The 57,671-nt window shown below is 74.3% G+C and carries 45 protein-coding genes and 1 pseudogene (1 of these 46 running past the window's edge); 28 read left to right on the top strand and 18 right to left on the bottom strand.

Going from position 1 to position 57,671, the window contains the following annotated elements; all coding sequences use genetic code 11:
• Positions 1-177, bottom strand: the 5' end (the start) of a protein-coding gene (locus IE172_RS32580) for an STAS domain-containing protein (RefSeq protein WP_190100961.1). 186 nt of this gene lie to the left of the window's left edge; only the first 177 of its 363 coding nucleotides appear in the window; it begins with the start codon at positions 175-177; its stop codon lies off the left edge, out of view.
• A gap of 531 nt (positions 178-708) precedes the next feature.
• Here IE172_RS32580 and IE172_RS32575 point away from each other — a divergent pair.
• The 7 genes from IE172_RS32575 to IE172_RS32545 all read left to right on the top strand — a co-directional run bounded on the left by IE172_RS32575 (position 709) and on the right by IE172_RS32545 (position 9,951).
• Positions 709-4,857, top strand: a complete 4,149-nt coding sequence (locus IE172_RS32575) for a SpoIIE family protein phosphatase (RefSeq protein ID WP_190100960.1) — start codon at positions 709-711, stop codon at positions 4,855-4,857.
• Positions 4,857-5,144, top strand: a complete 288-nt coding sequence (locus IE172_RS32570) for an STAS domain-containing protein (protein WP_190100959.1) — start codon at positions 4,857-4,859, stop codon at positions 5,142-5,144. The genes IE172_RS32575 and IE172_RS32570 overlap by 1 nt, the downstream gene beginning before the upstream one ends.
• Positions 5,145-5,348: 204 nt before the next feature.
• Positions 5,349-7,064, top strand: a complete 1,716-nt coding sequence (locus IE172_RS32565) for a SpoIIE family protein phosphatase (protein WP_190100958.1) — start codon at positions 5,349-5,351, stop codon at positions 7,062-7,064.
• Between the two features lie 255 nt (positions 7,065-7,319).
• A complete protein-coding gene (locus IE172_RS35305; protein WP_306432833.1) occupies positions 7,320-7,865 on the top strand; it encodes a gas vesicle protein in 546 nt (181 codons plus the stop codon).
• Entirely contained in the window at positions 7,855-8,787 is a 933-nt protein-coding gene (locus IE172_RS32555; RefSeq protein WP_229886674.1) for a gas vesicle protein, read from the top strand. The genes IE172_RS35305 and IE172_RS32555 overlap by 11 nt, the downstream gene beginning before the upstream one ends.
• A 49-nt stretch (positions 8,788-8,836) precedes the next feature.
• Entirely contained in the window at positions 8,837-9,151 is a 315-nt protein-coding gene (locus IE172_RS32550) for a gas vesicle protein K (protein WP_190100957.1), read from the top strand.
• Complete coding sequence (locus tag IE172_RS32545) at positions 9,148-9,951, top strand: GvpL/GvpF family gas vesicle protein (RefSeq protein ID WP_190100956.1); 804 nt, start codon at positions 9,148-9,150, stop codon at positions 9,949-9,951. The genes IE172_RS32550 and IE172_RS32545 overlap by 4 nt, the downstream gene beginning before the upstream one ends.
• 35 nt (positions 9,952-9,986) lie before the next feature.
• Here IE172_RS32545 and IE172_RS32540 read toward each other — a convergent pair whose 3' ends face one another.
• Entirely contained in the window at positions 9,987-10,817 is an 831-nt protein-coding gene (locus IE172_RS32540; protein WP_190100955.1) for an alpha/beta fold hydrolase, read from the bottom strand.
• A 168-nt stretch (positions 10,818-10,985) separates the two neighbouring features.
• Here IE172_RS32540 and IE172_RS32535 point away from each other — a divergent pair, with 168 nt between their 5' ends.
• Together IE172_RS32535 and IE172_RS32530 are read left to right on the top strand one after the other, a co-directional pair.
• Entirely contained in the window at positions 10,986-11,588 is a 603-nt protein-coding gene (locus IE172_RS32535; RefSeq protein ID WP_190100954.1) for a DUF998 domain-containing protein, read from the top strand.
• A gap of 199 nt (positions 11,589-11,787) precedes the next feature.
• Positions 11,788-12,246 carry a DUF4396 domain-containing protein gene (locus tag IE172_RS32530; protein WP_190100953.1) on the top strand — a complete coding sequence of 153 codons (459 nt, stop codon included), beginning with the start codon at positions 11,788-11,790 and terminating at the stop codon, positions 12,244-12,246.
• A 10-nt stretch (positions 12,247-12,256) separates the two neighbouring features.
• Here IE172_RS32530 and IE172_RS32525 read toward each other — a convergent pair whose 3' ends face one another.
• The gene (locus IE172_RS32525; RefSeq protein WP_190100952.1) at positions 12,257-12,499 is read right to left on the bottom strand and encodes a hypothetical protein; all 243 of its coding nucleotides are present in this window, start codon (positions 12,497-12,499) and stop codon (positions 12,257-12,259) included.
• Positions 12,500-12,717: 218 nt separating this feature from the next.
• Here IE172_RS32525 and IE172_RS32520 point away from each other — a divergent pair, with 218 nt between their 5' ends.
• Genes IE172_RS32520 through IE172_RS32500 form a run of 5 tightly spaced genes read left to right on the top strand, consistent with a single transcriptional unit; the run spans position 12,718 to position 25,199 of the window.
• The gene (locus tag IE172_RS32520) at positions 12,718-13,572 is read left to right on the top strand and encodes a DUF4132 domain-containing protein (RefSeq protein ID WP_190100951.1); all 855 of its coding nucleotides are present in this window, start codon (positions 12,718-12,720) and stop codon (positions 13,570-13,572) included.
• A complete protein-coding gene (locus tag IE172_RS32515) occupies positions 13,569-18,611 on the top strand; it encodes a hypothetical protein (protein WP_190100950.1) in 5,043 nt (1,680 codons plus the stop codon). The genes IE172_RS32520 and IE172_RS32515 overlap by 4 nt, the downstream gene beginning before the upstream one ends.
• Positions 18,612-18,646: 35 nt before the next feature.
• Positions 18,647-19,816 carry an ATP-binding protein gene (locus IE172_RS32510; protein WP_190100949.1) on the top strand — a complete coding sequence of 390 codons (1,170 nt, stop codon included), beginning with the start codon at positions 18,647-18,649 and terminating at the stop codon, positions 19,814-19,816.
• A gap of 5 nt (positions 19,817-19,821) precedes the next feature.
• Positions 19,822-23,436, top strand: a complete 3,615-nt coding sequence (locus IE172_RS32505) for a vWA domain-containing protein (RefSeq protein WP_190100948.1) — start codon at positions 19,822-19,824, stop codon at positions 23,434-23,436.
• On the top strand, positions 23,433-25,199 hold the full coding sequence (locus IE172_RS32500; RefSeq protein WP_190100947.1) for a hypothetical protein: 1,767 nt from the start codon (positions 23,433-23,435) through the stop codon (positions 25,197-25,199). Before IE172_RS32505 ends, IE172_RS32500 begins: the two co-directional genes overlap by 4 nt.
• A gap of 34 nt (positions 25,200-25,233) precedes the next feature.
• Here the strand turns inward: IE172_RS32500 and IE172_RS32495 are convergent, their stop codons facing one another.
• Both IE172_RS32495 and IE172_RS32490 read right to left on the bottom strand, forming a co-directional pair.
• The gene (locus IE172_RS32495; protein ID WP_190100946.1) at positions 25,234-26,100 is read right to left on the bottom strand and encodes an AraC family transcriptional regulator; all 867 of its coding nucleotides are present in this window, start codon (positions 26,098-26,100) and stop codon (positions 25,234-25,236) included.
• 102 nt (positions 26,101-26,202) lie between these two features.
• The gene (locus IE172_RS32490; RefSeq protein WP_190100945.1) at positions 26,203-27,861 is read right to left on the bottom strand and encodes an ABC-F family ATP-binding cassette domain-containing protein; all 1,659 of its coding nucleotides are present in this window, start codon (positions 27,859-27,861) and stop codon (positions 26,203-26,205) included.
• A 284-nt stretch (positions 27,862-28,145) separates the two neighbouring features.
• Between IE172_RS32490 and IE172_RS32485 the strand changes: the two genes are divergently transcribed.
• The 3 genes from IE172_RS32485 to IE172_RS32475 all read left to right on the top strand — a co-directional run bounded on the left by IE172_RS32485 (position 28,146) and on the right by IE172_RS32475 (position 30,764).
• Positions 28,146-28,361, top strand: a complete 216-nt coding sequence (locus tag IE172_RS32485; protein ID WP_190100944.1) for a hypothetical protein — start codon at positions 28,146-28,148, stop codon at positions 28,359-28,361.
• A 409-nt stretch (positions 28,362-28,770) separates the two neighbouring features.
• Complete coding sequence (locus tag IE172_RS32480; protein WP_190100943.1) at positions 28,771-29,667, top strand: DMT family transporter; 897 nt, start codon at positions 28,771-28,773, stop codon at positions 29,665-29,667.
• 35 nt (positions 29,668-29,702) lie between these two features.
• Positions 29,703-30,764 carry a P1 family peptidase gene (locus IE172_RS32475; RefSeq protein WP_190100942.1) on the top strand — a complete coding sequence of 354 codons (1,062 nt, stop codon included), beginning with the start codon at positions 29,703-29,705 and terminating at the stop codon, positions 30,762-30,764.
• A 40-nt stretch (positions 30,765-30,804) separates the two neighbouring features.
• On the opposite strand, the gene IE172_RS32470 is transcribed toward IE172_RS32475, so the two are convergent.
• Positions 30,805-31,611: a class I SAM-dependent methyltransferase gene (locus tag IE172_RS32470; RefSeq protein ID WP_190100941.1), complete on the bottom strand. Its 807-nt coding sequence runs from the start codon at positions 31,609-31,611 to the stop codon at positions 30,805-30,807.
• A 176-nt stretch (positions 31,612-31,787) separates the two neighbouring features.
• Between IE172_RS32470 and IE172_RS32465 the strand changes: the two genes are divergently transcribed.
• Positions 31,788-32,225, top strand: a complete 438-nt coding sequence (locus tag IE172_RS32465; RefSeq protein WP_190100940.1) for an OsmC family protein — start codon at positions 31,788-31,790, stop codon at positions 32,223-32,225.
• A 48-nt stretch (positions 32,226-32,273) separates the two neighbouring features.
• On the opposite strand, the gene IE172_RS32460 is transcribed toward IE172_RS32465, so the two are convergent.
• Positions 32,274-33,119 carry a hypothetical protein gene (locus IE172_RS32460; RefSeq protein ID WP_190100939.1) on the bottom strand — a complete coding sequence of 282 codons (846 nt, stop codon included), beginning with the start codon at positions 33,117-33,119 and terminating at the stop codon, positions 32,274-32,276.
• Positions 33,120-33,481: 362 nt separating this feature from the next.
• Between IE172_RS32460 and IE172_RS32455 the strand changes: the two genes are divergently transcribed.
• The gene (locus IE172_RS32455) at positions 33,482-34,861 is read left to right on the top strand and encodes an MFS transporter (RefSeq protein WP_229886679.1); all 1,380 of its coding nucleotides are present in this window, start codon (positions 33,482-33,484) and stop codon (positions 34,859-34,861) included.
• Between the two features lie 34 nt (positions 34,862-34,895).
• On the opposite strand, the gene IE172_RS32450 is transcribed toward IE172_RS32455, so the two are convergent.
• Positions 34,896-35,534 carry a response regulator gene (locus IE172_RS32450; RefSeq protein ID WP_190100937.1) on the bottom strand — a complete coding sequence of 213 codons (639 nt, stop codon included), beginning with the start codon at positions 35,532-35,534 and terminating at the stop codon, positions 34,896-34,898.
• A gap of 88 nt (positions 35,535-35,622) precedes the next feature.
• A pseudogene (locus tag IE172_RS35395) lies at positions 35,623-36,072 on the bottom strand (ATP-binding protein); the annotation flags it as partial.
• Here IE172_RS35395 and IE172_RS34975 point away from each other — a divergent pair.
• Both IE172_RS34975 and IE172_RS32440 read left to right on the top strand, forming a co-directional pair.
• Complete coding sequence (locus IE172_RS34975; RefSeq protein ID WP_229886669.1) at positions 36,032-36,637, top strand: hypothetical protein; 606 nt, start codon at positions 36,032-36,034, stop codon at positions 36,635-36,637. The pseudogene IE172_RS35395 and the gene IE172_RS34975 overlap by 41 nt on opposite strands.
• A gap of 181 nt (positions 36,638-36,818) precedes the next feature.
• Entirely contained in the window at positions 36,819-37,388 is a 570-nt protein-coding gene (locus IE172_RS32440; protein ID WP_190100936.1) for an RICIN domain-containing protein, read from the top strand.
• Between the two features lie 105 nt (positions 37,389-37,493).
• On the opposite strand, the gene IE172_RS32435 is transcribed toward IE172_RS32440, so the two are convergent.
• Positions 37,494-38,111 carry a TOPRIM nucleotidyl transferase/hydrolase domain-containing protein gene (locus IE172_RS32435; RefSeq protein ID WP_190100935.1) on the bottom strand — a complete coding sequence of 206 codons (618 nt, stop codon included), beginning with the start codon at positions 38,109-38,111 and terminating at the stop codon, positions 37,494-37,496.
• 172 nt (positions 38,112-38,283) lie between these two features.
• On the opposite strand from IE172_RS32435, the gene IE172_RS32430 reads away from it, so the two are divergent.
• The 4 genes from IE172_RS32430 to IE172_RS32415 all read left to right on the top strand — a co-directional run bounded on the left by IE172_RS32430 (position 38,284) and on the right by IE172_RS32415 (position 40,785).
• A complete protein-coding gene (locus tag IE172_RS32430; RefSeq protein WP_431994375.1) occupies positions 38,284-39,162 on the top strand; it encodes a class I SAM-dependent methyltransferase in 879 nt (292 codons plus the stop codon).
• A gap of 96 nt (positions 39,163-39,258) precedes the next feature.
• Entirely contained in the window at positions 39,259-39,423 is a 165-nt protein-coding gene (rpmG, locus tag IE172_RS32425; protein WP_190100933.1) for a 50S ribosomal protein L33, read from the top strand.
• Between the two features lie 43 nt (positions 39,424-39,466).
• On the top strand, positions 39,467-39,589 hold the full coding sequence (ykgO, locus tag IE172_RS32420) for a type B 50S ribosomal protein L36 (RefSeq protein WP_190100932.1): 123 nt from the start codon (positions 39,467-39,469) through the stop codon (positions 39,587-39,589).
• Between the two features lie 131 nt (positions 39,590-39,720).
• Positions 39,721-40,785, top strand: coding sequence for an NAD(+)/NADH kinase (locus IE172_RS32415; protein WP_190100980.1), 1,065 nt, complete (start codon positions 39,721-39,723; stop codon positions 40,783-40,785).
• Positions 40,786-40,852: 67 nt separating this feature from the next.
• On the opposite strand, the gene IE172_RS32410 is transcribed toward IE172_RS32415, so the two are convergent.
• The 8 genes from IE172_RS32410 to IE172_RS32375 all read right to left on the bottom strand — a co-directional run bounded on the left by IE172_RS32410 (position 40,853) and on the right by IE172_RS32375 (position 50,673).
• Positions 40,853-42,400 carry an FAD-dependent oxidoreductase gene (locus IE172_RS32410; protein ID WP_190100931.1) on the bottom strand — a complete coding sequence of 516 codons (1,548 nt, stop codon included), beginning with the start codon at positions 42,398-42,400 and terminating at the stop codon, positions 40,853-40,855.
• A gap of 52 nt (positions 42,401-42,452) precedes the next feature.
• Entirely contained in the window at positions 42,453-43,367 is a 915-nt protein-coding gene (locus IE172_RS32405; protein ID WP_190100930.1) for an AurF N-oxygenase family protein, read from the bottom strand.
• Between the two features lie 191 nt (positions 43,368-43,558).
• Positions 43,559-45,127: a mucoidy inhibitor MuiA family protein gene (locus IE172_RS32400; protein ID WP_190100929.1), complete on the bottom strand. Its 1,569-nt coding sequence runs from the start codon at positions 45,125-45,127 to the stop codon at positions 43,559-43,561.
• A gap of 5 nt (positions 45,128-45,132) precedes the next feature.
• Positions 45,133-47,202, bottom strand: coding sequence for a DUF4139 domain-containing protein (locus tag IE172_RS32395; protein ID WP_190100928.1), 2,070 nt, complete (start codon positions 47,200-47,202; stop codon positions 45,133-45,135).
• A gap of 190 nt (positions 47,203-47,392) precedes the next feature.
• A complete protein-coding gene (locus IE172_RS32390) occupies positions 47,393-47,695 on the bottom strand; it encodes a hypothetical protein (RefSeq protein WP_190100927.1) in 303 nt (100 codons plus the stop codon).
• Between the two features lie 994 nt (positions 47,696-48,689).
• The gene (locus tag IE172_RS32385) at positions 48,690-49,103 is read right to left on the bottom strand and encodes a DUF4190 domain-containing protein (protein ID WP_190100926.1); all 414 of its coding nucleotides are present in this window, start codon (positions 49,101-49,103) and stop codon (positions 48,690-48,692) included.
• A 200-nt stretch (positions 49,104-49,303) separates the two neighbouring features.
• Entirely contained in the window at positions 49,304-50,113 is an 810-nt protein-coding gene (locus tag IE172_RS32380; RefSeq protein ID WP_190100925.1) for an alpha/beta fold hydrolase, read from the bottom strand.
• 119 nt (positions 50,114-50,232) lie between these two features.
• Entirely contained in the window at positions 50,233-50,673 is a 441-nt protein-coding gene (locus IE172_RS32375) for a DoxX family protein (protein WP_190100924.1), read from the bottom strand.
• A 209-nt stretch (positions 50,674-50,882) separates the two neighbouring features.
• Between IE172_RS32375 and IE172_RS32370 the strand changes: the two genes are divergently transcribed.
• The 3 genes from IE172_RS32370 to IE172_RS32360 form a co-directional block, all read left to right on the top strand.
• Positions 50,883-52,829 carry a glycoside hydrolase family 5 protein gene (locus IE172_RS32370; protein WP_190100923.1) on the top strand — a complete coding sequence of 649 codons (1,947 nt, stop codon included), beginning with the start codon at positions 50,883-50,885 and terminating at the stop codon, positions 52,827-52,829.
• A 107-nt stretch (positions 52,830-52,936) separates the two neighbouring features.
• Positions 52,937-54,127, top strand: coding sequence for a serine/threonine-protein kinase (locus tag IE172_RS35195; protein WP_268253496.1), 1,191 nt, complete (start codon positions 52,937-52,939; stop codon positions 54,125-54,127).
• Between the two features lie 986 nt (positions 54,128-55,113).
• On the top strand, positions 55,114-57,671 hold a 2,558-nt coding region (locus IE172_RS32360; RefSeq protein WP_190100922.1), incomplete at its 3' end, for a PQQ-dependent sugar dehydrogenase.

The following is a 57,671-nucleotide window of genomic DNA, read 5'->3' as shown; positions in this document are numbered from 1 at the left end:
GTACGTCACCGCGGAGAGGTCGAGGATCAGGCCGCGGTCGTCGGACTGTGCCTCGCTGACGGCCCCCGTCAGGACGGGGGCGGAGTGATGGTCGAGTTCACCCGTCACGGTCAGGACGTGGGGACCGGAGGGGTCCCGGCGGGGCGTGACGGTCAGCAGGGGGTCCGGGTCGGTCACTGGTTCTCCTCGTTGCGGTGCTGTCGGTGTGCGGCTGCCGGCGGGGCGACACGCGCCGTGTCGCCGCCGGAAACGTCCGGGCGGCGGAGCGGGTCCCGAGCGTCCGCGCCGGGTCGGCCGCCGGCTCCCGGCCTGCTCCGGGGCGGGCACCGGCGGCAGCGCGTCGCCGGGCCGGGAGGGCGCCCCGGCGACGGGAGGCGGCGGACGCGGCCCGGCCGGTTCCCTCCGCCGCGCGGGCGGGACGGGGAAGGCCGCCCGAGCGTGCCGTCATCCCCGTGTCCCCGCTCGTGGTGCCCGCAGTCCGCTGTGCCCGTGCCGTGGTGTCCGACCGGTTGGCCGTATCCTACGGAGTCGGTGCCAGGGGCGGGACGGTGCCCCCGGGCGCCGTCGATGACGGTGGTTCGGGACAGTCCGGACGTTCCTCTTCGCCCGGCCGTCCCCGGACGGCGGCGACAGCCCGCCCGGGCCGGCGCCGAAGCGGCGGACGACGGGGGCGCGGCCGCCGGACGGACGTGAGGGAAAGGGTGACCAGTGGGGCGTTCGGGAGACGCTGCGCACGAGTGCGCCGCAGCGGCCGGCACGGACGTGTTCGCGGCCGACGAGGAGGTCGGCGGCCATCTGGCCCTGGTCGACTGGTCGGCCACTCCGCTGGGACCGCCGGAGCAGTGGCCGCAGAGTCTGCAGACCGCGGTGAGCATCCTGCTGTCGTCCCGCTTCTCCATGTGGATGGCGTGGGGTCCGGAACTGACGTTCTTCTGCAACGCCGCCTACCGGCGCGACACCCTGGGCGCCAAGTACCCGTGGGCGCTGGGACGGCCGGCGAGCGAGGTGTGGCGGGAGGTCTGGGACGAGGTCGTTCCCCGGATCGACACCGTGATGACCACGGGAGAGGCCACCTGGGACGAAGGACTGCTGCTGTACCTGGAACGGTCCGGTTACACCGAGGAGAGCTACCACACCTTCAGCTACAGCCCTCTGCGTGACGACTCCGGCGCGGTGGTGGGCATGCTGTGCGTGGTCAGCGAGGAGACCGAGCGGGTCATCGGCGACCGGCGCATGACGACCCTGCGCGACCTCGGCTCCGACCCCAGCGTGGTCCGCACCGAGCAGGAGGTGCTGGCGTTCACCGACAGGCAGCTGGACCGCAACCGGCGGGACCTGCCCTTCACACTGACCTACCTGCTCGAGCCCGACGGTTCCGCGCGCCTGGCCGGCACCACCGGCCTCCCCGAGGGGCATCCCGCGGCCCCCGGGACCCTGCCGGCCGACGGCTCCGGTGTGTGGCCCGCCGGGGCGCCGGCGAACGGCGAGTCGGTGCTGGTGCCGCTCGACCGTCCCCCGTTCACCGCCCCGCCGCTCGCCGACCGGGCCGAGTCACCCACGCACGCCCTGGTGCTGCCCCTGCCGCGACAGGGCGGAACGCCGTACGGGTTCCTCGTCGCCGGGCTGAACCGGTACCGGGCCCTGGACGACGCCTACCGCGGCTTCCTCGAACTCGCGGCCGGTCATCTCGCGGCCGGCATCGCCAGCGCCCGCAGCTACGAGGCACAACAGCGGCGTGCCGAGGAACTGGCCGAGCTGGACCGGGCGAAGACCACGTTCTTCTCCAACATCAGCCACGAGCTGCGCACCCCCCTCGCCCTGATCATGGGACCGACCGAGGAACTGCTCACCCGGTTCCCGCATCCCGGGTCACCCGTGCGCCAGGAACTGGAGGTCATCCACCGCAACGGGCTGCGGCTGGGCAAGCTCGTCAACTCCCTGCTGGACTTCTCCCGCATCGAGGCCGGCCGGATGCGGGCGCGCTTCGAGTCCTCGGACCTGTCCCAGTTCACGGCCGACCTGGCCAGCGTCTTCAGGTCCGCCGTCGAGAAGGCCGGCCTGGAGTTCCGCGTCGACTGCCCCCCGCTCCCCGAGCAGGTCTACATCGACCGCGGCATGTGGGAGAAGGTGATCCTCAACCTGCTGAGCAACGCCCTCAAGTTCACCTTCGACGGCTCCATCGCGGTCACCGCACGCGCCCGGGACGGGCACGCCGTGATCACTCTCGCCGACACCGGCATCGGCGTGGCGCGCGACGAGATGCCGCGGCTGTTCGAACGGTTCCACCGCATCGAGAACGCCCGCTCCCGCTCCCACGAGGGCAGCGGCATCGGGCTGGCCCTGGTGAAGGAACTCATCGACCTGCACGGCGGCACGATCACCGCCGACAGCACCGAGGGCCGGGGCACCTCCTTCACCATCCGCCTGCCCTTCGGCGCGGACCACCTCGACCCGCTCGCCCTCGTGCCCGCCGGGGAGCGCCGGGTGCCGTCGGCCGCGGAGCCGTTCGTGCAGGAGGCGCTGCGCTGGCTGCCGGACGACGGCCCCGGCGACCTGCGCCCGGTGGCGACGGCCGCCGACGCGTCGGGCCACCCCACCGGATCCGCCCGTGTGCTGGTCGCCGACGACAACGCCGACATGCGGGAGTACCTGGCCCGCCTCCTGGGCGGCACCGGATACCGGGTGGACACCGTCGAGGACGGGCTCGCGGCGTTGCGGGCGGTCCGTGCCGACGCACCCGACCTGGTGATCAGCGACGTGATGATGCCCGGCCTCGACGGCCTCGGGTTCGTGAGCGCCCTGCGCTCCGATCCGCGGACCGCGTCGATACCGGTGGTGCTGCTGTCCGCCCGGGCCGGGGAGGAGGCGTCCATCCAGGGACTGCAGGCCGGAGCCGACGACTACCTCGTCAAGCCCTTCGCCGCGGGCGAACTGCTCGCCCGGGTACGCGCCAACGTCGAGCTGGCCCGCCTCCGCAACCACCAGGCGCGCTGGCGCACCGCGCTGGTCGACTCGTTGCAGGAGGCGTTCTTCGTCTGCGACGAGGCGGGGGCCGTCATCGAGATCAACGCGGCCTTCACCGACATACTCGGCTACGCCCCCGACGGCCTGCCCTACGAGCCGGTCCACCCCTGGTGGCCGGACGCGGGCACCGACCCCGACGCCCACCGCCAGGTGGCCGACGCCTTCGCCCTGCTGGTGGGCAACCCCAAGGGCTCCTACACCATCCCCGTCACCCACCGCGAGGGGTACCGGCTGTGGGTGACGGCCAACTTCAACCAGGCACAGGACCCGGACACCGGGCGCCGGGTGACCGTCGGCACGTTCCGTGACGTCACCGCCGAGCACTACGCCATCCAGCGGGAGAGCGCGCAGGCGGCCCTCGGGATGTGGCTGACCCGGGCGACGAGCCTGCCGGACGCCCTCGAGGGGGCCCTGACGGAGCTCAGGCACCTCTGGCGAGCCGACCGCGTGATCGCCGCCCTGGCGACGCCGGACGGGTCTCCGTCCCTGTGGTCCACCGACGCCGGCCTGCGGTGGGAGGACCTGTCGGCCGAAGAGCGCGGCGACGTCACCGCCTGGCTCGACCGGCCGTCGCTCACTCCCTTCCACGATCCCACCGGAGCGGGCATCACGATCAACCACCCCCAGGGTCCGATGGCGGTCCGGATCGACTTCGGGACGCGGCGGCCGTTCACCAGCGAGGATCAGCTGCTGCTGTCCCTGCTGGCCGGGCAGCTCTCCCAGGGGCTGGCCCGGGCGCACCAGATCGACCAGCAGCGTGAGACGGCCCTCGCGCTGCAACGCGCCATCCTCGGCCCGGCCGGTCTCCCCGACGGCTTCGCCGTCCGCTACGAACCCGCGACCCCGCCCCTGGAGGTCGGCGGCGACTGGTACGACACCGTCGCCCTGCCCGACGGCCGGATCGGCATCGTGGTCGGCGACTGTGTCGGCCGGGGTCTGGGAGCCGCCACCGTCATGGGACAACTGCGCAGCGCGTGCCGTGCCCTGCTGCTGCAGGACTCCGGCCCCGCCCAGACCCTGATGGCCCTGGACCACTTCGCGGACGGAATCGCCGGAGCGAGGTGCACCACCGTCTTCTGCGGCGTCCTCACCCCCGAGACCGGACGGCTGATCTACTCCAGCGCGGGACACCCGCCGGGCATCCTCGCCCTCCCCGACGGCACCACCCGCCTGCTCGACGAAGGACGGTCCGTGCCGCTGGCGGTGCGGCCGGGCGCCACCCGCCCCGAGGCCGGTTGCACCGTCCCGGCCCGCGCCACGCTCCTGCTCTACACGGACGGGCTGGTGGAGCGCAGACGGCGTCCGCTGACGGCCGGCATCGACCAGGCGAGCGAGGCCGTCCACGCCGGCCGCGACGCCGCTGTCGACGACCTCGCCGATCAGGTCATGGTCCGGCTGGTTCCGCCCGACGGCTACGACGACGACGTGGCACTGCTCCTCTACCGGCGCCCGGCGCCCCTGGACATGGCCTTCCCCGCCGAGTCCGCTCAGCTCGCGCCGGTCCGCAAGGCCCTGCGCGACTGGCTCGGCCAGTGCGAACTGCCCCGGCACACCGTGCAGAACGTTCTGGTGGCGGCGGGCGAAGCCTGTGCCAACGCCATCGAGCACGGGCACCGGGACGCTCCCGGCGATCCCGTCCGGCTGCGGGCCGAGGCCCGGGCCGGCGATCTGCGCCTGACCGTCGCCGACTCCGGGCGGTGGAAGACGCCCCAGCCCGGGGCCGGCACCCACCGCGGCCGGGGAGTGGCGTTGATGCACGCTCTGATGCAACGGGTCACCATCACGTCCGGTGCGACCGGCACCACCGTCGACATGCACACGAGGATCGCCTGATGTCCACTCCGCTCACCCTCGCGCCCGGTCGTCGGCCCGACGGCACGGCCCTGTTGACGGTGGCCGGCGAGATCGACATGAGCAACGTCGACGAGCTGGCCGCGGCCATCGAGACCACCGAGGGCCCCCTGGTCATCGACCTGACCGCCGTCGAGTATCTCGACAGCGCCGGCCTGAGCCTTCTCTTCCGCCACACCGATCGCATCGAACTCGTCGTCACGCCGCTGCTGGCGCCGGTGCTCGAGATCACCGGACTCGCCGACCTGACCACGGTGCACGGTCTGTGAGACCGTCGCCCCGGACCGTCGCACCCGGCCCGGTTCTCCCCGCGCCGTCGCCGGCGACTACCGTGGCCCCGGCCCGGGCGGCATGTGCCGCGCCGGGGCATGTGATGACCGGGCCGTCGCTCCTTCCTCGGGAACGGCCGGGCGTCCGGGCAGAAGAGCTCCCTCGGCGGGCTAACGTCCCGACCGAGGGGTAGAGGAGAAGAAATGGCGGTCGACAGAACCGGCTCAGGTGATGAGCGGGGCCACGCGGTTCCCGGCACGACGATCAGCGACATGCTGGGCACCATCGGCACGGGCGCCTACCTGGTCGACGCACGGGGCTGCGTCGTCGCCGTCAACGCGGAGGGCGAGCGGTCCCTGGGCCGGGCCGCCGCGGAACTCGTCGGGCAGGACGCCCACGACCTGTTGCACCGCAATGCCCGCGGCGAGACATTCCCGAGGACGCAGTGCCGCATGCGCCCGGCCTTCATGGCCGGCCGTCCCCTCCACCAGACCGCTGCGGAATGGTTCGAACGGGGAGACGGGTCGCTGCTCCCCGTCTCCTGGACGATCGTCCCCTGCGGCTGGGGCGAGCGCGACACCACGCTCGTCCTCTTCACCCCCCGGGACGACCCGGCGGCACTCGCCGGTCAGCCCTCCGACGACGGCACCCTGAACGAGCTGGAACGACTCGCGCTGCTGGCCGAGGTCACCACGCAACTGACCTCGACCCTGTCCGTCGACGAGGCGCTGCAGCGCCTGCTGTCCCTCGTCCTGCCCCGGCTGGCGGACTGGGCGGTGATCGACCTGATCAACGAGCACGGTGAGGTGTGGCGCAACACGGTCGCCCACGTCGAGAACGGGACCCTGACACACCATCGGGGACTCGAGGGCCCGATGACGCCTGTGTCCCCCGCCTCGCAGATGCCGCTGTCACGAGCCCTGCGCGGCGTCGCCTCCACCATCACCGAACCGCGGGTATACGAGGGGTCGCTCGACACGGGCATCGCCGTCGAGCAGCACCGGCTGTTCGAGACGACGAACATGCACTCGGCGGCCATCGCGCCGATCCGGGGCCTGCGCGACGTCCTCGGCGCTCTGACCCTGGGCCGCGCCGAACGCCCCGAGAAGTTCAGCGCCGCCGACCTGGCCCTCGTGGAGGACATCACCCGGCGCGCCGGACTGGCGCTGGACAACGCCCGCCTCTACCAACGGCAGCGCAAGGTGGCGGAGACCATGCAGCGGTACCTGCTGCCGCAGCTTCCGCGCGTGGAAGGGCTGGACATGACAGCCCGCTACCTGCCCGCGCCGGACGCCTCCCACGTGGGCGGCGACTGGTACGACGCCTTCCCGCTCACCGATCACGCGACCGCCCTGGCCATCGGTGACGTCTCGGGGCACGACCTGGACGCGGCGGCGGGCATGGCCCAGGTGCGCAACGTACTGCGCGCCTACGCCTGGTCGCAGAAGGAACCCCCGAGCCGCGTCGTCGAGCGCGTGGACCGGGCGGTGCTGAGCATCACGGACGTCCCCATGGCCACGCTGGTGTACGGCACCGTCGCCCTGCGCGACGACGGAGCCTGGGAACTGGAGTGGACCAACGCGGGCCACCCTCCGCCGCTGCTGATCACCCGCGAGGGTGTCACCCGGTACCTCGCGGGAGGCAACGGCATGCTCCTGGGCACCGGAACCCACCCACCGCGCGCGGACACCTCGGACGTGCTGCCGCCCGGTTCCACCCTGCTGCTGTACACCGACGGTCTCATCGAGTCCCCGCGCCACTCCATCGACGACGGCCTGGAGCGGTTGCGCCGGCAGGCCGCCGCACTGGTGCACCACCCGCTGGAAGTCTTCACCGACGAACTGCTCAGCAGGGTCCGGCCGGCCGAGAACGACGACGACATCGCCCTGCTCGCCCTGCGCCTGGGCACACGCCCCTAGGCGGTGTCTGACAAATGCCCGCGGCGTCGCGGCGTCTGGCACGCACGCTCGCCGCGTTGCCGAAGCGTCCACGTGGCTCCGCCACGAGGCCACTCCGGCGCCTTGCGATCGCACGCACCAGACGCCGCTCCTTCATCCGCGCTCATTCGTCAGACACCCCCTGGACCGGCCGGCGGCCCCCGCCGTCGCACGCCTCGGCCGATCACCTGACCGGCCGAGGGGTGTGAACGGCTGGAGAGGGGTTAGGCGGCGGGAATGAGCACCTTTTCCGGAACGCCGAGTGAACGCGGGTTCCCCGCCCCGGCCCCCGCGCGCGACCCGTCCGCCCGCGCGACGCCCGCAGTGGCGGCGTCCCCGATGCAGCCGCGGCGCGACGGCGACGGCAGCCTCGCGCACGTCGTGGAGACCCTGCTGGACAAGGGCCTGGTGCTGAACGCCGACATCATGGTCTCGGTGGCCGGCGTCGAACTCCTGGGCATCCGGCTGCGCGCGGCGCTCGCCTCGTTCGAGACGGCCGCCCGCTACGGGCTGGAGTTCCCGTCCGGCACGGACACGGAGACCGCCGCGTGGCGCGAGACAAGGGAGGAGAAGGACACCTGCCCGGCCTGCGGGAAGCGCGCCCCCGTCGAGCAGTTGCTCAACCAGTGGTGTCCCTGGTGCGGGTGGCGCAGCGCACAGGCGCAGTTGCGGGACAGCGGCGGGAAGAACGAACTGACGGGCCATCGGGCCCGGGACGCGGGAGACGGGGCGGACACCGCCGAGCCTCCGGCCGAGCGGGAGACCGAGCGACGTGGCGACTGACAGACCCCCGATGCGGCCCACCCGGGAACCCAGGGTGACCCTCGACGACCTGGTGGAGGTCGTCCTCAACAAGGGCGCGGTCCTGCACCTGGACCTCATCGTCGCCGTGGCCGACATCCCCCTGATAGGCGTCTCGATCCGGGCAGCCGTGGCGGGGATGGAGACGATGCTGGAGTACGGCATGATGCGCGACTGGGACGAGGCCACCCGCGCCTGGGCCGAGCGCTCGGTCGTCCGCCGCGCCCTCGACCTGCGCGAGGACGAGGCGGTCGTCCGCCGCATGAGCGGCGGTCACCTGCTGACCGAGGGCGTCTACCACGGCTGGCGGCCGGGCACCGTCTACCTCACCGACCAGCGCCTCGCCGTCCTGCGCGCGGAACCGCGGGAGATCCTCTGGCAGACCGAGCTGTCCGGCGTGAGCGCCGTGCGCCTGGTGCCGGAGCGGACGGTCGGAGGCGAGGAGCGCCTGCGCCTGGAGCTGACTCTGGCCGACGGCCGGCGTGAACTGCTCTCCGCCAAGGAGCCCGAGACACTGTGCGACCTGATCACCCGGGCCCGCGCCGGACACCTCGCCCCCGCTCTCCCGCCCGGGCTCGTCACCGACGAGGACCCCCCGCTCGCCGAGGGGCACCTGTGGTACCAGGAGCCGCGGAGGTCGGGCCCGGTCTGGCGCGGCGGGAACGCACGCCTGACCGCCGACGGACTGACCTGGAAGTCCCCGCTGGACGCCCGTCCCGCGCTCGTGCTGGCCACGGCCGAGCTGGCCGACGTGCGGCGGGTGCCCGGGCACGGACCCGCCGGGGAGGGCAGTGTCCTGGTGGTGACCACCACCGGCCGCGAGGAGGTGCGGCTCGCCGCCGACGACCCCGGCCTGTGGACCCGGCGGCTGGAAGCCGCCCGGCCGGTGGCGGCCGCCGGATGAACCGTGTGCGCACGAGCCCGGCGGACCGCCGGGAGGGAGGAGACACGACATGCCGCTGACCGTGGACGAGAAGAGCCTCAAGCACGGAGTGCTGTCCCTGGTGGTCACCTTGGTGGAGGTCATCCAGGAGGCCCTGGACCGTCAGGCGATGCGCCGCATCGACGGCGGCGACCTGAACCCGGAGGAGGCCGAGCGGCTGGCCGACGCCCTGCTGGAACTGGACGAGGCGATGGAACAGATCAAGGAGGACCACGGCATCGTCGGCTCCGTCGCCGACCTGCACCGCGGTCTGGACGAGGTGGTCGACGACGTGGTCGACAAGCTGATCAACCCCCGGCGCTGGGCCGAGGAGGCCGGCCGATGACCGAGCACAGCGCGCTGTACGTGTATGCCCTGCTCCCGCACCGGCAGGGCGCGGCCGACGGCGTCACGGGCCTCGACGGGCGCCCGCTGCGCCTGATCGGCGTCCCCGGCACCGGCGTCGCCGCGCTCGTGCACGACGCCGCACCCGCCCCCTTCCAGGGCGGCGACGAACAGGTGCGCCGCTGGGTGGCGGAACAGAGCCGGGCGGTCACCACCGTCTGGGAACGCGTCGGCGGTCTCCTGCCGATGACCTTCAACGTCCTGGTCGCCGCCGACACCGAGTCCGGCCGGAGCGCCGAGCAGTGCCTGGGGGACTGGATCAGGGAGGAACGGGACGACATCACCGGCCGGCTCGAGGCACTGGCGGGCCGCTGCGAACTGAGGGTCGAGATCACCCTGGACCGTGCGGCCGTCACCGGCGGCGACCCGGCGGACAGTACGCCGGCCGACGACGGCGACGGCAGGTCCCCCGGCATGCGCAGGCTCCTCGCCAAACAGCGGGAACAGCGTGCACGGGCCACGGCCGGTGAGATCGCCGACGCCCTGCACGCCGGGATCCGCCGCCGCCTGCTGGCCGTCGCCGACGACCTCGTCGACCGCGCCTTCAACCAGCGCCCCGACGACGAGACGGGCGTCCTGTCCGCGGCCCTGCTCGTCCGGCACGAGGACATCGACGCCGTCGGCGCCGTGCTGAGTGACGCGCAGGCCGGCCGGCCGGAACTCCGCATCCGCTTCCTGGGCCCCTGGCCTCCGTACTCGTTCGCCGACACCCGGCAGGAGGAGCACGCGGAACACGTCTAGAGCGACCGCGTCGCGCGACGGCGCCCGGGACGGCGTCACGACTTCACGAATTCCAGGATGTCCCGGTCGAGGACGTCCGGATGGGTCGACAGCATGCCGTGGGGGAACCCCTCGTACGTCTTCAGGGCGCCGTGCTTCAGCAGTGCGGCCGACAACGGCGCCGAGTCCGCGTAGGGCACGATCTGGTCGTCGGTGCCGTGCGCCACGAGGACCGGGACGTCGATGGCCTTCAGGTCCTCGGTGAAGTCGGTCTCGGAGAAGGCCTCGATGCACTCGTAGTGGGCATTGGCGGCGCCCGCCATCCCCTGCCGCCACCAGTTGTCGATCAGTCCCTGGGAGACCGCCGCGCCGGGCCGGTTGAAACCGTAGAACGGGCCCGACGGCAGGTCGAGGTAGAACTGCGAACGGTTGGCGGCGAGGGCCGCGCGGAGCTCGTCGAAGGCCTCGACCGGCAGACCGCCCGGATTGCTGTCCGACTTGACCATGACCGGTGGTACCGCGCCGGCGAGCACCGCCTTGCCGACCCGGCCCGGCTTCGCGCGCGCCACGTACCGCGTGACCTCGCCGCCGCCCGTCGAGTGCCCGATGTGCACGGCGTCCCGCAGATCGAGGGCGTCCGTCAGCACCGCCACGTCGGCGGCGTAGGTGTCCATGTCGTGGCCGGCCGGCGACTGGCTGGAGCGGCCGTGACCACGCCGGTCGTGGGCGATCACGCGGTATCCGTGCGAGAGGAAGAACAGCATCTGGTTGTCCCAGTCGTCGCCGCTCAGCGGCCAGCCGTGGTGGAAGACGACCGGCGGGGCGTCGCGCGGGCCCCAGTCCTTGTAGAAGATGGCCGTGCCGTCAGGAGTGGTGACCGTGCCCATGGTCGGTCCTTCCACGAGAGGACTGAGGGTTTCGTACCCGCGGCCCGCGGACCACGGCGAACGCACCCACATCACCCTACGCTCCCGCCGGGCGGGTCTCATCTCGTCCCATGTCGTGACGTACTGGGACGAGATACCGGAGCGGGTGGTGCGTTCTATGGTGGTTCGATGCCGATTGTTCCCAGATGGGTCCTGCTCTCGTCGGGGTGCGCCCCGCTGCTGTTGATCTCGGGCTGGATGATCGCCGCGTCACTGGAGGGATCCGCGTACGACCCCGTCACTCAGACGATCAGCGTCCTGGCGGCGTACGGGGCCGCGGGGTTCTGGGTGATGACCGGCGCGCTCTTCGCGCTGGGGGTCTGTCATCTGCTCACCGCCTGGGGGCTGCGCCCGGCGGCCGCCGCCGGGCGCCTGGCGCTGGCCGGAGGGGGAGTGGCGGCCCTGGTGGTGGCGTTGATCCCGGTGCCCAGCAGCGGTGGCTCCCTGCGGCACGGTTCGGTGGCCGTCGTCGGATTCGTGCTCCTGGCCGTGTGGCCGGTCCTGGCAGCCGAGGGCGGGGGAGCCGCCCCGTGGGCGCTGCGGACGGCCCCCGCCTGCGCGGCGACCGCCGTGATGGCCGCCGGTGCGGTCTGGTTCCTGATCGAGACGCACCTCGACGGTGCCGCGGGTGTCGCGGAACGGGTGGTGACGGCCGTTCAGTCCGTCTGGCCCTTCGTGGTCGTCACCTCCTGCCTGCGCCACTGCCGGGGCCGCGAGGGGACACCGGCGTGAGGTGAACGGGTGCGGCGGCGGGCCTCGATCCGTACCGCCTCCCCCCGCGTGGCGGCTGACGCGCGCTCAGGGGAACCGTGAGCCGGCCACCGGGCCGGCGGAACCCTCGACCGCCTTCTCCGCCGCGCCGGGAATATACCCCCTAGGGGTATAGGTTGGCGGGGAGGTGACCGGCTGTGCACCCGCGAAGCGAAGGGGGATGACGGGAATGACCCAGCACCACGGCGCGTCCTGGACGACAGCGGTGAGAGCGACCCTGCACTGCCTGACCGGCTGTGCCGTCGGAGAGATCCTCGGCATGGTCATCGGCACCGCACTGGCGTGGGGCAACGTATCGACCATGATCCTGGCGATCTCCCTCGCCTTCCTCTTCGGCTACTCCTTCACCCTCTTCGCCGTCCTGCGGTCGGGCCTGTCCCTCAGGGCCGCGATCAAGGTGGCGCTGGCGGCCGACACGGTCTCCATCGCGGTGATGGAGCTGGTCGACAACGGCATCATCGCGCTGACACCGGGCGCGATGGAGGCCGGTCTGTCGGAGAGCCTGTTCTGGACGGCGCTGCTCGGCGGCTTCGCCGTCGCGTTCGTGATCACCACGCCGGTGAACAAGTGGATGATCGGCCGCGGCAAGGGCCACGCCGTCGTCCACGCCCACCACTGACCGCGGGGCCCTAACCCCGCGCGGCTCCCGCACCGCTGTCACCGGTCTCGCCGCCGATGACACGGCGGGCCGCCTCCGCCTCCGCAGCGGGCGGTGACAGCTCGTCCAGGGAGTCGAGCGCGGTGTCGGCCTCCAGTTCCCGCTCCCACGCGGCCGCGAGCCGCTCCTGCTCCGCACGCGGTCTGCCGCTGACGGCCTCCCGGTGCTCCGGGTCCAGAGCCGTCAGGAATCGTCCGACCGGGTCCGTGGGCATGCCGTGCTCCTCGTCGCTGGGAAGGGGCCGTCGTGACCCAGGATGGCCAGGGCGCCCGGGAACGGCCTCCCGACACGGCGCCCGGCCACCCCGATGGCCCTGCCCGCCCGGCCGGAGAACCGGACCGTCCGCCCCCGCGTCGTCAGGGCCGGAACCCGTTGTCAGAGCCCTGCTCTAAGGTTCCCGTCACTTGATCATTGTGAATGCGGGAGGCACACATGGGGTGGGTGTCGGCCGGCGGCTACGAAGTCGCCCTCGACGACGGCAAGGTGGTGTGCCGCAACGCGGCCGGACGGCGGCTGAAGTCCGTACCGCCGAAGATCGCCGACGATCCCGCGGTGGTGGGACTGCGGCAGCTCGTCGAGTGGCTCGAGCGGCACGAGCGGCAGTGCCTCACCGACGTCGAGCGGTGGATGGTGCGCTCCCTTCCGGTGCCGTTCGCCGTCCTGGCGCGGGTGTGGCCCGACCCGGCCTGGCAGGCCGCCCTGCGCGACACGGTCGTCACGGGGGCGGACGGCGTGGTGGCCGGGTTCCTGCGGGACGCCGACCCCGAGCGCGGTCTCGGCCTCGTCGACCTCGACGGCGACACCGTCCGGATCACCCCCGGCCTGGTCCGCCTCCCGCACCCGGTGCTGCTCGACGACCTCGAGGACCTGCGCGAGTTCGCCGTCGAGATCGGCATCGAGCAGCGCGCCCAGCAGCTCTTCCGCGAGGTGTGGCACCGGCCCCCGGCCCTCGACACCGAGGCAGCCTCCGTCGAGGACTACGCCGGCGGCGCCTTCAAGGAGCTGAGGTTCCTGCACGGCCGGGCGACCCAACTGGGATACCGCGTACGCGGCGGCCACGCCGTGTGCTCCGTGCTGGAGGACGGCCGCGGCGTCGAGGCCCGCGTGTGGGTCGGCGACTACGACGGCTACGCGGAGACGGAGACCGGCCCCCTGGTCTTCACCGACACCGCCGGCCGGGCACTGAAGCTCGGCCAGGTGGGGCCGGTGGCCTGGTCGGAGGGCATGCGCATGGCGGCCGCGCTGTACGCCGGACGCGACATCGAGGACGAGGAGCGTGCGGCGTGACCGCGTACGAGTACGACGGCATCACCTTCGACGAGGCCACCTCGGCCGCCCTGCTCGACGCGGGCGCCGTGCTTCCCCGGGGCGCCACCGACCGCGAGGACGCCGATGTCCTCACCGCCCGCACCTACACCCACGCCGCGCTCGACGAGCGGAAGGTCGTCCGGCTCGTGCCCGCGACCCTCGGCGACGCCGAGGACCTCGCCCTGGACTTCCTGGGGCTGGTCAGGGAGCCCGGGACCCGCGAGGTCGGACAGGTGCGCCGGGAGACCCTCGGCTTCCCCGCCTGGGCACTCGTCAACGACCCGGCGAACGGCCACCACGCACTGGCCCTGGTGCGGGACGTCGAGCGGCTCGCCCGGCAGGCCAAGTCCCGCCCCGGCACCGCCAAGGAGGGCTTCGAAGCGCTCGGCGAGCGGCTCGGCCGGGCCGTCCCGCACTTCCTGCCCACCTTCTACGAGCAGGCCGCCCGCGTCTTCCTCCAGTACGAGAACACCACCTACGCCGCCGCCTTCTTCGGCAAGGCCCGCGACGCCGAGCGGGTGCACGCGCTGACCGTGGACGAGGAGCGGCAGCGCGCCGTGTTCCTGGAGTTCGCCTTCGCCGGCGCGCTGACGGTCAAGGCCCTCAAGGAACACGTGAAGGCCCTCTCGGCACGGCTCACCCCCGCCGACGCGTGGGCGCAGTTCCGGCAGCTGACCGTGGAGCGCTGCGCCGCCGGCATGCCGCCCTACGCCTCCCTGCCCCAGGACGCCCGCACCCTGATCAAGGCTGCCGGACTCGACCGGGTCACCGAGGAGTGCGCCCTCGTCGCGGACCTGCTCACCTCGCCCGCGGCCGTGCGCGCCCCCGCATCCTTCTGGAACACCTACCGGGCGACCCTCGTCGTCCTCGCCGAGCGGCAGCCCGCCGTACGGGCCCGGCTGCTGGAGATCATGCCCGCGGGGCTCGGCCGCTCCACGAAGGACGACGAGTTCTGGCTGGCGCTGCTCGCGGAGACCGGATCCGACCGGCTGCTGACCGGCGGGGCCGACGCCCCGGACGGGACCGACGCGGCGGACTGGCTCACCCGCTGGGCACTGCACCGCAAGCACGGCGGCACGGTCAGCGACCGTTCCCCGGCCACCCTCGCCCTCGTCGGGCGCATGGCCCCCCGGCTGCGCGCGGACGGCCGCCCCGTGGACCTCTTCACCGGCCGCTGGCACGCCGGCGCCGACCTCGACCTGCTGGACCTGTGCGTCGCCGAGGACGTTCCGCTGACCCGGCCCGGCGCCGGCACGGACGTCCACCTCGGCCTCGGCCGGTGGATGGAGGACACCCGCACCGGACGACGCGACCTGACGGCCACGGCCGCGGACCCGTTCGGACGGCGCCTGCTCCGCGACGCCGTCGGCAACCTGAACCGCCAGCGGGCCGGCACCGCCCTGCTGGAGAGGATCGCCGCCCACCCCGTGCTCGCCGAGGTGCTCCGCGAGTGGCTGGACGACGCCGCCGCCGAGCTGGACGGCGCGGCCGGTCTCGCGAGCGCCCGTGCCGCGCTCGAACGGCTGCGTCCCTTCCGTACGGTCGCCGCCCGGATCAGCCCGCGGGCCGTCGCCCGGGCCGCCGCACTCGACATCGCACCGCTGCTCGGCAACACCCTGCGCGCCGGCATCCCGGACGAACTGGGCTGGCCCGCCCTCGAAGAGGCGGTGCTCAGGCTCCACGCCGAGACCCGGCGCGACGGCGACGACACCCTCGCCGTCGAGGAGTCATGGCCCTTCCTGATCCTCTCCCGCAGGCACAAGGTGATCGTGGTGGGACCGCAGGCCATCGCGCTCGAACACGACCTGCGGCTGCCGGCCGGACTGGACCGCTGGCAGCGGCCCTCGTTCCGCTACACGGACGGCGAACTGCTCGTCATGTGGCGGGAGGGCGGCACACAGCACGGCTACTGGTCGGCCCGCCCGGCCGAGGTGTTCCCCCTCGGCGGCGAGAAGCTCCCCTCCTGGCACGGCGGCCAGGACGCGGGCGAGACCTCGATACCGCTGCCCGACGGCGGCCGCGCCACCGGCGGGCGCACCCTGCGGGCGGGAGACACGGTCCTGCCGCCCCGCCGCCCCGTCATCGGCGACGGCACCTCCCACTGGCGCCAGGGACGGCAGGGTCCGCGACAGGTGTGGCTCGAGTACGACCCCGCCACCGGCACCCACGGCCGCGCCTCCCTGCCCGCCTTCCTGCGCTCCGGCATCCGCGACGGCGCCACCCTGCTCCAGCAGCACTGCACGGTGCTGCCCCTGCAGCCCGGCCTGGAGCACAGCCCGTTCGGCACCGACGGCACGGTCCTCGGCCGCTGGGTGCGCACCGACGGCGAGGGCGACGACGCACGCACCACCGTCGGCACCCCCGACGGCCGGACCACCACCCTCCCGGCGGCGGGCCACCGGATACCGGGCGTTCCCCTCGGCGCGCTGCGGCTGCCCGGAGGCGTCGAACCCGTCGTCGCCGCCCAGTACCGTCAGGTCACCTGGTACACGACGGACCACACCACCGGCCTGCGGGAACTGGGCAGACTGACGCCGCTGCAGCGCGGCGGCGAGTTCGCCGCCGGCACACCGCTCGTCCCGCCGGTCGACTTCTGGCACGCCCTGCGCCCCCGCGACGAGAACGCCTCCGCGGTCCTGCGCGCGCTGAGCGACGAGCAGGCCGGGGAACTGCTGCGCGCGGGAGCCCGTGCGCTGGCCGAACGGCAGGCCGAGATGGCGGCGGCCAAGCGGGCGACCGCGGACGCCGAGGCCGCGGCCGGCCGGCCTACCGGCAAGCCCTCGGTCCCGACCGCCGAGGAAGCCCTGCGCACGGTCGTCTCCCGCTGCCTTCCCGCCCTCACCCAGCCCCGCGTCCTCACCGGCGTCACCGCCCTCGTGCACGCGGTGCTGCGACTCGCCGAGTCCGTCGCCGCCTTCGTCGAGCCCCCGGCGGAGCGGCCCAGGACGCCATCCCCGCAGATCGCCGGCATGTTCGCCGACTACCGTCCCGAGGACGGCGACGACCAGACGCTGCGCGAGGCGACCGAGGGCCTCGCCGAGCAGCACGGCTGGTGGGGCAACGGGCAGCGGTGGACCGTGCTGCGGCAGATCCGCGCCGTCAACCACGTCCTGACCGGCAAGCCCGCCGAGGGCAAGGCCCTGCCCGCCACCGCCCGGCTCACCGGACCCGCCGACGGCTGGACCAGCGACGAGCGCACCGTCCCGGCCGAGGGCCCGGCATGGCCGTCCCTGCTGGACGCGCTGCGCCCGCTCGCCTACCGCGCCGCCTCACCCACCCTGACGCCGGCGCACCGCAGGGCCCTGCTGCTGCTCTTCGACGCGGTCACGGAGGGCCCGCTGGCCGCACCGGGAGCCGCGCTGCGCGACGTCGTGCTGAGCGAGCCGCGAGGCAAACAGGACCGCGCCGGTCAGGTGCTGCGCCGCGCCGGCCGCACCGTCGTCGTCCTCGGCTGCCAGAGCGTCGACCACCAGCACCAGCGCGTGAACTGGCTGGCCCTCGACCACGACCCGACCGGACGGTTCGGCGCCGTCGCCCACTTCACGTCGGGACGCGAGAGCGCACACCCGCCGGTGTTCCCGGCCGACGAGCTGGCCGCGGTGACCGCGCTCGTCCGGGACAAGGGCCCCGCACCCTGGCAGCCGGAAGCCCCCGCCGCCCTGTCCACCGCCACCGGAGGCGGACTCGGACCGGTGCAGGCGGCCCTGCTGCTCGCCGGAGAGCCGCCCCGGCTGACCGACGAGGTGAGCGCCGCGACGGGCCTGAAGCCACGGCAGAAGCAGCTGGGCGACGCACTGCTGAGCTCGGTCGAGCACGCCGACAGGGCGGCCCTCGTCGGCGCCCTGCTGCCCCGGAACCCCGGTGACCTGTGGACCGCCGGACCGGACACGGACGCGGCGGGCCTGGTGTGGACCGAGCGTCTCGGCGGCGTCCTCCGGCTGCCCGAGGACCTGGTCGGTGACCTGTTCATGCCGGGGCTGCCCGCCGGATCCGTCGAGAAGGTGCTCAACCCGCGCCGCACGCCCTGGCTCAGCCGCACCACCGTGCAGCGGCCCGACAAGGACGGCAACCTCGTCCCTGAGGACCCCCGGGCACTGCCCGGACGGTACGGCCTGACACACGCCGTGTCCTCCCTGGCCGGACTCGCCTACTCGCTGCCGTACGGGCACCCCCTGCGCGCCGCGCTGCCCGAAGGACTCGCGGCGCTGCGCCGCCGCCTCGCGGACCCCGGGCTCCTGCTCGACCTGGACCTGGAGTGGACCGAGAAGGGCTCGTCGACCGCCGCGGAACTGCGCAAGGCGTACGGGCTGCCCGCCACCGGCGGCGCCGGTCCCGACGGTCTCACCCGTGTCGGCGAGGCCCTGGTCCTGCGTCCCTGGTACGGCGACCAGGAAGCGGTCCTGGTGCGCACCGCCGCCCTCGACCACGCGGACGATCCCGTGTTCGGGCTGGTCGAGGGACTGGTCGGCCCCGGACGAGGCGACGGCATGCGGGCACTGCGGACGATCGTCGGTGACGGACTCGCCCGCGCCGTGGCGGCCGGAACGGGCCCGGAGGGCCCCACCGGGTACGCCCAGGATCCGTCCGTCAGCGTGCCCGGACTGGTGGCCGAGGTCGCCTCGGCCCACGGGTTGGGCGAGGACGCGGCGGCGCTCTACCTCCAGCTGCTCGCCCTGCCCGACCCGACGGACCGCAACTGCGCCCGCCGGACCGGCTGGAAGCCGGCCCGCATGAAGAAGGCCCGCGCCGAACTGGCGGCGGCCGGCGGGCTGGTCGTCGAGGCGAAGCGGGCCCGGGCCGGCCGCACCCTGTTCCTGCCCTGCGGCTGGCTGGACCTGAAGTCGCCCGCCCTGCCGGTGGAGATCTGGAAGCAGGGCCTCTACCCGCTGCGCGGCACCGCCCCCGCGGTACCGGTGCCCGAGTTGTTCACCCGCGCGTGGGAGCGTGTCCGCGCCGGTGACGCCCCGGCCTACGAAGAACTCGCCACCCGCGCCACCCGCAAGGGCCGCCGCCGATGACCACCGTCCACCCGCACCCGGAAGAACCCGCGCCGATGACCACCACCCTGTCCCCCTCCCCGGCCCGCCAGATCGTCCCGCCCGAGGACCGGTACGCGACCGAACTGGCCTTCCTCGCCGCCCTCGACGACGGGCCGCGCCCGCCCGCCTGGCGGCTCACCCCCCGGGCCGTCGTCACCTTCGTCATGGGCAGCGCCGGAGAGGCCCTGAAGCTCCCCGACGACGCCGAGGCCCCCGACGGCGTGCCCCGGCGCCTGGTCGTCGAGGACAAGTTCGTCGGCGACCGGGCCCTGGTCGAACGGTGCGTGGTGACCCTCGCGGGCGAGCGCGGACTGCTGCTCGTCGGCGAGCCGGGCACCGCCAAGTCGATGCTGTCGGAGCTCCTCTCCGCCGCCGTGTGCGGCACCAGCGGCCTCACCGTCCAGGGCACCGCCGGCACCACCGAGGACCAGCTCAAGTACGGCTGGAACTACGCACTGCTGCTGGCCCAGGGCCCCACCCGGCAGGCACTCGTGCCCTCACCCGTGCTCACCGCCATGTCCAGGGGCGCGGTCGCCCGCGTCGAGGAGGTCACCCGCTGCCTGCCCGAAGTGCAGGACGCACTGGTGTCATCGCTCTCCGAACGGCGGATCGCCGTACCCGAACTCGCCGGCACCGAGGACGCGCTGGCACACGCGGCGCCCGGCTTCAACCTCATCGCCACCGCCAACCTCCGCGACAAGGGCGTCTCCGAGATGTCCGCGGCCCTCAAACGCCGCTTCAACTTCGAGACGGTGGGCCCCATCGGGGACCTCGACGCGGAGACCGCACTGATGCGCGGCCAGGCCCGGGCGTCCGTGGAGCGGGCCGGTGCCCCCTTCCAGGTCGACGACGCCGTGCTGGAGGCGCTGGTCACCGCGTTCCGGGACCTGCGCGAGGGCCGGTCGGCGGAGGGCTGGGAGGTCGAGCGGCCCTCCACGGTGATGAGCACCGCGGAGGCCGTCTCCGTCGCCGGGGCGCTCGCCCTCGCCGCGGCGTACTTCCCCGGCGACCGCGACGTGCTCGGACTGCTGCCGGGCCATCTGCTCGGCGTGGTCCGCAAGGACGACCCGGCCGACGCCGCCCGGCTGCGCGGCTACTGGGACGGGCCCGTCCGGCGCCGCGCCGAACAGGGCTCCGCCACCTGGCGCACCCTGTGGGACCTGCGTACGGTCCTGGAGGGCTGACCGCCGTGTCCCTCTCCCACCCGGCCGCCCCGCAGGGCACAACCGTCCCGCCCGACGAGGCGCTCGCCGCCCTCACCGACCGGTCCGCGCCCTACCTCGTGGGCGTACGGCACCACGCCCCCTCCCTGGCCGCCGCCCTGCCCGCACTGCTGGACGATGCGGACCCGCAGGTGCTGCTCGTCGAACTGCCCGCCGAGATGCAGCAGTGGCTGCCCTGGCTGGGACACGAGGAGACCCGCGCGCCGGTCGCGCTCGCCGCCGCTCCCGCCGACGGGAGCGGCCACCAGGGGCCGGCGTTCTACCCGTTCGCCGACTTCTCGCCCGAACTGGCCGCGGTGCGCTGGGCCGCCCGGCGCGGCGTGCCGGTGGTCGCCTGCGACCTGCCGCTGGCCGACCCGGCCTGGAGAGAGGAACGGCGGCCCGCGGCGACGGGGGCCGGCGGGCCCGGGCTCGCCACCGCCCTGCGGGCCCGTCTCACGGGCCGCCCGGGGGACGACCTCTGGGACCGGCTCGTCGAGGCGACCGCCCCCGGCTCCCCGCCCGAGGCGCTCCGCCGTGCCGCCCTGCTCACCGGGTGGGCCCTGCGCGAGGACGCGACCGCCCGGGGCGGCGTGCCCGCACTGGACCTGCGGCGCGAACGCTGGATGCGGGCCCGGCTGGCCGAGGCCACCGCGGCGGGCGAGCGGGCCGCCGTGGTGGTGGGAGCCTTCCACGCCCCGGCCCTCGTACGGCCGGAGGCGGGCGGGGACACGGCACCGGACCCGCCGGAGCGGCGCTCCGCCTGGACCACCTCCCTGATCCCGTACACCTACGCGCTCCTCGACGAGCGGTCCGGCTACCCGGCCGGCATCCGCGACCCGGAGTGGCAGGACATGGTCCTGCGCGCGGCCGGCGACCCGGAGGCCCTCGAGGAGGCCCTCACCCGGGCCGCCGTACGCGTCTGCGCCGAGCTGCGCGGTCTCGGCCACCCCTCGGGGCCCGCCGACGCACGGGAGATCAGCCGGCTCGCCTCCGACCTCGCCCGGCTGCGCGGCCTGCCCGCGGCCGGCCGCGGCGAACTCGTCGAAGCCGTACAGACGGTGCTCGCGCAGGGCGAACCGTACGGCAGGGGACGGGCCGTGGCGCGGGCGATGGAACGCGTCCTCGTCGGCACCCGCGGCGGGCGCCCCGCCCCGCAGGCACCGCGCAGCGGCCTGGCCCCCGCCGTCGAGGCCGAAGCGTCCCGGCTGGGCCTGCCCGGCCCCGGGACGGACGGGCCCGCACGCGACCTGCGTCTCGACCCGCTGCGCTCCGGCCTCGACCGGCGCCGTGAACTGCTGCTGCGCCGCCTGACGGTGTGCGGGGTGCCCTACGGCGAGGCCAAGGAAGTCGTCGGCGCGGGCGGCGCCGAGGCCCTCACCTCCCGCTGGGAAGTGCGCTGGACACCCGCCACGGCGGCGATGCTGACCGCGGCCGGCACACGCGGGGTCACCCCCGCGCAGGCCGCGGAAGGAGTACTGCGGGAACGGCGGCGCCAGGAGCTCGACGAGGGCGGGCCGACGGCGGCGCAGGCCCTCGAAGGGCTCCGGAGGGCGGCGGAGTGCGGACTGACGGCGCTCGCCGACGAACGGCTCGGCGACATCGCCGGGGTCCTGCCCGGGTCCGGTACCCTGCCGGACCTCCTCGCCGGCCTGGCCCTGCTGGACCGGCTGCGGGCGGGCCATGTCCCCGGCCTGGGTTCCGACCCGGACCGGGAGGCCCGGGCGGCCGCCGTCGCGGACCTGCTCACGGGGGCGGCGGTGCGCCAGGTGGACGGCCTCACCGGGTCCGAGGACCTGGCCGACGCCCATGCCCTGCTCGAGCTGTCCCACCGCGCCGACCTGCTGGGCGGCATCCGGCTCACCGACGCCCTGGCACGCCTGTCCGCGGACGGCTCCCCGATGATGCGCGGTGCCGCCGGCGCCGTACGCGTCCTGCTCGGCCACGAGGACGCGAGGGTCCTCGGCGACCGCGTGGCCTCCTGGGTCGACGGGGCCACCGGCCCCGATACCCGCGCCGCGCTCACCGCCCGGCTCGGCGGACTGCTGACCGCGGCGGGCCCCCTCCTGGAGACGGCGGAGCCCGCGCTGGAACCCCTCCTCACCCGGGTGACGGAGCTGCCCGACCGGGCCTTCCTCGACCGGCTGCCCGCGCTGCGCGGCGGTTTCGACACGCTGAGCCCCGCCGCCCGCGACCGCCTCTTCGCCACCGTCGAAGCGGGTCTCGGCACCACGCACATCGCCGACACCGCCGGCGTGGACCCGGCCGCCCTCGCCGCCTGGACCGAGGCGGACCTCGCGGCCCGTGAGAGGCTGCGCTCCCTGCGCCTCCTGCCGCGTCCCGCCGCCACAACCCCCACCCCGGACGTTCCGGCGCGGGCCGGAGGCGCGGAACCGGCGACGCGGTCCGGGCCGCGGACCCATGCGCCGACCGCGCCGGCGGACACCGCGGCCGACGGCGTCCCCGGATCCGTCGGGGCGCGGGACGGGACGCGTCTCCTCGCCCCCGCCGACCGCTGGCGTCTCCTCCTCGGCCGCCGCACCGACGCGCTGCCGCGGTCCGCCGCACCGCTGGCGACCGCGCTGGACGAGCTGTACGGCAGCGGACGCGGCGAAGGCAGCCGGGGGAGTCTCGCCGGTCCGGGACGCGGCGGGGGACGCCAGGCGCCGTACCCCGGGGCGCGCGAGTGGTCGGAGGAACTGGCCGCGCTGTTCGGGCCGGGCATCCGCGAGGAAGTCCTGGCCGCGGCCGCCGCGTCCGGCCGCAGCGACGTCCTCACCGAACTGGACGCGGACGGGGTGCGCCCCTCGGTCGACCTGCTGCGCACCGTACTGAGGCACGCGGGAGGTCTGCCCGAGGCCCGGCTGGCCGCACTGCGCCCGCTGGTCCGGAGCCTGGTCGACGCGCTGACCCGGCAGCTGGCCACCCGTCTGCGCCCGGCCCTGCACGGCACCGCCCTGCCCCGCCCCAGCAGACGGCCCGGCGGGGGCCTGGACCTGCCCCGCACCCTGCGGGCCAACCTGGCGACCGCGCGCCGCGGCCCGGACGGAACGGTGCGGGTGATCCCCGAACGCCCGGTCTTCCGCACGCGGGCGCGCCGGGCCGCCGACTGGCGGCTCGTGCTGGTGACCGACGTCTCGGGCTCCATGGAGGCGTCCACGGTGTGGGCCGCGCTGACCGCCTCGGTGCTGGCGGGGGTGCCGACCCTCTCCACCCACTTCCTGGCCTTCTCCACCGAGGTCATCGACCTCACCGGGCACGTGGACGACCCGCTGTCGCTGCTGCTGGAGGTGTCCGTCGGCGGCGGCACCCACATCGCCGCCGGACTGCGCCACGCGCGCGAACTCGTCACCGTGCCGTCCCGCACCCTCGTCGTGGTGGTCAGCGACTTCGAGGAGGGCTTTCCGCTCGGTGGTCTCCTCGCCGAGGTCCGCGCGCTGGTCTCGGCCGGGTGCCACGTCCTGGGCTGCGCGAGCCTCGACGACACCGGCAGGCCCCGCTACTCCACGGGGGTGGCCGGCCAACTGGTCGCCGCCGGGATGCCCGTGGCCGCCCTCAGTCCGCTCGAACTCGCCCGCTGGGTAGGGGAGAAGATCGCATGAGCCCGGACCTGCCTCCGGTCGCCCCGTCCGTCACCGCCGCACTCGTCGAGGCGCTCTCGCCCCGGCTCCGCAAACGGCTGGACGCGGGCGTCACCAAGCTCCTGGCACGCCCCGCCACCCGGGACGGCGACACCGTGCGGATCGCCGTGGACGACGAGACCGACGTCGTCCTGCACGCGCCGGGCGGGACGGTGACCGGGGCGGACGCGATCCGCTGCGGATGCCTGCTGTCCCCCGACTGCCTGCACCGCGCGGCCGCCGCCTCGGCGGCACCGGTCGCCGACGACACGCCCGCCCCGGACGCGGCCGGGGACCCGGCCCCCACCGGGGACACCGACACGCCGGACGAGACGGGAGAGACGGAACCCGAGACCGCCACGCCCGCACAACGCGCCGCCGCCCGCGCGGTGTTCGACGCGGCCGCCGCCGTCCTGGAAGCCGGCACCGACGGCGCCGGTGCCGTGCTCCAGGCGGAACTGCTGCACGCCGCGCACACCGCCCGCCTCGCCGGTCTCCCGCGTGCTTCGGCGGCGGCCGTCTCCGTGGTGACCGCCGTCCGGGCGGCCCGCGCCGCCGACCCCGGCCACCGGCTCGGCGACCTCGCCGACGCCCTCACCGCCGTCCTCGACGTCGCCCACCGCCTCCCGCACGCCACCGGCCCCGACCTGACCGGACTGCGCGGCACGGCCCGGCAGCCGTACCGCCCCGACGGGTCCCTGCGCCTGTACGGGCTCTTCTCCGAACCCGTCCTCACCGTCACCGGCTACGCGGGCGCGGTCACCTGGACCGCCGACGCCGACGGACGCCTCTGCACCGTGTCCGACGTGGCGCCCGGCGGCCCCGCCCGGGCGACCGGCGCGGCCGACCGGGCGGTGCGTGTGGGGGACACCGCCCTGACGCACCGGGAACTGTCCCGCGCCGGGCTGGCCGTGTCCGGCGCCACCGTCTCCCCGACGGGCCGCCTCGGTGCCGGCGCGGGCGTACGGGCGGTCCGCGCCCCCGGCGCCGCATGGCACGACGAACCGCTGGACCGGCTGTGGGCCGTCCCCGCCGCCGACCAGGTCACCAGGGCCCTGAACGGCGGGCAGGACCTGCTGTTCCTGGAGGTGACCCTCACCGGCACGGTGCGGGAGGCGGCGGGCGACTGTCTGCTCGCCGACTGCGCGGGCGTGCCCCTGCGGCTGGCCGCCGCCCACGACGACCCGGCACTGCCCTACCGCGAGAACCTCCGCCTGCTCGCCGCCGCCCGGGGCAGCCGTCTGCGGATCGTCGCACGGCTGACACCGGGGCCGTACCCACGCGCCCTGCTCCTCGCCGCCGCCCACCCCACCGACGCCGAGGCCCGCGTGGACCTGGGCCTGGACCGGCTCCAGCACGCCGACCTGCCCCACGGTGCCCTCGCGCCGGAGGCCGGGGCACCCGCCGCCGCGGACGAGGCGCCGCTGCACCTGCTGCGCCGCCGGGTCCACCAGGCCGTGCCGGGAGGCCGCCGTGTGCTCGCCCTCGCCGGCAGTACGCCGGGCGACGCCGCCCGTCTGCGCCGCCTCGGTCTCGCCACCGCGGCCGACCTCCTCGAGGACCTCCACACCGCAGCCGCGGACCGTTCCCGCGACGTCTTCGGGCGCCTGGTCCCGGCCGACACGGGCCGCTTCGCCCGGTCCTGGCTCGCCGCGGCCGTCTACACCGAGGTGGTCGAACAGGCTCTGTGCGTCCACGCCTGGCAAGGCGCCGCCGACGAGGTGGCCGCGCGGGCCATGACCTGAACGACCGGGCTCGACGGTCCTCGAATGACCGGGCTCAACGGTCCTCCCGCTCCACCGGGAGCCACAGTTCGGCATCGGCTTCGGTGTGGTCCGGCGACATCCGGGTGCGCAGGATCTCCGGGCCGGGCCGGCTGCGGTACGGGTTGGACGGGAACCACTCGGTGAACACGTCCCGCCACAGGTGCTGGATGGCGTCCGGCACCGGTCCGGACGCCGTGAACACCGCCCAGGTCCCGGCCGGCACGGGCAGGACGGCCGAACCCTCGGGCGCCGGCGCCGAGGTGATCACCCCGTGGTAGTAGTCGAGTTCGGTCCCCTCGGCCCGGCCCGGGTCCAGGTCGTCGCAGACGGCGACGATCCCCCGGGGCTCCTGGTCCGACAGCTCCTCCAGCTCTTCCAGGGCCTGCCGTCCGATCCCGCGGACGAAGTCGATGATCGCCCGGTTCGGGCCGAGGTGCACGAGAGGCACCCTGGCCCTCGGCCCGACGACGGTGAAGGCCGGCCTGTCCACTACGCGGTACCGCATGCTGGTACTCCCTTCGACGGTGAGGCGGAAGGTCAGCCGGGGCTGGGACACGAGCGCGGTGCCGGTGCGCCGGGCCTCGCCCGGACCCACCCCGTGCATGGCGCGGAACGCCCGCGCGAACGCCTCGCCCGAGCCGTAGCCGTACCGCACCGCGATCTCCAGCAGCGTCCCGCGTCCGGCGAGCACCTCGGCACCCGCGACGGTCAGCCGCCTGCGCCGTATGTACTCCGACAACGGCATCCCCGCGAGCGCGGAGAACATCCGGCGCAGGTGGTACTCCGACGTCGCCGCCACACGGGCCAGTGCGGCCACGTCGACGGACCGGTCGAGACGGCGCTCGATGTGTTCCATCGTCTCGTTGAGCCGTTCCAGCACGCCCGGCCTCCTTCCTCTTTCGCGATCACCACGCTAGGCGGCCGGGACACCGCCGCACCCGACATCCTGTGCCCGATCGGATCGGGTCCGCGCCGCGGTCGTTCAGGCCCCCTGCTCCAGCCGCAGCAGCGGCCAGTGCGCGAGGTCGCGCAGCAGCTGCCGGTCGTGGGTCGCGACGACCACGGCGGCGCTCGTGTCGCGGACGGCGTCGGTCAGTTCGTCGACCAGCCGTGCCGACAGGTGGTTCGTCGGCTCGTCGAGCAGGATCAGCGTGGGCCGGCCGGACGCTGCCAGGGCCAGGTCGAGGCGCCGCCGCTGTCCCTGCGACATCCGCCCCACCGGCGTGCGCGCCGCCTCGGCGTCCAGCAGGCCGAGGGCCGCGAGCGGCACGGCGCCGGTGGCGGGGAGGGTCCCACGGGCCGTCAGCCGGCCCACGTGACGCTCGTACACCTCCCGGGCGGTCAGCAGCGGGTCCTGACCGGCGGTCTCCTGACCGACCCGCACGATCCGTGCCCCGCTCGCCGCCCTCACGTGTCCGTCCGTGGGCCGGAGCGCACCGGCCAGCACCGCCAGCAGCGTGGACTTCCCGGCGCCGTTCGGCCCGGTCACGAGCAGCCGGTCGCCGCCGTCGAGAGCGAGGTCCACCGGTCCGGCCAGCCGCCCGTCCACGGCCACTGCGTGCGCCCGCACCTGCGGCGCACCCACCCGTACGTCCGGGTCCGGCCACCGCAGCGCGGGCGGCGGCTTCGGCACGTCGATCCGGTGCGCGCGCAGGGCCTCCTGCTGCCGGTGCAGGGCCTGTACGACGCCCGGGGCGCGGGACTGGCGCTGGTGTTTGCCGGTCCCCTTGTCCGGCCGCCAGCCGGTGGAGAGCCGGTCACGGGCCTGCGCCACCGCCTCCCGCAGCCGCACATGCTCGGCCTGCTGCTGTTCGTGGTCCTGCTCCCAGCGCTCACGCTCGCGGCGCCGGGCGTCCTGCCACGCCTGGTAGCCGCCGGCGTAGAGGAGCGGCTTGCCCTCGCGGGACGGGTCGAGGTCGACGAACCGGTCCGCGACGTCGCGCAGCAGCGCCCGGTCGTGGCTGACGACGGCGAGGCCGCCGTCGTGCTCGCGCAGCCGGCGGGTGAGGAAGTCCAGCCCGGCGGCGTCGAGATGGTTGGTCGGCTCGTCGAGCAGCAGGATGTCGTGGCGGGCACCGAGCAGACAGGCCAGGCGGACGCGGTAACGCTGTCCGACCGAGAGGGTGGACAGGGGACGGTCGCGGTCGGTGCAGGCGCCGAGGGCGTCCAGGGCCACGTCGACCCGGCGCTCGGCGTCCCAGGCGTCGAGGCGGGTGGCGGCGTCCAGGGCGGCGGCGTAGCGCTCGCCGGCGGCGGGGTCGCCTCCGGCCAGGGCGAGGGACGCCTCCTCCAGCGCGCCGAGTGCCGCGAGGGAGGCGGCCAGTGCGGCGGACGTCAGGGTGCCGACGGTCTCGCCGTCGCGCGCGGACAGTTCCTGGCGGGCCAGGCCGACCGTGCCGGTCCGCCGCACGGCGCCCTCGTCGGGTGCGACCAACCCGGCGAGGACGTGCAGCAGGGTGGTCTTGCCCCGGCCGTTCTCGCCCACGACGGCGATCCGCGACCGGGCGGAGACGGTGACCGACAGGCCGTCCAGGACGCGCCGTGACCCGCGGGTCACGGTGACGTTCTCGGCGCGGACGTGCGCTCCGGCGCCCGCGTCGACGGGCAGGGACAGGGTTTCGGGGGTGACATCGGGGTTCAACGGATGCTCCGCAGCTCGCAGGGGAGCCGGGCAGCACGGAAGAGCCGCCCGGCGGGAACCGGAACGGCGTGCGCGGATTCCGCAGGAAGGGCGCCGCCGTCAGCGGGCGGAGCGGACCTTCTGCGACCAGATGCCTCGTGCCATACGGGCAGGCTAACAAGACGGCGCGCTCGCTTCACCCGTATTACGGGCGCCTGCGGGACCGGCGGCCCCGGGCGGGCCGGCACCGTGACGCCCCCGACCTCCGCCGTGCGCGCTCCTCCCGACCCGGGCACGCTGGTGGCATGGCGAGCGACCAGCCCATCGTGATCTACCCGCCGGGCGACGACGGCGGCCGGCGCGTCCGCGCGGGAGCACACTTCCTCGGGATGGCGTACGGGCTGCTGGACGTCGTGGAGTTCCTGCGCCTGGCCGGGCTGGACGACGTCGACGACGCCTGGATGCGGCAGTCCGCGCGGGTCGAGTGGCGCGGCGGCGGCCCGGACTCCTGGAGCGGCTGACGCGGTGGTCGGTGCCGTGCGGCAAGGACTCACCCATGGGTGAACAGGTGGAGCGGGTCGACGAGCGCGACCGATCCTCACCGACGTCCGCAGGCACGACGCGGTACGCCACGGATGGCTGCACCGCGTCGCGACGGTCGCGTGCCGGGACACCGCCGGACGGTTCCTCGTGCACCGCCGCCCCGAGGGCGCCGCACGCTTCCCCGGCGGGTACTCCCCCGACGCGCCCGAGGCGTTCCACCGGTACCTCGCCGTAGACCGCGGTGAGCGCCCGCATCACGCCTGACACCCCGTCGTCCGGGCGCGACGAGGAGGCCCCACACGGGTGACGGAACGTGCGCCGGCGGGCGGGGCGGGTCACCATGGCGGGGAGCGGGGGGCCGACTCGTCGTTCGGGAGGAACCCCGCGGTGCACTTGCTGCTGCCGGTCCTCTTCGCACTGGGCGCGGCGCTCAGCAACGCCCTGGCGACCGTCCTGCAGCGCAAGGCGGCGCTGACCGTGCCGCGCTCGGACAGCCTGCGGGCCGGCCTGATGCTCGATCTGCTGCGGCGCCCCGTCTGGCTCGTCGGCATCGCCACCGTCATCGTCGCGGCGGTCTGTCAGGCCGTCGCACTCGCGACAGGACCGATGACGGTCGTCCAGCCCCTGCTCGTCCTGGAGCTGCCGCTGACCCTCGTCATCGCCACGGTGCTGCTCCACGGGCGTCTGTCGTCCTCCGGCTGGGCGGCCGTCTGCGCCGTCGTGGCGGGGCTCGCCGTGGCTCTGTTCGCCGCGTCACCCGAGGGGAACCGCACGTACGTCCCCATGGACCGCTGGATCCCGGCACTCGCCGTGTGCACCGCCGCGCTCGCCGGCCTCGTGTTCGCGGCGCTGCGCAGACCCGCGGGCCGGGCACGCGCCGCGTGCTTCGGACTGGCCACCGCCGTCGCCTACGCGGCGACGGCGGCGCTGATGAAGACGTCCGTGCACAGCCTCGACGACGGGGGCGTGACCGCCTTCCTCACCACCTGGCAGACCTACGGCTTCGCCCTCTTCGGCGGGTGCGCCCTGTTCCTCCTGTCGAACGCGATGCAGGCCGGACCACTCGTCGCGTCCCAGCCGGCGATCACCCTCGGTGACGCCGGGGTCAGCCTGCTCCTCGGCATCACCCTCTACGACGAGTACCTGCGAGGCGGCTGGTGGCTCCCGCTCCAAGTGCTCGGTGCCGCGCTGATCGCCGCGGGCGTACTGGCCCTCTCCAGGCTGCCGCTCGCCCGCGCCCTGACCGGTGACGAGCATGAGGCCGCCCCCGCGAAGGCCCCGTGACGACGGTCCGGCACACCTGTGTACCGTCCACCGGTATGGATCAGCAGCCGCCCCCGCCCACCCGGCGCCGCGCCCGCGACCTCGGCATCGTCATCGGGCGCACGCCCGCCGGACCGTTCGGCGCGATCACGGACGTGCCGGGCGTCCGGGTCGGCCACACCACGGTCCGCCGGGACCCCGACGTGCGCAGCGGAGTCACCGCCGTGCTGCCGGACTCGGTGGGCCCCCGCACACCGCTGCCGGCGGGTGTGTTCACGGGCAACGGCTACGGCAAACTCATCGGGACGACCCAGCTGACCGAACTCGGCGCCCTGGAGACCCCGGTACTGCTCACCTCGACCCTCTCGGCGTTCCGTGTCGCCGACGCCCTCGTCGGCTGGATGCTCCGGCGCCCCGGGTGCGAGGAGACACTGAGCCTGAACCCGGTCGTGGGGGAGTGCAACGACGGCTTCCTGTCCGACATCCGCTCGCGGCCCGTCCGCGAGGAGCACGTCCGGGCCGCCCTCGACGGCGCGTCCGGCGGACCGGTGGCCGAGGGCTGCGTAGGAGCGGGCACCGGCACCGTCGCCCTGGGATTCAAGGCCGGCATCGGCACCGCCTCCCGCACACCGGACGTGGGGGAGAGGCGCTTCACGGTGGGAGTCCTGGTGCAGGCGAACTTCGGCGGCACCCTGCGCGTACTCGGCCGCACCCTCACCCCCCGGTCCCTCGGGCTCGGACCGGACGTCGCGGCACCGGTCGCGGAGACGGGCTCCTGCATGATCGTGGTGGCCACGGACGCCCCGCTGGACGCCCGGCAGCTCACCCGGGTCGCCCGGCGGGCGGTGTTCGCCCTCGCCCGCACCGGCGCCGCCTACAGCCACGGCAGCGGCGACTACGCCGTCGCCTTCGGCACGCGTCCCGACCCCCGCACGCCCGTGGCCGACAGCGATCTGGGCGCGCTGTTCGAATCGGTCCTCGACGGGGTGGAGGAGGCGGTGCTCAACAGCCTGCTGGCCGCGACGACGACCACGGGCGTGCACGGCAGGACCGTACCCGCTCTTCCGGCGGACCTGTTGCTCGACGCCCTCGCCGGGACCGCGGCCGGTCCGGGGTGACGCGGGGCCGGGCGGACGTACGGGGCCCCGCCGGGGCCGGTCAGGCCCGGCGTCCCCAGGCCATCGCCATGCCCGGCCCGATCTCGGCGAGCGCCGGTGAGTCCAGGTACGCCACGGCCCGATCGACGACACCGGCGTCGACCAGGCCCGTCGCCGTCAGCTCCGGCCGCATCCGGCTCCAGGTCCCGGACCAGAAACGGGCCAGCGGACCCCCGGCGACCAGGGGCGGGCACCACACCTCCCCGGCGACCTCGCGCAGGCCCTCCTCCCGCAGGAACCGCGGGTAGGCGGGCACACCGGAGATGTCGGTACCGATCGTCGTCCGCAGCGCCCGCCACATCGCGTCCATGGTGCGCCGGTACGCGGAGGAGGTGTCCCGGGTGTCGGGCAGTTCCACCGCGTCGCCGAGCACCAGCACCCCGCCCGGGTTCAGCCAGCCGGCCAGTCGCGACACGATCCGCCGGCGGTCGGGCAGGTGCATCAGCACGAACCGGGCGTGGATCAGGTCGAACGTGCCCGGTCGCAGACGCTCGTCCGTGAGGTCCGCGCGGAGCACCCGCAGTCCGCGCCCGCCGCGGGCGGCGAGCGCCTCGGTGTCCCGGTCCAGCGCCACCACCTCCCGCGCGCCCGCCTCCTCCAGCAGCCACCGGGCGACCGTGCCGGTTCCGGCGCCCACCTCGAGACAGCGCCCGCCTCGCCCCGCGCCCAGCGCCCGCAGACGGTGCGTGGTGAAGGGGTCGTACACCAGCGCGGCGGCGTCGACGCGCTCGGCCTCGCGCGGATGCTCCGGTGCGAACAGGTCCTCCCCGTACCGGCCGGCCCCACCCGGGGAACGTGAGTCGGTCATGCCCGGACCTCCTCGCCTGCGACCTGCGCGGTGGGCGTGCGCCGCACGCTCTCCACCCGGGCACCGCCCTTCACGGCCGACGGGCGCGCCCGCGCGTCCGCCACCACCGTCTCACGGGCCCCGCAGGGCGGCGCGGGGGCGGGCCGGGCGCCTTCCTGAGCCGCTACCGTCGACGCATGAGCGAAGAATCCCGGCGTTCCGTCCGCGTCGAGCGAACCCGCACCGGTCACTTCGTGGCCACCAACGCCCGTGGCGGCACCCTCCACTTCGGCACCGCCTCCGACGGCGGGAACACGGCGTTCACCCCCGTCGAACTGCTGCTGGCCGCCCTCGGGGGCTGCACGGCCGCGGACGTCGACGTGGCCACCGCCCGTCACGCCGAACCCGACCGGTTCTCCGTGTCGGTGACGGGGGACAGGATCAGCGACGGGCTCGGCAACCGCATGACCGACCTCGTCGTCACCTTCGACGTCGCCTTCCCCGACGGCCCGGGCGCCGAGCGCGCCCGCGCCATCCTTCCGCGTGCCGTGCGGACCTCCCACGACCGGCTCTGCACGGTCAGCCGCACGATCGAGACCGGCACGCCCGTCACGACCGAGGTCGAGGACGCCTGACCGGGCGGCCCGACGGCCCGGCGGCGACCGGCTTCCCGCCGGCTCCGGTCAGCTGACGCCGCTGGGCGTGGGCTGGGGGGTGCGGCCGGCGCGTACTTCCTTCAGCCGCTCCGTGCCGTTGCCCACGGCGGCCGAGGTGCTGTCGTGCGAGGCGCCGTCGAGCCCGCCGTTGGTGACGGTGATCGCGTCCGTGCCGAGCCGGACGGCGGCGACGTCCAGGGTGAGCGTCGCCGGGTCGCCGTTGCTGTGGCCCTTGACCGTCACGGTCAGGCCCTGCCGGGCGTCCCCCGTGTCGGGCAGCTTCAGGCCGATGACCTGCACGGTGCGGTCGCCGCTGTCGCCGCCGGTCAGCGTGAACTGGTCGCAGGTGTCCGGAAGCGACTTCAGCCACTGCATCGAGTCGTCGAGGTCGGCCTTGTCGTAGGCGGCGACCTGGTAGAGCAGCCGGGACTCGCCGTCCTGGAAGCCGTTGAGCGCCGACGCCCCGGACGGAGTACCCAGCAGCGTCTCGTCGTACAGGGCGTCGACGAGACGCTGGCACTCCGAGGCGTCGCTCTTGCCGTTGAGGAAGGCGGCCACGTCGACGTCGCCCACCAGCAGCGAGTCCCGCCACTCCCGCGGATTGTCGACCTGTGTCCAGTTGTCCTCCAGGTCCTCCGAGGTGATCAGCGCCTGACGCGCGCCCCTCTCGGTGAGCTCCGGCCCCGTCGGCGTGGAGGTGGGCGAGGCCGTCTGTGCGGCGACGCCCCGCTCGGCGACCGTCGAGGCGGTCCGAGAGCCGGACGGTGCGCCCGTCTCACCGTCGGAACAGGCTGCCGTGGCCAGCAGCGTCCCGGCGGCCAGTGCGCAGGCCAGGGCACGGGACGGGCGGACGATCGGACGAGGGGTGGTCACGAGTGCCTCCTGGGAACGGGACGACCGCCCGGCGCCGACCTGCCCCGGGCGTTTCCTCCCCTGCCTCTCAGCGCATCACCCCTCCGCGCGGGTGACCAGCGCAGCGGAGGCATACAGGTGAGGAGGGCGCCCCGGAGCCGCGGCCCGGCCGTGACGGCCCGTCGCGGGCACGTGCTTCCCGGCACCCGCCCCAAAGCGCTGATACGTTCCCTTTGCAGCGACATGTCCCGGAAAGGAACGCGGCCACGTCCCCCACCGAGAACGAGCCGGCGCCCGACACCGCGGCGGCCAAGCGTCACCCGACCCTGTTCCGTGCCGTCCGGCGTCGCCAGAACCCGCGGCTGCGCCGGTCGGACATCACGGTGACGGACGAACGGGCGGTCAGACGTGCGGTGAAGGCCGCCTCGCTCGGCAACGCCATGGAATGGTTCGACTTCGGCATCTACGCCTACCTCGCCGGCACCATCGGCCGTGTCTTCTTCCCCTCGGGCAGCGAGACCGCGCAACTGCTGTCCTCCTTCGCCACCTTCGCCGTCGCGTTCCTGGTGCGCCCCCTCGGCGGCATGGTCTTCGGACCGATGGGGGACAAGGTCGGGCGCAAGAAGGTGCTCGCGCTGACGATGATCCTCATGGCGATCGGCACCGCCGCCATCGGCATGCTCCCGACCTACGCCGCCGTCGGCTTCTGGTCGCCCCTGCTGCTCATCTGCTTCCGGCTGCTGCAGGGTTTCTCCACCGGCGGCGAGTACGGCGGCGCCTCCACCTTCATCGCGGAGTACGCCCCGGACCGGCGTCGCGGCTACTTCGGCAGCTTCCTGGAACTCGGCACCCTCGCCGGCTACACCGGCGCGGCGGGCCTGGTCACAGGGCTCACCGCCTGGCTCGGCTCCGACACCATGGACGCCTGGGGCTGGCGCATCCCGTTCCTGGTCGCCGGCCCGCTGGGCGTCGTCGGCATCTACCTGCGGCTGAGACTGGACGACACCCCGGCGTACCTGAAACTGGGGGAGGGCGCTGGCCACGCCTCCCGGGCCGCGGACGCGGTGGAGAACACCGCCCGCGGCGGCCTCGGCCGGATCTTCCGGGAACACTGGCGCACCCTGGTGCTGTGCGTCGCCCTGGTCGGCGCGTACAACATCACCGACTACATGCTGCTGTCGTACATGCCGACCTACCTCTCCGACGAACTGCACTACACCGAGACCCACGGTCTGCTCATCCTGGTGGCCACCATGATCGTGCTGATGCTGCTGATCAGCCAGGTGGGCCGGCTCAGCGACCGCTACGGCCGCAAGCCGTTGCTGATGACCGGCATGCTGAGCTTCTTCGTCCTGTCCACCCCCGCCTTCCTCCTCGTGCGGCAGGGCAGTCTGCTCGCCGTCTCGGCCGGCATGCTGATGCTCGGCCTGTCACTGGTCTGTCTGCTCGGCACCATGTCGGCGGCGCTGCCGGCCATGTTCCCCACGGCCGTGCGCTACGGCTCCCTGTCGGTCGGCTACAACCTGTCGGCGTCGCTGTTCGGCGGCACCACCCCCCTGGTGATCACCGCCCTGATCGGCGCCACCGGTTCGCAGATGATGCCGGCGTACTACGCGATGGCCGCGGCCCTGGCCGGCGTCGTCGCGGTGGCCTGCATGAAGGAGACGGCGCGGCAGCCGCTCGAGGGTTCTCCCCCGTCGGTGCAGACCGAGGAGGAGGCGGCGGAGATGGTGCGGTCGCAGGCACCCCCACCGAAGTTCTGACGGCAGGTCACCGAAGCCGCGTTCGGCCGTCCCGTCAGAGCTCCGCCCAGCCGTCCTCACGGACCCGGTCCGCCAGGTCGGTCTTGGTGTAGGTCGGCCGGCCCGCCTGCTGGTACTTCTCCTTGACACGGTCCAGGTAGTACTTTGCGGTGTGCGGACTGACACCCGCGCGCCGGGCCGTGGCCTTCAGCGTGAGTCCGGAGGCGTACTCCAGCAGTACCTGACGCTCCTTCGGTGACAGCCTCGGCCGCGCGGGGCCGTCGTCGTGGGCCCAGGCGAAGGCCAGTTCCGGCGAGTGGACGGTCCCGCCCCCGGCCACCTCCTCGACGGCCTCCACCAGTGCCGGCAGGTCGTGGTCCTTGGTGAGGTAGCCGTCCGCGCCGGCCGCGATCGCGGCGACGATCCTGCGGCGGTCCGCCACCGTGCTGATGACCAGCACGCGCGGGCCCGCGGCGCGCACCCGCCGGATGTTGTCCGGCGGCCGCGACCCGTCGGCGAGCACCAGGTCCAGCAGGACGACGTCGTAGGGCACCGGCCCGGCGCCCCGCGCGCCGAGCAGGCCGTCCACCGTGCACGCCGTCGCCGCCAGCACCACGCCCGGCACCTCTTCCAGCCACACGCGCAGCCCGTCGAGCAGCATCCGGTCGTCGTCGACCACGGCCACGGTGATCACGCGGGCCACCGCAGGGCCACGCACGTGCCCCCCCGGGAGCGCTGTCCACCTCGGCGGCACCCCCCGCCTCACGCATCCGCTCACCGATCGACGAACGCAAGCCCATCCCCTTGTCCACCGTGAGCGGGTCGAAGCCGCTCCCGCGGTCCACCACGGTCACCACGACCCCGCCGGCGGAGCCCGTGACGGTCACGTACGCGCGGCCCGTGCCCGCGTGCCGCAGCACGTTGTTCAGCGCCTCCGTCACCGCACTGCCCAGCGCCGCCGCCGCGTGGGCCGGTATCTCCGCCGGCGCCCCGTACTGGGCGGTCACCCGCAGCCCGAGGCTCTCCACTGAGCGCACCGCGTGCTCCACGGCCGCGGCCGTACCCGGCGCGATGCCGTCGTCCTCCGCCTGCTGCTGCACCAGCCGCCGCAGATAGGCGGCCTCCCGGCCGCACCGCTCCCGCACGGCGGCGGTACCGGCGTCGGCCCGGCCGCTCGCGATCGCGGTGAGCGTGGCCAGTACCGTGTCGTGCAGCGCCCGGTGGTGCGCCATGCGCTCGGCGTACCGGGCCCGCGCCGCCTCGGCGGCGACGGCCTGCTCGGTGGCGGCGTCGAGCAGACGCCCCTGGCGTCGCAGGTACCACCAGAAGACCCGGGCCAGCACGGCGGAGGAGACCAGGGCGTTGAGGTGCGCGGCGATCACGGCGATCTCCGCGCCGGCCATCGCGTACCCGGCGATGTGCGTCACCACCAGTGCCGTCACCGCGCCCGCCACCGCCGCGCCCCGGCGGAGAGCCACCGCGCACACCGCGCTCGCGGACCCGCCGAGCAGCATGGACCAGCCGATGTCCGACGGCCGGTCCGCCCCGCCCGCGTACACCACGAAGGGCAGCACACAGCCGACGAGCACCAGGTCCACCAGCGGCGGCCGGGCGCCGAACCACCCGCGGGAACGCGCGACGCCGAAGACGGACAGACTCGAAGCGACGGCGGCCGTCAGCCCGAGCCAGGACAGCACGCTGTCCCGCTGGTGCTGGGCCACGGCGAGGATCCCCACCACCAAGTGGCTGACCCGGTACAGACCGGTCGCCAGGACCATGAACGACTGGGCCCGCTGAAGCCCCGACCCCACCCTCACGGCACGTCTCCCGCCCCCACGCAACCCCCCTGAAACGGCGGTACAGCCGGGCACCGGCGGCCCGCTACGTTCGGGGCGTTCCGGCGCCGGTCACGACGAGACATCAGATCATCACGTCGGGTCGTGGCGCCGGTCGGTATCCGGGCAAAGAAGGAGGAAGAGTGGCTGGAAGTGTGCGCGGCGGAGGGGTCGCCGCGTTCTTGGCGGCACTGCTCGTTCTGATCGTCCCCGGCACGGCCACCGCGGCCGACCCGCCGATCCGCTACACGGGCTGGATCACCGACGCCGCGATCCACGAGATGCGGGCCTCCTACTCGTGGCAGTGCATGGACGTGCGGGGGGAGTCGCAGAGCCCGGGCGCGGTCGTCCAGCGCTACGACTGCAAGGGCAGGCTGCACCAGCGCTTCTACTTCACACCCTCGGGCACACCGGGCCTGTTCATGATCGGCGTGTACGGGAAGTACTGCGTCGGCGCCCAGAACGCCTCGGTCGCCGACGGCACCCCGATGGTGATCGGCCACTGCCAGGGGCCGGGCCAGCACTTCCGCTGGGTCGACCAGGGCAACAACCACTGGGAGATCGTGGAGGCCGCCAGCGGCAAGTGTCTGATCGACGGGGGCCGGCGGGAGGCGATCCGCCTGGGCACGTGCGGCAACATCGCCGAGCCGTACCCGAGTCTGTGGACGCCCCTGTACCACCGTCAGTACAACTACACCAGCGTCTGGGGCTGACCGCCCCGCACGGCCCGGACCCGGCGCCGCACGGTGAGCAGGGAGGGGGGCCCGCCGCGCGGCGACGGGGCCGGAGCGGACCGCTCCGGCCCCGGGCCGTCGCCCTCAGAGCCCGGCGAGCAGGCCGTCGAGCGGGTCGGGCACGTCCCCGGGGCCGAGCGCCTCGACGAGGACCCGGCCGTAGTGGATCTTGCGTCCCTTCTTCGTGCCGAGGAACCGCCGCAGTTGCTGCTTTGCCGCGCGGCCCTGCTGCGCGGGCTGCCGCAGGAAGGTCCGCAGGGCGCGGTCGTCGCCCTCGGCGCGGATGATCTCCTCCACCCGTGTCGTGCCCAGGGCCCGGATGAGCTCGTCCTCCAGATCCGCCGCGCAGACGAAGAACCCCTGCCCCGGCGCACCGGCCCGCTCCAGACCACGGGCGTAGTAGCCGTGTTCCGCCTCGTCGCACAGCCCCGTGAGCCGCAGGCCCAGTCCGGGCGGCCCGACGAGGCCGGCGAAACGCCCCACGCTCATCGCACCGCCCATGGGAAGCACGCAGACCCCCTCGGCCGCGAGGTCCCGGCCGCGCAGCGCGGCCAGCGCGTCGACCGCCGCCGCGTCGCTCAGCCCTTCGAGCAGGACGGCGGTCCGCACGTCCAGCCGTGCGGCCAGCTCCCGCGCCACGGCACCGGAGGCGCCGGCCGCCCACGCGGTGACCGCCTCCCGGAACGCGCTCATGTCCGCCATGAGGCGAGTCTCCGCCCTTTCCGGCCGGGGCGGTAGCCGATTTCCGACGGGTCGTCGCCTCGAGCGTCCGACCGGCCGTCGTCTTGCGCGTTCCGCGGCTCGGCCGGCCATCGTCTTGCGCGTCCCGGGAGGGCGCGGGCCCCACGCGGACGGCCCGCCTAGCGTGATGCGCATGAACCACTCCACCCCGCAGCGGGCACCGCACCGTACACGACACGCCCACCCGCACGACTCCGGGCACGGCATGGGCGACCAGGGGGATTTCCTCGACCTGGAGGCGGACGTACTCGCCGGGCACATCGCGTCCATCACCGCCTGGCTTCCCCTCGGGGCGGAGCCCGGCCACATCGTGGACCTCGGTTGCGGAACCGGAGCCGGCACCCTCGCCCTGCTCGACCGCTTCCCGGGGGCCCGGCTGACCGCCGTGGACTCCTCCACCGCCCATCTCGACCGCCTGCGCCGCAAGGCCGCGGCGGCCGGAGCGGCCGACCGCACGACCCTGGTCCACGCGGACCTCGACGCTGCGGACTGGCCCGCCCTCGGCGCACCGGAACTGGTCTGGGCGTCGGCCTCCCTGCACCACATGGCCGACCCCGGCCGCACCCTGCGCACGGTGCACGAACTGCTGGCCCCGGGCGGACTGCTCGCCGTCGTCGAGCCGGCCGGTTTCCCCCGGTTCCTGCCCGGGGACGCCCCGGAGACCGCCCCGGGCCTGGAGGAGCGCTGCCACGCCCTGCTCGCCGACCACCACGCCGCGCATGTGCCCCGTCGCGGTGCCGACTGGGCGGCCCCACTGACCGCGGCCGGTCTCACCGTCGAGAGCCGGCGCACCCTCACGGTAGGCGTCCCCCTGTCCCGCACCGAGGCGGTGGGCCGCTACGCGCTCAGCGGCCTGCGCCGCATGCGCGACAAGGTGGCACCCTCCCTCACCGACGGGGACCTGACCGCTCTCGACGGACTGCTCGACACCGGCGGGCCGCACAGCATCCTGCGCCGCGCCGACCTGAGCGTCCGCACCGAGCTCACGGTCTGGGCCGCGCGCCGCCCCTGACCGGAACCGGAATACACGGACCCGCCCACGCCGTTGCAGAGACCGAGCTGACATGCCTGAGTCAAAGGGATCGGGCAGCGGCGGAAGGAGCACCCCATGGCACGCAGCACCGCACGGCCCGTCGTCAAGCTGAGGTCGACGGCCGGGACCGGCGTCACCTACGTGACGCGCAAGAGCCAGCTGAACGACCCCGACCGGCTCGTCCTGCGCAAGTACGACCCGGTCGCCGGCGGGCACGTCCTCTTCCGCGAAGAGCGGTGACACCCGGTACCCCCGCCGTACAGTCCCGCGGAAGGAGACCGTGATGAAGGTACGCAAGTCCCTGCGCTCGCTGAAGTCCAGGCCCGGCGCCCAGGTGGTGCGCCGGCGCGGCGTGACGTTCGTGATCAACAAGAAGGACCCGCGTTCCAAGGCCCGCCAGGGCTGAGCGTCCGCCTCGTCCCCCGGCGGCCCGGTACCGCGCTCGCGGAACCGGGCCGCCGCGGCGTGGTGCCGCGGGCCGTCCCAGGGGTCAGGATGGGGACACAGCCGGTCGAGTCGGACGTCCAGGAGGCGGAGATGGCGGTGCACCGGGTCGGCATGGTCGTACACGGCGGACGCCCCGAGGCCGCGGAAGCGGCCCGCACGGTCCGGTCGTGGTGCGCCGAGCACGCCGTCGCCTGCAAGGACATCGACGTGTGGAGCGACGGCGGGCGGCACAGCGCCCGGGAGGAAGTGGCGGCGGCCGGTGACCCCGACCTCGTCGTCACGCTCGGCGGGGACGGCACCTTCCTGCGCGGTGCCCGGCTGGCCGCCGCCATCGACGCGCTGGTGCTCGGAGTCGACCTCGGCCGGGTGGGCTTCCTGACCGAAGTGCCCATGACCCTGGTGCGCACGGCCCTGGACGCCGTGCACGAGGACCGGATCGAAGCGGAGCGGCGCATGCTGCTGACCATGCGTGCCTCCCGCCGCCTCGAGGTGCCCTCGGACATCGGGGCGCTCATGAGCTACGGCCGGGGCCCCCTCCTGCCCCCGACGCGCGTGCGCACCGACTGCGAGACGGGAGGCGAATGGGGCGTCCCGCTGGACGTGACCGCCCTCAACGACGTCGTACTGGAGAAGCTCGCCCGGGACCGGCAGGTCTCGGTCGGCGTCTACATCGCCGGCCGGCTGCTGGCCTCCTACTCCGCCGACGCGCTGCTCGTGGCCACACCCACGGGCTCGACCGCCTACAGCTTCGCCGCCGGCGGCCCGGTGGTCTCGCCGGGCGCCGAGGCGCTGGTCTTCACGCCCGTGGCACCGCACATGACGTTCAACCGCTCGGTCGTCGCCGCCCCGGACGAGCCCGTCGGGCTGCGGGTGCTCGAACGCTCGGGCCGCGCCGCGGTCAGCATCGACGGCCAGCTCCGCGGTGTGATCGGTCCGGGGGACTGGATCGGGGTGTACGCGTCGCCGCGGAAGCTGCGTGCCGCACGGCTCGGCCCCATGGACTTCTACGGCCGCCTCCGGGAGCGGATGAACCTCACCGACGCGCCCGCGGCGGTCGCCGACGGCACACCGGCACCGCTGTGGCCGGTCGCCGGTCCTCCACCGGGCGACCTGGCACACCTGGCCATGCCGCACCACCCGGCCGCGGCCGGGTGACATGGAAGGCCCCTCGACGTGCCCGGGCACGTCGAGGGGCCACTCCCGGCCGCATGTCCGGGTGGCGTCAGCGGCGCCGGCGCCGGACGAGGCGGCGGAAGGCCTTCGGCCCGGCGGCCGGTGCGGGCAGCGCGCCCGCCACCGCGTCGGCCAGCAGGGAGCCGACGGTCTCGGCCGCGCACGCGCGGTTCGCGCCGATGCCGCCCGACGGCCCGCGTTTGCTCCAGCCCACCACGTACGTTCCGGGCCTGTCACGCACCCGTCCGAGCTCGTTCGGCACGGTCCCGGTGGCCTCGTCGAACGGCAGCCCCGCCTGCGGGACCCCGCGGTAGCCGACCGCGCGCAGGACCAGGCCGGACGGGATCTCCGGCTCCCCGCTGCCGTCGGTCACGCGTACGGCGCGGGTGCGCTCGCCTCCGCACACCTCCACCGGGGCCGAGAAGAAACGGAACACGATGCGACGCCGCCCCCGGGCATCCGGCGGCAGCGACCACTCGACGGCCTCGCGCGCCACGTCCCGCAGCACCCCCGCCTTGTCCCCCTGCGCGGCGGCGTCGACGGCCTGACCGACGCGCGGATCGTGGTCGTCGACCAGCAGGTCGACCCCGGGAAGGTGTTTGAGGGCGAGCAGTTCGGACCGGGTGTACGCCGCCTCCCGCGGGCCGCGCCGCCCGAGCACCACCACCTCGCGCACCCTGCTGCGGCGCAGCTCCGCCAGCGCGTGGCCGGCGATCCCCGTGCCGGCCAGCGAGTCCGGGTCGGTGACCAGGATGCGGGCCACGTCGAGTGCGACGTTGCCGTTGCCGACCACGACGACACGCTCGGCCGACAGGTCGACGGCGTCCGGGGCGACCTCCGGATGCGCGTTGTACCAGGCCACGAAGGTGGTCGCGGAGACACAGCCGGGCAGCTCCTCACCCGGGATGCCGAGCCGCCGGTCGGTGGCCGCGCCCACCGCGTAGATCACCGCGTCGTGGTGTGCGGCGAGCTCCTCCGCGGTGATGTGGGCGCCCACGTCGAGACCGAGGTGCATCCGCACCCGCGGATGGGTGTGGAAGCGGGCGAAGGTCTCGCCCACCTTCCTGGTGGACGGATGGTCGGGTGCCACGCCGTACCGGACGAGTCCGCCGGCGACCGGAAGCCGGTCGATGAGCGTCACCTCGGCCCGCGTGTGCAGCAGCAGATCCCTGGCGGCGTACATGCCGGCGGGGCCGGTGCCGACGATCGCGACCCGCAGCGGTCCGAAGTCCGAGGGCAGCACCCGGTCGAAGGACGGCTCGCCCCAGTCGTGGAAGTTCGGACCCGGCGCCGCCGCGCCCCCCTCGGAACTCTCCTCCCGGACCGGTGAGTCCTCGGTCCCGCCGGATTCGAAGTAGGCGGCGTTGATCCGCGCGTACTCCCGCTGCGCGGCGGGCAGCCGGTCGACGGGGAAGACGGCGTCCACCGGACAGGCGTCGGCGCACGCCCCGCAGTCGATGCAGCTCTTGGGGTCGATGTGCAGCATCTCCGTGCTGCCGAAGGCCCGTTCCTCGGGGGTGGGGTGAATGCAGTTGACCGGGCAGACGGACACACAGGTGGCGTCGTTGCAGCAGGTCTGGGTGATCGCGAAGGCCATGGTCGTCCGCTCCGCTGAAGGCCGGGACAGGTGCAGGGGGTCGGGTCGTCGGTCAGACGAGGTGGGCGCGCTTGTAGAAGAAGAGCGCCGGCCGGGTGAGCAGGCCCACCGAGGCCAGGAACTCCATCAGTCCCGAACAGCTCGCCCGCATCATCGACTTGTGGTGCTCGTTCGCCTTCGCCTCGCGCAGGGCGCGCTTCTCGTCCAGGCCGGCGTTGGCGTAGACCTTCCGGTTCACCATGCTGGTGACGATGACGTACGCGGCGACGGATATCAGGACGGCGTGGATCCGGCGGCGCAGCCGCCCCGCCCGTGCCAGGTGCCGCCGCGTCTCGTCGCGGGCGAACTTCATGTGCCGCGACTCCTCGACGACATGGATGTTGTTGATGGTGCGGACGAACGGCACGACCCGCTCGTCGCGCATCCAGTCGCGCTGCATGACGTCCAGGACCTCCTCGGCCACCAGGATCGCCGCGTACGCCGCCTCACCGAAGGCGACGGTCTTGAAGAACCTGCCGAGTTCGAGCGCCACCCGGTGCGGGCGGTAGGCCGGAGCCCCGAGCTTCCGCGCGCCGCGGGCGAACATGATCGAGTGCCGGCATTCGTCGGCGATCTCGGTGAGCGCCCACTGGACGGTGTCGTCCGACGGGTCCTTGGCGTAGATGTCCCGCAGCACCATCTGCTGCAGGATCATCTCGAACCAGATGCCGGTGCTGGCGACGGACGCCGCCTCCTGGCGCGTCAGCGCCTTGCGCTGCTCCTCGCTCATCTCGTTCCAGTACGCCGTTCCGTAGAGCGTGCTCCACTCCGGGCTGGCGCCGTGGAAGTTCGTGTCGAGGGGGGTGTCCCAGTCGACTTCGGTGAGCGGGTCGTAGGAGAGCTGCGCGGATGAATCGAGCAGACGCCGGGCCGCACCGTCGTCCGAGGGATGGGTCCGGGCCTCCGGCTGAGAGGTGCTGCTGGCCATGCTGAGGGCTCCTCCGGGTCGAGACCATGCGCTATTACCACGGGTAACGGCCGCCGCTTGCTGACGAACTGTATAGCAAGAGGGCGCGGCTTCCTACCCCTCGGTAGGGGAGCATCGCCGGGCACCGGGAAAGGGGGGCCGTGATCCCGGCGACGTGCCCGCCGCGGACCACGGTGCCGTTCGCCGAGCGGTCAGATACCGGTGACCTTGCCGCTGGCCGACACCTCGTAGACGAGGGTGACGGTGCGCCGGCCGCCCGGGCCCAGCGGGACGTCCCAGCGGACGATGCCGTCCTCGTCGACCGCGTCGGGCACGGGCGAGCAGGCGTCGCGGCGCAGCCGCACGTCCACCGCCGACACCTCGGAGACCGGGATGCGCTCCCGGACGGCGATCACCCGCTCGGCGTCGTCCCCGGGGGCGGAGAACCTGGACAGGTGCAGCCGGACGGTCCGGGTGAGGACGGTGCGCTGGCTGATCCCGGCGGTCTCCCTGGTCTCCTCGGTCCGCCGCAGGACCCGGTGGTCGTCCCGGCTGCCGAAGGCGAGGTCGACGGGAGCGCCGGGGGCGGTGAAGTCCAGGGTTCCGCGTCCGCCGAAGCCGCTGCCGCCGATGAGGTCGACGGGCCCGGCGAGCAGTGCGTGGCCGGACCGGTTGTCGAACCGCACCACCTGACTGACCAGGGGCGACAGTTCGGGCGAGCAGCTGTACTCACTGCGGGCGGAGGTGGTGAAGGAGGACAGCGGAACGCGGTGGGCGCGGCCGTCCGCCGGCACGGTGACCGGTGCGGGGGAGTGGAGGACCCGCACCTCCCCGCCGTCGTCCACTCCCGGCAGTCCGGGCACGGGGGCGGGACCGAGGTCCGCGATCTCCTCCTCGCGCAGACCGACATGCACGGTCCGGCGCTCCGCGGCCGTGCGGTCCGTCAGTGTCAGCCGGTCCTCGCCGAGCCGCGGCGGTTCCCCCGCCGACGCGGAGCGGGCGGTCGACAGGGTCAGCCGTACGTCCGACCAGTCCTCTCCGGTGCGTTGCCAGACGATCGCGTCCGTCTCCAGAGTGAGGTCCTGGCCGTCCAGTACGGCGCGGTAGGCGGGCCGCCACAGGGCGCACGGGGTGAGATGGCTCAGACGCAACCCGGCCCGGCCGTCGGCCGGGGAGTGGACGGTCAGCTCGATGTGGCAGGTCAGCTCCGCGGTTTCCGTCCCGTAGAGGTCCATCGCCCGGTGGGCCTCGGAGAGTTCGGCCGCGACGCCGGCCAGCCCGGCCTCCACCGCGCGCAGCCGCTCGCCGCAGGAGTCGCGTTCGCCGTCGACCCGGTCCAGCTCCCGGCTCCAGCGCTCCCGTTCGGGCTCCCCCGAACCGGCGCCCTCGGCGATGTCCCGCAGGAGATCGGCGGCGACACGGCCCAGTACTTCAGCGCGGGCCCGCAGCCGGTCACGACGCCGCTCCAGAGCCGACCGCTCCTCCTCCAGGGCGCTCACGCGATGGCGCAGCGCGGAGTCGTCGTCGGCGGGCCCCGGCCCGCGCGGAGTCCAGGTACGCACGAGCCGCACGTCGAGCACGGACGCCGGGTGGCCGCCGGTCAGTTCGGCGTGCAGGGTGCGGTCCACGGCGAGCGCGCCGACCGGTCCGAGACGCAGGCGCCGGGTGCCGGCCCGCAGATCGAGCACGGCGGTCCGCTCCACGTGGGCGCGGTCCTCCGTGCAGGTCACGGCGGTGACGGGGAGAGCGATCAGCTCGATCGGCTCGGGTGACGTGGGCATCGCTGTCAGCTCCTGCGGTTGCCGCCGGTGAGGGCCTTGCCCGCCGGGATCCGGATCTCGTAGCGGCCGTCGCGGACGGCGGTGCCGCCGGCGGGCAGCTCCACCCGCCACAGCCGGGTACCCGGCGTGTGCCGCTCCGGGGTGCCGTCGTCCTCGGGCGCCGTCCAGTCGGCCCGTTCCTCGATCCGGACGTCCGCGTCGGACGTCACGGGCACCCGCTCGCGCACCTCCACGCGGACGGGAACGGGAAGCCGGTTGGCCAGTTCGACGTGCACCCCGTGGTCGAGCACGGTCACGTTGTTGCGCAGCCCCGACGTCGACTCGCGCAGACTCGTGCGGCGGGTGACCCCGACGGCCTCGGCCGGTCCGAGCCCCACCCGGCACACACCGCCCGGGGCGAGTGTGGGCAGGGAAGCGGTCAGCAGGTAGTCCTCGTCCACGGTCACCTCCACCGGACCGGCGAGCAGCGCCTGAGCGGTGGCGTTGGAGAGCACCAGCGTCGCGTACACGGTCTGCTCCACGGACGGCACACAGACGTACTCGGTGCGCAGACCGACCGGGATCTCGCCGACCGTGACCGTGTGCCAGGTGCCGTCCGAGGGGATGTCGGCCGGCGCGGCGGCGTCGAACCGGTGGTCGAAGGAACCCGCGGACTCACGAGGGCGCACGGCGTGCCCCGGAAGCGGCAGCGCGGCCACCGCCTCGGCGCGGCGGCGGTACTCGGCGGTCACCGGATCGACACCGGAGCCGGGGAACAGCCTGCCCCGGCGGCCCTCAGGCTCCTCCGGGCCGCACAGGACGAGCGCGGTGTAGTCGAGGTCGGCGCTCTCCGGCCGTGGTGGCCCGGCGGCGGGCGGCGGTGCGGGGGCGAAACCCGAGGACGCCGCGGGCGGCGGTGGTGGCGCCGCCCCGGGAGCGGCCGGAGCCAGGCCGGCGGGGGCCGCGGCGGGCCTCGCCCCGGTGCGCGGCCTGGCGCGTGTCCGGGGTTCGGCGGGCGGCGTGGGGTCACCGCTGCCGTAGGCCTGGGCGAAGACGGCCTCCGCGCGGTCGGGGGCCGCCGGCGCTCCGTAGCCCACCGGTGCCGGCGGCGGAGGCGGCGCCGGGGGAGCGGACGGAGCGGCGGCTCCGACGAGCGAGGGCACGGCGCCCGTGTCGGGGCGGGGGCCCGCCGTGTCGTATCCGGTGAAGAGCCCGTTCAGCCCTTCCGGGTGCGCGCGCCAGCCCGAAGGCGCCGGCGCGGGCTGGCTGCGTCCGATGCGGACCGAGCGGAGCCGGGGCAGCTCCGTACGGCGGCGCAGGTCCGCGGTGGCCAGGGCGATCCGCACCCCGGTCCAGTCCTCGCCGGTGCGCTGGGCCACCGATGCCCGCAGCAACAGGCGTCCGGCGTCGTCCCCCCGACGGTGCGTCAGCCGGTAGGTGGGGACCCAGACGGCTCCGGGCACCCCGTACTCCACCTCCACCTCCACCTCCCCGGTGCCGTCCAGCGTCAGGACCGCACCGAACGAGGCGGCCACATGTGCTGCGGGCGCGTCGGTGGAGGCACGGGAGTGCCTGTCCACCGCGACGGTGAGCTCGTGCTCGACCCGCCGCAGTTCCTCCTCCAGTTCGCGGAGCCGGCTGTGCAGGACGGTCAGGCGCTCGTCGACGAAATCGGCGAGTGCCAGCCACGCGTCGACGGGTGTGCGGCGGTGCGGATCGTCCCGCTTGCGCGCCGGAGGCACCGGACGCAGCGCGCCGATCTCCTCGATCAGCGTCAGCTGCCGGTCCCGGCGCCCCTGGGCGGCCGCGCAGTCCTCCCGCAGACGCTCCACCTCGCGCAGCAACGCGTCCCCGCGGCCGCTGTCCTGGGGCTCGGCCTCGACATCCACCCGGGCCTCGGTGACCCGCACCCCGGACGCGCCGACGACCCGGGCCCGCAGCGAGTCCGGGTCCAGCGACCGGGGGAGCCCCGCCACCCGGACCCGTCCGCCCGCCGGTACCGTGCCCCGGGCCAGACGGCGGCAGAGCGCGCCCTGCGCGTACACCACCACCGAATCGAGTTCCGACGCCCACACCGGGACCGTCCCAGCCGCCATGTGTTCCCCCACCCAGCCGTCCGTGTTCCGGGGGCAGCCTACGCCGTGCGGCACCACTCCGGCCGGGACGGTGCCGGACCACAAAAGCGGGCTCGTGCCCGGCAGTCGCTCTCCTGCCGCACCGCGCCCCTCGCAGGACGGACACGACCCGAACCGCCCCGGAGGCGGCGCCGGTCCGGCTCGGCGCGGCTCACCAGATCAGGCACCAGTAGGTGCCGTGGTGCCCGATGCCGATCCGGCCGTTCCGCGGGAGCAGGTGGGGATCCGGCTGCCCGGTGGCCGACAGCGAACAGGCGGGATCACCCACCGTCCTGTTCCGGGCCATGCGCCGGGCGGCGGCCGTCGCGTCCTGCGAGGTGTACCACTGGGTGGCGCCCGGTTCGCGGCCGTCCGCCGTCGGTGCCGCGGTCGTGTGCCGGTCACGGGGTGACGCCGGTGCGGACGTCGGTGTGTGCGGCGCGGGGGCGGACGTGACGGCGGGAGGCGGCGGCACGGCGTGCGGGGGGACCGGTGGTGCGGTGGGCGTCCGTGTTGCCGGGGGCCGTGTGGGTGGCGCCGGGGGCTTCGCCGTCCGGGACCGCTCCGGGGCCCGGGGTTTCTCGGACCCGGCCGCGGTCCGGGGTGCGGCGGACGGCTTCGGGGGCTCGGGCCGTACCGGCGTGCCAGGGGGTTCGGGCCGTGTGGGCCGTACCGGCGTGCCAGGAGGTTCGGGCCGTGTGGGCCGTGCCGACGTGGCCGGGGGTTCGGGCCGTGTGGGCCGTGCCGACGTGGCCGGGGGTTCGGAGGGCGCGGGCCGTGCGGGGGTCTCGGGGCGCGGGGACCCGGCCGGTGGCCGGGGCTTCCCGGGCCGGACAGCCGACGGCGCCGACGGCGCCAGGGTCCGCGGCAGGTGGCCGGCCGACGCACCGGTCGCGGGGGGCCGGGGCTCCGGTTCGCGGCCGCCCGGTGCCGTCCCGGCCGTCGGCCGCCGGCCCGGCGGCACCGGCTCCGTCGACGGGGCCTGTCCGGGCGGCTCCGGCCGGGGTGGCAGACCTGGCGCGGCCGGCCGGCGGGACCGGGACGTCGGCTCGGGCAGCGGCGGCGTCTGCCGCCCGGTGCTCGACGGCTCCGTCTGGAAGGTCCACGACGGCAGCGGGTTCAGCGTCGGCAACGACAGGTCGGCCGTCGCGGAAGGAGTCGGGCTGGGCGTGCCGTCGTCCTGCGCGACCCACACCCACACCCCGATGCCGCCGAGGAGGAGCACGGCGGCACCGCCTGCGACCCAGGGGGCCCGCCGGGGTGGGCGTCGGTGACGATTCATGCTCTCACTGTGCTATGCGATGCGCCGGGGCGCCCGTCGCGTCGTCCGGAAGGTCCGCCGCCCGCCCCGGTTCCGCCGCCCGTACGGGTGACGGGCCCGGTTCCGCGGCAGCCGGCCCTCGACTGCCGCGTCCCCACCCCGCGGCACCGGCCGCCGGGCCGTCACCGTCCCGGCCGGCCGGCTCCGGTCAGTTGTTGATGTCGCGGTCGAAGTCCTCGGCGCACGCGTCCCGTTCGCTCTTGGTGTCGGCGTGCCGGACACAGTCGTCGAAGTCCTTGAACTCGTCCGAATTGAGAATCGAGGCACCGATCGCGATGATCACCACGGAGGCGATGAGGCCCAGCGCGCCGAGCACCGCGCCGATGATGGACATCACGCCGTGCGGGGCCCGGCCGCCCCGCGCCCGGCGTGCGCCGATGATGCCGAAGACGACTGCCAGCAGGCCGAGCAGCACACCGCCGAAGACGGTCCAGAAGAGCAGGATCGCCAGGATGCCGAGAACGAGCGCGGCGACAGCGAGCCCGTTGCCCCGCTTCCGGCCCGTGGCGGGGTCCGTCGGCACGGAGTCGGCTCTCGTCGGCGGGTGTTCCGGGTAGGACATGTCGTCACCTTCATCTCTGTCTCGGTGCGGGCGAGTTGCCGTACGACGCCGCTTGCCCCGATACAGGCGGTGAATGCCTCCCTGCCGGATCACGGCGGACGGTGCACCCGCCGGACGCCGCCGGTGGTGATCCACGCCGCTCGTGTGTCCGCCCTTCCGTGCCGTGGCGGCGGCCCCGTAGCCCTCGGTGGTGTGCGCCCTCAGCCCGCGGCGCCCTCACCGCCTCCCGGTACCGCTGCGCGCCGGACGGGCAGCATCGTCTCGACGGTGTCCTGTTCCAGGTGATCGAGAATCATCCGGTTGACCTCGGCGGGTTTCTCCAGGGGGACCAGATGGGACGCTCCGGGGACGACGGCCAGCCTGCTGTCCGGGATCGCGCGGTACAGGGCGGCCGTGTGCTCGAGCGTCATCATGTCGTCGTCGCCGACGACGACGAGGACCGGCGCCCGGACGCGGGCCAGGTCGTCGGTGGTGAGCGTCGGCCCGGTGCGCCACAGGCCGGTCACCTTCGCCGCCACGACCGGCCAGTGGTCCACTCCGTCAGGGGTCACGGCCTCGTACAGTTCTCGGAAGAACGTGAGGTCGGGGCTTTCCGGCGTCAGCGCGTCGAGCATCGCCGGCTCGGTGAAACACTCGGGCGCGGGGCGGAAGTTGGCCCCGATCACCACCACCTTGCGGACCAGGTCGGGCCGCGCGAGGGCGACCAGCAGGGCGACGACGCCGCCGTCGCTCCAGCCGAGCAGATGCGCGGGCTCCCCCACGACCCGTTCCACGAAGGCCACCGTGTCCTCGGCCATGTCCTCGTAGGTGAGCGGGCCTTCGACGTCGGGTGTGTGTCCGTGAGCGCGCCGCTCGGGCAGGTGGAGGCGGTATGCCGCGGCGAGGTCGGCGCGCTGCGCGCCCCATGTGTCGTTGGTGCAGAAGCCGCCGTGGAGCAGGACCAGCGGATCGCCGGCTCCCTCCGCCTCGTACCACGTCCTGATCCCGGGAAGGTCCGCGTAGTCACCCATCGTTCCAGGCCCTCTTCCGGACTGCCGACGTCCCCGGCACAGTCTCCGCCACGTCCCCCGGGGCCGCAACGCGAAGCGGGCCGCCGGCCGTGGCGGCCCGCCCTCCCTCCCGCGCCCGGTCAGCGGGCCTGCCCGGGCGCGGCTGCGCCGGTGGTGTCGCCGCGGCGGAGCAGACCCGACAGGCTCAGGGAGCCCGGCCCGAAGAAGACCAGGAGAAGGAAACCCCAGCAGAACAGTGCCGGGGCCAGACCGCCGTTCTGCAGGGGGAAGAGGCCGTCCTTCTGGTGTTCGGTGAAGTAGGCGAAGGCCATGGCTCCCGAGCTGAGGAAGGCGGCGCCGCGGGTGGCGACCCCGAGGAGGACGAGGACGCCGCACACGAGCTCGATCAGGCCGGCGTACCAGAACGGCCAGTCACCCGCGGGGCTGGCCTCCCTGTCCAGCACACCGAAGAGGGTGGCGGCGCCCTCGCTGGCGAACAACAGGCCGAGAACGATGCGGAACAGACCCAGAACGAGAGGTTGGTGGCCGGCGAGCCGGTCGCTCAGGCGGGCGGTGCTCATCGCTGGGTACTCCTTGGACGGGTCGGTGACAGCGCGGGGCCGCGCGGGCGCGCGGCACGTCTGTTCTTCTGTACGCACACCGCGCCGCGACGGTTCAGCCGAGCGCGGCCCATCGGCGGAGGACCACCGCCGGAAGGGCCGCGAGGTGCCCTGGACCCCGTCGACCCGATGCCTCATCATGACGCTGTCATGACATCTCAGTCCGTGCGATGACGACCGGGACGGTGACCGTGCGCGACTCCCTGACCAAGGCAGTCCTGATCATCGCCCTCCTGCCGGTGGTCCTGGTGCCCGTTCCCGCGGTCGCGTCGGCGGCCCCGGTGGAACCCGGCCCCGGGAGGACGGTGGCCGCCGGCGACGACTGGACGGCCCCCCTCAGCACGCGAGGCCGCTGGATCGTCGACGCGGAAGGTGACCGGTTCAGGCTCCGCTCCGGCAACTGGCACGGCGCCAGCGGCACCTGGAACGGGACCGGAAGCGCGGACGAGGACGGCAACCACCACGCGGGGGAGAACGCCCACCGGATACCGCTCGGCCTCGACCGCGCACCGATGGCCGAGATCATCGCCGGATTCCGGGAGATCGGCATCAACAGCGTCCGGCTGCCCTTCTCCAACGAGATGATCCACGACACCCGCCCCGTCACGGACACCGCCGTCGCCGCCAATCCGTCCCTCAGGGGCAAGACCCCGCTCCAGGTGTACGACGCCGTGGTGCGGGCCCTCACCGACGCCGACCTCGCGGTGATCCTCAACAACCACACCAACACCACCCGTTGGTGCTGCGGAGTCGACGGCAACGAACGCTGGAACGCGAGCCGGACCACGGCCGCCTGGGAGAGCGACTGGCTGTTCATGGCCGGCCGCTACCGGGACAACAAGCGCGTCGTGGGCGCCGATCTCTACAACGAGGTCCGCCGCGACATCTGGAACGACCCCAACTGGGGCCGCGGCGACCACCACGACTGGTTCACCGCCTCCCAGCGCGTCGGCGACCGCATCCTCACCGAGGCCGACCCCGACCTCCTCGTCATCGTCGAAGGCATCAACTGGACCGGCCTCCCCGTCGACGGATTCGCGCACGGGCGGCCCACCCTGGAACCCGTCCGCGCGCTCTCGCACACCCTCGTCGACTCGGGCAAACTCGTCTACTCGGCGCACTTCTACGGCTACACCGGCCCGCGGCACAGCGGCGCCACCGGAATCGGCGAAACCAGCGACCCCCGCTACCAGGACCTCTCTCCTGGCGAACTGACGACCGTGCTGAACCGCCAGGCGTTCTTCGTCACCGCCGAAGCCGACCGGCACTTCACCGCCCCCGTGTGGATCAGCGAGTTCGGTGTCGGCGGGCGGGAGGAGACGGGCGCCGAACAGCGGGCCTGGTTCGAGAACTTCGTCGACCACCTGATCCGCACGGATGCCGACTTCGCGTACTGGCCGCTCGTCGGCTGGCACGAGAACCGCCGGGGCAACGGCTGGGCGCTGCTGCACTGGGACTCCGCGGGCCACCGCATGGGCCTGTACGACGGGGACGACTGGCGGGCCGGGGCATGGACCCGGCTGATCCGAAGCGGAGGCCGCTCGGGACACGTCGCCCCCGTGGCCGGCTGGTCGATGCTCAGCCCCGACCACGCCGACTTCGTCGCCTCCCGCCGCATGCGCGGCCTGTCCGACTGGGACTCCGGCGCACGCAAGGCCGTGTGCCCCGACGGCCGGCGCCTCCTCGGCCTCAGCCACACGGGCAACCGGGGCCTGTGCTCCGACGTGACGGCCGGGGACCTGGGCGACCCGGCCGGCGGACACGAAGTCGTCAGGGACGAACGGCACGTTCAGCCGGGCGGCGACTGGGCGTCCGGCTACACCAAACTGCAGTGCCCCGCCGGACACTTCCTCACCGGCTACAGCGTCCGCGGCGCCGCGGTCTCGGCCGCCCTGTGCGCCAGGGCCGCACCGGGAGGAATCACCGGCACGAGCGGCCGTACGGTCTGGTTCGACCGGAGCGACAACCGGCCGGCCCTCCCCAAGGGCGGTGACTTCGCCCAGGGCCACTACAAGGGCCAGTGCGCGGACGACGAGTACGCCGCCGGCATCGCCTTCACCGGCCGCATCGGCTCCTCACGCACGCCGGACGCCCTCCACTGCCGCACGCTCCGCTGACGCGTCCGGGAGATCCGCGCGGGCGCCCTCCTCACCCGTGCGGGCGTCGCCTGCCTCGCACACAGCCGCACAGTGGAACAAAATGGGACGAAAGAAGCGGCGACCTCGTGGGGAGCACGGTGATGCGCGACAACGCCGGGAGCGATGAGGACGTCGAGGCGGACGAGGAGTACACGGAGCCCGCGCAGTACGACGAGGAGCCGGAGTCCTACGACGAGGATTCGGGGTCCTACGAGGAGGATCCGGAGTCCTTCGACGACGAGTACGCGGACACGGCGCCTTCCGGGGAACAGGGGGCCGGGCCCGCGGCGGCCGGTGCGAGCCCCGACGTCTTCCTCGACGTGCCCCTGCTGAAGGTCGACGAGATCGACCTGGAGGTCGAGGACCTGCGGGCGCACGTATCGCTGCAGGCCGAGGTGCTGGACCTGCTCAAACTGAACGTGGGCGCCGACGTCACGCTCGGCCGGGTGCACCTGGGGATCTCGGGCGTGGAGGCGCAGGCCCAGCTCCGGGTGCGTCTCGACAACGTCGCGCTGATCATCAACCGGGTGCTCACCACGCTCGACCGCAACCCGGAGTTGCTGCAGGAACTGGCACGGGGAGTCGGATCGGCGGTCCGGGACGTCGGCGGCGGCGCCCGCCAAGCGGTGGGCGAGCTGGGCACGGGCGCCGGATCGGCCGTCCGCGACGTGGGCCGTGGTGCCGGTACGGCGGTGGAGGACGTGGGCAGGGGCGCGGGAACCGCGGTGGAGGACGTGGGCCGTGGTGCCGGCACGGCGGTGGAGGATGTGGGCCGTGGTGCCGGTACGGCGGTGGAGGACGTGGGCAAGGGGGCAGGGACCGCCGTGGAGGACGTGGGCGGTGGTGCCGGACGGGCGGTGGAGGACGTCGGCCGTGATGCGGGCGGCGCGGTGCGGGACGTGGGTGGCGGTGCCGGGCGTGCGGCGGAGGACGTGGGTGGTGAGGCGGGCCGGGCCGTCCGCACGGCCGGCGAGGAGGCCGGCCGCGTCACCCGAGGCGTGGCCGACGAGGCCGGCGACGCGACCAAAGCGGTGGGCCGAACGGCGGACCAGGCCGCCGACGCCGTCACGGACGCCCCGCCCGCCGAGGACGCCTCCGCGAGCGGAACCGGGCCCGCCGCACGCTCCGCGCCCCGCCGGACCGCGGACCGGGACCGGAGCGCGCCCTCCCGTGGCCGGACGACCGCCCGCCCCCGGCGCGCGCGGGGTGAGGACGGCAAGCTGCCCCCGCGCACCGGTCGCCGCCGTACCGGCGAGGAGCCGCAGGAACCGCCCTGAACGGAGGCCGCGGGACCGCGGCACCAGGAGCCGGACATCTCGTTCGGGGCGACCGTCCGCGCCGAGCGGCTCCGTTTCACCGAGTGGCCGAGGACATCCGTCCGCTTCCCCGGCGCGGGAGAGCGCCGGTCGTCGAGCCGAAGCGACCGCACCAACCTGCCCGACAGGGTTTCCCCCGGTCGGGAGTACCGCGACGTCACCGTCGTCTACCGCCTGGCGAGCCGGCTCACCGGGGAGCCGGAGCCCGGACCGGACGACGCCGGCGGCACGGACGGGTGACCGGGCCGCGAGACACCACGGACGCCACTTCGACCGACGCACACCGAGGGCACGGTGCGCGACGGGAAGAGGCGACGAACTGCGCCGCGCGGTGACCCCGCGGGCCATGCTCCTTCTCTGCGGCGCGCTTCTCGAGATGGCGTGCGGGATGTCGTCCATCGGTGCCTTCCACTCTCCGCGGCCGGGGGACCTGACCGTGGCCGTGGTGGCCCCCGGCCGGGCGCGGGCGACCTGATCACCGCGACGGAGCACGCCCCACGCCGGTCCGAACCTGACGGGCCGTCATCCGGGCTCGGCGCGGTGATCGTCGTCGACCCGGTGCTCGACTCCCCGCCCGGTCACTTCGGTACGGAACTACGCGTACCGCGGCGGTCACCGGACATCCACCACCTGCTGGGCGCTCGCGGCCCGGGCCGCGGGAGGCGCGCTGATCGGCTGCCTCGCGCCCTTCCGCCGGTCTCCCAGGACCGAGCTGCCCGGCCCGGACGCCTCACCCCGGCACTTTGTCCCCGGCGAGGAAAAAGTTGCGGGACCGGACGCCGAAGGGGTTACGCGTTCGGGCGCGGCCCGCTAACTTCCTTGAAATGAACCGGTCATGAGCCCGATCGGGGTGAACCGACCGGCGCTCGACGGCGCGACGGCGCGCGCCCGGACTCCTCACGGCAGGTCCCCGGACCGCCGCAACCCCCCATGACCAGGAGATCTCTGTGCGCACGAGACCGCTCGGACACAGACGTGTCCGCACGCTGCTGACGGCCGTGGCCTGCGCGATGGGCCTGGCACTGCCCGCGGCCCCCGCCACCGCCGCTCCCACGACCGCCCCCGCAGGACCGGGCGGCGCCGCCGGGGCCGCCGCGGCCGAGGACTTCCAGCAGGTCACCCTCGCCAAGGGCGTCGCCGAAATGGGCGAACCGATGACACTGGCCGTCCTGCCGGACCGCTCGGTGCTGCACACGTCGCGTGACGGCACACTGCGGCGCACCGACGCCGCCGGCACCACCACCGTGGCGGGCAAACTGGACGTCTACAGCCACGACGAGGAGGGCCTCCAGGGTGTCGCGGCCGACCCCGCCTTCTCCTCCAACCGCTTCGTCTACCTCTACTACGCACCCAGGTCGAGCACCCCGGCCGGTGACGCCCCCGCCGACGGAACGGCATCCGACTTCGCCCCGTTCGACGGCGTCAACCGGCTGTCCCGCTTCGTCCTGAAGACCGACGGCACACTGGACCCGGGAAGCGAGAAGAAGGTCCTCGACGTGCCCGCCTCCCGCGGTCTGTGCTGTCACGTCGGCGGCGACATCGACTTCGACGCGGCGGGAAACCTCTACCTCTCCACGGGCGACGACACCAACCCCTTCGCCTCCGACGGCTACACGCCCATCGACGAGCGCGCCTCGCGCAACCCCGCCTACGACGCCCAGCGTTCCTCCGGCAACACCAACGACCTGCGCGGCAAGATACTCCGCATCAAGGTCAACGCCGACGCGACCTACAGCATCCCCGCCGGCAACCTCTTCGCGCCCGGCACCGCGAGGACGAGGCCCGAGATCTACGCGATGGGCTTCCGCAACCCCTTCCGGATGAGCGTGGACAAGGCCACGGGCACCGTGTACGTCGGTGACTACGGCCCCGACGCCGGAACCGCCAACCCCTCCCGAGGCCCCGCCGGGCAGGTCGAGTTCAACCGCGTCACCCGGGCCGGCAACTTCGGCTGGCCCTACTGCACCGGCAACAACAACGCCTACACCGACCACGACTTCGCCACCGGCACGCCGGGCCCCGCCTTCAACTGCGCGGCGCCGAGGAACACCTCACCGCGCAACACCGGCCTGACCGACCTGCCCCCCGCCCAGCCCGCATGGATCCCCTACGACGGCGGGTCCGTCCCCGAGTTCGGCAACGGCTCGGAGTCACCCATGGGCGGGCCCGTCTACCGCTACGACGCCGCCTCCACCTCCGAGGTGAAGTTCCCGGCCGAGTACGACGGCGACTTCTTCGCCGGTGAGTTCGGCCGCCGCTGGATCAAACGGATCGAGGCCGGCGGCGACGGAACCGTGCAGTCCATCAACTCCTTCCCCTGGACCGGCACGCAGGTGATGGACATGGCCTTCGGCCCGGACGGAGCCCTCTACGTCCTGGACTACGGCACCGGCTACTTCAACGGCGACGCCAACTCCGCCCTGTACCGCATCGAGCACGTCACCGGCGGGCGCGCCCCCGTCGCGCAGGCCCGCGCGAACACCACCTCCGGCACGGCGCCCCTCACCGTCGCCTTCTCCTCGGCCGGCACCTCGGACCCCGACGGCGACACCCTCACCCACGCCTGGACCTTCGGCGACGGAGCCACCTCCACCGCCGCGAACCCCTCCCACACGTACACCACCAACGGCCAGTACACGGCCACCCTCAAGGCCACCGACCCCTCGGGGAGGTCCGCCACCGCCTCCGTGCGGATCACCGTCGGCAACACCGCCCCGACCGTACGGATCGACGCACCCGCCGACGGTCGGATCCACGACTTCGGCGACGCCATCCCGTTCAGGGTCACGGTCGCCGACCCGGAGGACGGGACCATCGACTGCGCCAGGGTGAAGGTCACCTTCGTCATCGGCCACGACAGCCACGGACACCCGCAGACCTCGGCCACGGGCTGCACCGGCACCCTGCAGACCCTGGCGGACGGCGAACACGACCCCAACGCCAACATCTTCGGCGTCATCGACGCCGAGTACACCGACCGGGGCGCGGGCGGCCAGCCCGCGCTCACCACCCACGACCAGCACATCACCCAGCCCAGCCACCGTCAGGCCGAACACTACGGCGACTCCGCGGGCGTCCAGGTCATCAACCACACCCCCGCGCACGGCGGAAGGACCGTCGGCGACATCCACAACGGCGACTGGATCTCCTTCACGCCCTACAGCCTCGACAACACCACCGCCTTCACCGCCCGCGTCTCCTCCGGCGGCAGCGGCGGCACCCTCGAGGTCCGCTCGGGCTCGCCGGCCGGCACCCTGCTCGGCACGGCCACCGTCCCGGTCACCGGCGGCTGGGAAACCTTCCAGGACGTCACGACGCCCCTCACCGGCCTGCCGGCCGGCACCACCGCCCTCTACCTCGTCTTCAAGGGCGGGGCCGGAGCCCTGTACGACGTGGACGAATTCTCCTTCACCACCTCCACCGGCGGCCCCCGCGCGGGTGAGGTGAAGGGGGTCGGTGGGAAGTGTCTGGATGTGTCCGGTGGGGGGAGTGCGGACGGTACGGG

It is taken from the genome of Streptomyces griseoflavus (assembly GCF_014649995.1).
GTDB classification, from domain to species: Bacteria; Actinomycetota; Actinomycetes; order Streptomycetales; family Streptomycetaceae; genus Streptomyces; species Streptomyces griseoflavus.
This window is presented reverse-complemented; position numbering and strand designations above follow the sequence as displayed.

Excerpts from the sequence above, each read along its gene's own strand:
- IE172_RS32570 (WP_190100959.1), top strand. The coding sequence starts at position 4,857 with ATGTCCACTCCGCTCACCCTCGCGCCCGGTCGTCGGCCCGACGGCACG.
- IE172_RS32565 (WP_190100958.1), top strand. The coding sequence starts at position 5,349 with ATGGCGGTCGACAGAACCGGCTCAGGTGATGAGCGGGGCCACGCGGTT.
- IE172_RS35305 (WP_306432833.1), top strand. The coding sequence starts at position 7,320 with ATGAGCACCTTTTCCGGAACGCCGAGTGAACGCGGGTTCCCCGCCCCG.
- IE172_RS32550 (WP_190100957.1), top strand. The coding sequence starts at position 8,837 with ATGCCGCTGACCGTGGACGAGAAGAGCCTCAAGCACGGAGTGCTGTCC.
- IE172_RS32545 (WP_190100956.1), top strand. The coding sequence starts at position 9,148 with ATGACCGAGCACAGCGCGCTGTACGTGTATGCCCTGCTCCCGCACCGG.
- IE172_RS32540 (WP_190100955.1), bottom strand. The coding sequence starts at position 10,817 with ATGGGCACGGTCACCACTCCTGACGGCACGGCCATCTTCTACAAGGAC.
- IE172_RS32535 (WP_190100954.1), top strand. The coding sequence starts at position 10,986 with ATGCCGATTGTTCCCAGATGGGTCCTGCTCTCGTCGGGGTGCGCCCCG.
- IE172_RS32530 (WP_190100953.1), top strand. The coding sequence starts at position 11,788 with ATGACGGGAATGACCCAGCACCACGGCGCGTCCTGGACGACAGCGGTG.
- IE172_RS32525 (WP_190100952.1), bottom strand. The coding sequence starts at position 12,499 with ATGCCCACGGACCCGGTCGGACGATTCCTGACGGCTCTGGACCCGGAG.
- IE172_RS32520 (WP_190100951.1), top strand. The coding sequence starts at position 12,718 with ATGGGGTGGGTGTCGGCCGGCGGCTACGAAGTCGCCCTCGACGACGGC.
- IE172_RS32510 (WP_190100949.1), top strand. The coding sequence starts at position 18,647 with ATGACCACCACCCTGTCCCCCTCCCCGGCCCGCCAGATCGTCCCGCCC.
- IE172_RS32500 (WP_190100947.1), top strand. The coding sequence starts at position 23,433 with ATGAGCCCGGACCTGCCTCCGGTCGCCCCGTCCGTCACCGCCGCACTC.
- IE172_RS32485 (WP_190100944.1), top strand. The coding sequence starts at position 28,146 with ATGGCGAGCGACCAGCCCATCGTGATCTACCCGCCGGGCGACGACGGC.
- IE172_RS32475 (WP_190100942.1), top strand. The coding sequence starts at position 29,703 with ATGGATCAGCAGCCGCCCCCGCCCACCCGGCGCCGCGCCCGCGACCTC.
- IE172_RS32470 (WP_190100941.1), bottom strand. The coding sequence starts at position 31,611 with ATGACCGACTCACGTTCCCCGGGTGGGGCCGGCCGGTACGGGGAGGAC.
- IE172_RS32465 (WP_190100940.1), top strand. The coding sequence starts at position 31,788 with ATGAGCGAAGAATCCCGGCGTTCCGTCCGCGTCGAGCGAACCCGCACC.
- IE172_RS32435 (WP_190100935.1), bottom strand. The coding sequence starts at position 38,111 with ATGGCGGACATGAGCGCGTTCCGGGAGGCGGTCACCGCGTGGGCGGCC.
- IE172_RS32430 (WP_431994375.1), top strand. The coding sequence starts at position 38,284 with ATGAACCACTCCACCCCGCAGCGGGCACCGCACCGTACACGACACGCC.
- rpmG (WP_190100933.1), top strand. The coding sequence starts at position 39,259 with ATGGCACGCAGCACCGCACGGCCCGTCGTCAAGCTGAGGTCGACGGCC.
- ykgO (WP_190100932.1), top strand. The coding sequence starts at position 39,467 with ATGAAGGTACGCAAGTCCCTGCGCTCGCTGAAGTCCAGGCCCGGCGCC.
- IE172_RS32415 (WP_190100980.1), top strand. The coding sequence starts at position 39,721 with ATGGCGGTGCACCGGGTCGGCATGGTCGTACACGGCGGACGCCCCGAG.
- IE172_RS32410 (WP_190100931.1), bottom strand. The coding sequence starts at position 42,400 with ATGGCCTTCGCGATCACCCAGACCTGCTGCAACGACGCCACCTGTGTG.
- IE172_RS32405 (WP_190100930.1), bottom strand. The coding sequence starts at position 43,367 with ATGGCCAGCAGCACCTCTCAGCCGGAGGCCCGGACCCATCCCTCGGAC.
- IE172_RS32400 (WP_190100929.1), bottom strand. The coding sequence starts at position 45,127 with ATGCCCACGTCACCCGAGCCGATCGAGCTGATCGCTCTCCCCGTCACC.
- IE172_RS32395 (WP_190100928.1), bottom strand. The coding sequence starts at position 47,202 with ATGGCGGCTGGGACGGTCCCGGTGTGGGCGTCGGAACTCGATTCGGTG.
- IE172_RS32385 (WP_190100926.1), bottom strand. The coding sequence starts at position 49,103 with ATGTCCTACCCGGAACACCCGCCGACGAGAGCCGACTCCGTGCCGACG.
- IE172_RS32380 (WP_190100925.1), bottom strand. The coding sequence starts at position 50,113 with ATGGGTGACTACGCGGACCTTCCCGGGATCAGGACGTGGTACGAGGCG.
- IE172_RS32375 (WP_190100924.1), bottom strand. The coding sequence starts at position 50,673 with ATGAGCACCGCCCGCCTGAGCGACCGGCTCGCCGGCCACCAACCTCTC.
- IE172_RS32370 (WP_190100923.1), top strand. The coding sequence starts at position 50,883 with ATGACGACCGGGACGGTGACCGTGCGCGACTCCCTGACCAAGGCAGTC.